Below are 56,822 nucleotides of genomic sequence, written 5' to 3'. Positions count from 1 at the left end.
ATTGTAAACTATATTGACTATTACAACAACAAACGAATTAAGGTAAAACTAAAAGGACTTAGTCCTGTGCAATACAGGACTAAATCCTTAACTTAAATTATTTGTCTAACTTTTTGGGGTCAGTACAAATAGGGATTGTTTTTTTTATGATGCAAAGAAGAGAGACTATTTGACGGCATCCCATAATTGGCGAATAGGCTTTCTTTGAACAGGGTCCACAAAATGAGGAGCAATTTCATTCAAAGATTCTAGGACAAAGGCACGTTCTGCCACATAAGGATGTGGCAAGATCAAGTTTGGACTGTAACAAATGGTGTCCCCCATATAGAGCAGATCTAGATCGATCACACGTGGCCCCCACTTGACCTCACGAACACGTCCCATTTCCTGCTCAATGGCAAGTAAGGTCTCTAATAAATCCTCTGGGGTCATCCAGGTTTCAACTTCTGCCACCTGATTCAAAAAGGTGTCCTGCTCCACTCCTCCCCAAGGTTCTGTTTCAATCCTTGTGGATGTCTGAAGAAGATGAATGCCTCGATCCTTGAGTTTTTCTAGCGCCGTCTCTAGTTGCAGTTGTTTATCTCCCATATTGGTGCCAAGCCCAATAAAGACCCGTTTTTTCTCCCGTTCGATTGTCACCGAACAAGTCTCTAGTGGCAAGGGAACAGGAGCCCAAGGTTTTTTCAACTCCAGACGAACTTTTTCTACAAAGGAATAGCTTTCGAAAATCTTTTGAACCAATTGAAAGGCCACCGTTTCAATCAGATCGATCTTTTCTGCCTGCATCCACTCGGTCAACTGTTCCGCCAAGATCCCGTAATGGATCGAAGCTTCCAAATCACCTGTACGGGCAGCACGAGTCATCTCATAATCTACCCATAGGTCTAGGACAAAGCGTTGTCCTAATTCTTTTTCTGCTGGAAAAACACCGTGATAGGCGTATACCTCTAAGTCCTTGATCCGTAATTGATCCACTCTCTTCACCTCTTATAGCCAGCCATTAGTGGCCCATGAGTTTATAGGCTTCATTTTTTAAGTCTTTATCTGTCGCAAGCAGTCCACGCGCAGCAGTTGTCACTGTAGCGGTCCCAGGTTTACGGACACCACGCATGTTCATACACATATGCTCTGCTTCTACCCAGACAAGTGCTCCTTGTGCTCCAAGATATTCCATCAAGGCATCTGCGATTTCTACCGTCAAACGTTCCTGAATCTGTGGTTTTTTAGCGTAAACTTCGACCGTACGAGCCAGTTTTGAAAGCCCAGCAACACGGCCATTTGGAATGTAGGCAATGTGCACTTTTCCATAAAATGGCAAAAAGTGATGCTCACACATGGAATGGAAGAAAATATCCTTCTCGACCACCATATTGTTATCAATGATTTCAAATGATTTAGACAGGTGCTCTTCTGCTGTCTGCCCCAGTCCTGCAAAGATTTCTTGGTACATCTTTGCAATGCGGGTCGGCGTTTCCTGAAGTCCCTCACGGTTCTCATCTTCACCGACTGCCTCGATGATCATTTTCACTGCTTCTTCAATTTTCTTTGTATCCATATCATCTCCTAGTTGGATTTTTCTGTTTTTAATAAATAAGGTCGTACCTGGCTAAGGAAATAGAGCGATCCTGTTACAATGAGGAGCTCATCATCTCCAGCTTGCCAGTTTTGTAGAAATTCTCGCCAGTTGACTTCCTCCAGCTGGTGGTGGTTCGCAGCAGCTGTCATCTCTTCTTGAGAATAGGCTCTTGGATCTTCAAAAGTCGTGAGGATCAAGCGACTATTTTCCAGTTCCTGCCACTGAATGAGCATCTCTTCTAAGGCTTTGGTCCGGATGCAGGTAAAAAGAATGGTCTTTTTTTGACTTGGAAACAGTTCCCGAAGACTTGCGATCAAAGGCGCAACGGCATGGGGGTTATGGGCCCCGTCCAGCAAGATCATGGGTTTTTGAGAGATCACTTCCATCCGGCCAGGCCAGACGACTTGATGCAAGGCCTCATCCACTAACTCTCTTGACAAGAGTTCACGCCCTTCTCTTTCAAAAAGTACATCACAGATACTGATCGCAAGAGCTGCATTTCTGGCCTGGTGATGACCCAAGAGCGCTACTTGATAGGAGGCTGTTTCTCTTTTGGAACTGTGATAAGAAAAGGATTGGCCCGATAGACAAGAGGCCTCTAGCTCAACTTGGTAATCTCTGTCATAGGCTGTTATCGGTGCCTGCTTCTGAATCGCAATGCCTTCAATGACTTGGCTGGCTTCTGCTTCTAATTTCCCTAGAACCAGAGGAATTCCTGGCTTAATGATGCCTGCCTTTTCACGGGCGATGGAAGCCAGATCTGGCCCAAGAAGGGCGACATGATCCAAGCCAATCGAAGTGATCGCAGTCAGAACAGGCTGACAGACATTGGTACTGTCTAGTCGTCCCCCCATACCGACTTCCATGATCACATAATCCAGCTCCTCGTGAGCAAAATAATCATAGGCGATGGCCGTCATCACTTCAAATTCCGTCAAACCTTGAAAGATAGCCCTTGATTGTTCAGCTTCCAGGAGTTGCTGGTAACTATCCAGGTAGGTTTGCAGGTCTTGATTCGAAATGGCTTCGCCATTAATGGTGATTTGGTCATTGTAATGGATCAGATAAGGAGAGGTAAAGACTCCAACCCGTAAACCTGCCTGCCTCAAGAGTTGAGACAAGGTAGCAATGGTAGATCCTTTGCCATTGGTCCCCGCAATATGGATGACCCGACAGTCTAGGTGAGGATTTCCTCTCAAAGCCAAGAGAGCTTCCATGCGCTCCAAGCCGAAATGTGGATCTTGGGAACGATAGGCTTCTAGCCAACGAAGATCCAACTGATGTTCTTTTGTCTTCATTTACTTGTATTGTTTTAAATTGGTATCTGCTGCCTCTTGGGCTTGGAAAATAGCTTGGCCTAGACTGGCTGCCATCTTGTGAAGGGGAATATCATGCACCCGCACCACTTCGACTCCTTGACTGGCTGCAATACTGGTCAAATGGCTCGAAGCCAGGTCCCGATTCCAAAAACCAGTCTCCGTTGCAGGATCTGTTTCAAATCCAGCTTCCTCAATAATATTGACCACAAAACGTTTGCGGGAGACCCCTAGAAAGATCGGATAGCCCTTTTGGTGAATCGTCCCGAGTTCTTGTAATAAGAGTAAGTTCTCTCGCTTGGTCAAACCAAATCCGATCCCAGGATCCAGCATAATACGATCCATCTGGACACCAGCTGCTTTCGCTACCGCAAGCGAGCGGTCAAAGAAGGTCCACATCACGTCTTGAATCGGTTCTTGAGCCATCTGTTGAAGTTCTTGCTCTGAAAAGACTGGTTCAAAACCAAAACTTGGAAAGATAGTGGAACTTGGATGATGCGGTCTTGCCATCACTGGATTAAACATGAGAACCGCGCTCGCTTCATGCTCCGCAACCACAGCAGCCATCTTAGGATCTCCAAGAAAACCAGTAATATCGTTGACAATATCAGCCCCAGCTTCGAGCGCCGCCGCCGCCACCTGGGACTTCCAGGTATCCACTGAAATCAAGACATCACTTTCTTTCCGAATGGCTTCGATCACTGGAACCACGCGGTCAATTTCTTCTTGGATTTCCACATAATGACTTCCTGGTCTGGTTGATTCTCCTCCGATATCGAGGATCTGAGCTCCTTCTTGGATCAGTTTTCTCGCCTGCTGCACGGCTGCATCCACACTCGTATACTTACCGCCATCAGAAAATGAATCCGGAGTGACATTTAAGATCCCACAAAGAAGGGTCCCTTGGCCACTCAGCCATTTATTATCAATCATTTTCGTTCTCCTTTGATTCCCTTCCTACAGCATGATTGCGAACAAAAGAGGCTAGAACAAGTGTTCTAAACCTCTGAGTCTACTCTCCATACGGATTTCTGACCTTCTGTAGGATGGTTCTGCATCAAAACTCATTGGTACCTACCATTTTATCATAATTTATCATGGAAGAAAACTCTCCATACTGGCAATAAACAAAGGAGTATGACCACCGGATAATAATAAGCTAGCGCATTCAAGGTCATATGAAGGCAAATGCTATACTCGATCCGCTTATAGCGATAAGCCACCCAAGTTAAGATCAAGGACATGCCTCCGTAAGCTACCCACTCCCCTAGGGTACTCGGTCCATGCAAGTACGTAAAAAAGAGAGCACCGGCTAGATAACCGATTGGTTCTGCCCCTCGAAAGATCAAACGAGGGATGATGGCCCGACAAAGCAGCTCTTCTAGAATCGGAGCAACAAGGATCACGACCATGCCCATAGCAAGAAAAGGAGCATGAGATTGCAGTTCATTCAGAGCCGCTTGGTTTGCCGTCGTACCACCTGCCTCTTGTTTCAACAAGGGATAGGCGAGCAGGTTATTAGCCATCAACAAGAGAAGAAAAAGAAAATTTCTCCCCAAAGACGGCCAGGTTATAACCCGAGCATCTAAGTTCTCCAGAGGGCTCTTTTTGATGACTATATAAAAAATAAATAGCACCGCCACTGTCACCAAGAGAGTGAGGATAGTGACCCACCTTGCATCCATTCCTTCTTGAAGGGAATAAACCATGGTGATGAGGGGGAATTGTGAGAGAAAGAATAAGGGCACAAAAAGAAGGAGCCAGAGGGCATTCTTACATAATGGGTGCTTTCGAACAAATGACTGTATATTTTTCAATGGACAACCTCTTTCTTGTATAAAATAAGAAGACTGGGGCTTTCGCCTCCAGCCTTCTCTCTTTATTACAGTTTACTGATTTTTGAAACGTTCAACGTCACGCGCAATCACCAACTCTTCATCCGTTGGAATCACCAATACCTTCACACGGGAATCATCTGTAGAAATATCTCCGACAACTCCAAAGACGTTCTTTTCAGGGTCGACCTTGCAGCCAAACCAGCTGATTCCATTGATAATAGAAGAACGAACATTTACTGCATTTTCACCGATTCCTGCTGTAAAGATGATGGCATCTGCACCATTCAAGACTGCTAAGTATTGACCGATGTATTTTTGCAAACGATCGATAAAGATATCGTAAGCCAATTTAGCTTTTTCGTCTCCATTGTGCATCGCTGTATGGATATCCCGCATGTCACTAGAAGATCCAGAAACACCCAGAAGACCTGATTCACGATTGAGGATACGGCTGATATCTTCAGGTTTATTGAAATCCTCTGTATGTTCCATCAAGTAAGGAATAATCGCTGGATCGAGATCCCCTGTACGGGTTCCCATCATGACTCCACCTAGAGGGGTGAAGCCCATTGAGGTATCGACAGAGATTCCCTTGTCAACCGCTGTAACAGATACACCATTTCCAACGTGGCAGGTGATCAATTTCAATTCTTCTAATGGTTTTCCAAGAAGTTTAGCAGCTTCACCCGCTACATACTGATGACTGGTTCCATGAGCACCGTACTTACGGACCTTATTTTCTGTGTAATATTTGGTTGGAAGAGGGTAACGATAAGCTTTTTCCGGCATGGTTGTATGGAAAGAAGTATCAAATACCACAACACTGGTAATATTTGGACAAATCTCTCTAAAGGCGCGAATTCCAGCTGCATTTGCAGGATTATGAAGAGGTGCTAACAAAGACAATTCTTCTACTTTTCGAAGGACTTCGTCATCTACCAAGGCAGAATCCTTAAAGTATTCTCCACCAGCAACGACGCGGTGGCCCACACCTGTAATCTCATCGTAGGATTTGATAATATCAAAACGAATCAAATCATCCAACAAAATTTTTACAGCTTGTGTATGGTCCTGGATATCTAATACTTGTTTTTCAGAGCGTCCATCAAATTTAACAGTTGAAATAGAATCTTTCAAACCGATCCGTTCAATCAACCCTTTTGCAAGAACAGTTTCCTCTGGCATTTGGTACAATTGCCATTTCAAACTAGAGCTTCCTGCATTAATAGAAATTGTTTTCGACATATATTCACCTCATTAAGCGTTTTCACTTCCTCTATTATATCAGATCTTTGATCAAATTTCACTATCCTTTAACCAGTTTTGGAAACTTTCCATAAAGTGAACCACCTGGTCTTGATCCTGGAGATCGGTAAAAGGATAGACAAAGGGCTGAACAGACTCTTCTTCTTGTTTTCGTAGGACGAAAATCGTCTTAGCATAGGCTGGATTTGAAAAAAGAGATTCTGGCAAGGTCAGCATGGCAAGAATTTGGGCTTTGTCTGTTAGCCAAGCTTTCAACAGATCACTCTGAGGGCTCGTCAAGAGGTTGTTTGGAGCTAAAAAGATGGCTACTCCTTGAGGTTTCAGGTATTTCAGAGCCTGTTCCATCATGAGGTGATGGGCATAGGTATGGCCTTCGGAGCTCGCCACCTGATAGCGCTGGGCAATTGCATCATCTGGATAATAGCCAATCGGTAAGTCGCTAACGATCAAGTCACTTTCTTTTAAAACTTGAGGACGCACCGCGTCGCCTTGTGCAAAGACAACACTGGATTCCATCACGTCTGCGATACTAGCAGATAGATCAATCAAGAGATCATCTACTTCCAATCCTAAGTAATCAATCGTGAGACGGCTATTGTTGACAATGGTCTCAGCGAGATTTCCAGTTCCACTTCCCACTTCTAAGACATCCAGTTGGTCGCCTTTGGCCAACTGATCGATCAAAAATGTAATGATAAAACCAATCGCATCTGGTGTGAACTGGTGATTCGCTTGTAAAGGTTCCGTCTGAGCAGCTTTCATAAAAAGGAATTGGTAGGCTCTGCGCCATTCTTCCTTACTTAAACCTAGTTCTTTTAATTTTTTGCTATTGTTTTTGACAATATCTAGATCTGTCTTGCCTTCTAAATACATGGCATTTTGTTCAATCAGGGCGTCATAAAAGTTGGTCGACAATTCATTTTGAATACTTTGAGTGTTTTCTAATAGATAGGTATAGGCTTGTTCAATTTTTTCGAAATTCATGATTTCCTCCGCACCCTATCATACCAAAAATTAGTCTTTTTCGCTATTTTCTGATGGCTCCTTGGCCTCTTTTGGCGTCTCTTCAGAAGGCTTTTCGCTCCCTGCCTTCTCCTTATCTTTCTGCGTCTTCTTCTTTTCTTTTTGACTCTTCTTGCTTTCCTTTTCTTCCCTTACAGGAAGAACAAACTCATAGCTTTCTCCATCCATCTTAGCCTGGGCATGAAGAAAACCAGGATCCTTCTTTAGCTGAACTGTTCCAGACTTTAAATGAATCTCTGATGTCTTCTCATCACTCTTTCTCTTTTCAAGAGCCAATTGCACCAAAGCATAGGCCCGAAGGCGATCTTGACTCGTCTTTAAGATCCGTCTCTCCGCAACCTGACGGTGCAGGTAAAACTGAAGCAAGAGACTAAAAATCGCTGCCATCAAGAGGGCGTAGAGCAAGACACCAGCCTTAACTTTTTTCATTTTGCATCGCTGGTACCACATGGTAGACATACTCCCTTTCTAGACCTTCTTCAAAATTCAAACGCAGATGAATCAACTCTCCCTCCTGCCAAATTTGGCTAGAGCGAACTCCTGAAATCATAGGCTGATAGCCCCTGCCCTTATCATCTGTTTTTCGGATATCATCTCCTTTAGATTGACCAATGGCAATTGGTTTTTGATCCTGAACCAAGTAGATATGATTGTCCGCTACTTTTTCAAAATGGCTCCGATCCAATTCCACCTGCAATTGTTGCTGAAAAAGTACCCATTCTTCCTGCTTTTGATGCGCCTGGTAGTCCAATTCAGCATGCAGGAGCTTGGTCAAGCCTTGAAAGACCAACACACCCCCACTGAGCACCAAGAGAGCGACCAAGGCTTCGAGCAGGGTAAAGGCATTGACCTTTCCGTTATTCCACATGCAGTACCACCTTCCCTTGATGATAGACCGTGAGCTGATCGGCATCTTTTTCGACTTGAACCTGAATACCATTGGCCTCCAGATGATTTTGCCCTGTCTGAAGCGCCATTTGAGCGACAGATAAGACCTCTACCTCTTTGAAATCCGCTAGTCGCTCCTTGCGCGAACGCCGGATCTCCCCTAACAATAAGGTCGTAATCATGGCAAATAAACCCAAGGCAACTAAGGATTCTATGAGAATACTAGCGGGAACGGATGCTTTTTTTAATTTTCCCATTTCCAAGCGACAGTTGATAGGTCACCACTCCTCTCTGTGTCTGAAAGTGAACATTGGCCAGGGATGAATTGCCACCTGCTCGGTCTAAACGAATAGTTTTAGGATCTTGCAAAATGACAGAATCAGGAATCTCCACCGTCTGGTAAGGCGTTTGAATCTTCCTTGCAGTCACTTCAACATCCAATTCCGTTTGCCTTGCCAGCGCTATTTTCTGGCTTTCTTGATAGAGGTGTTCAAACTCTGCAAAAAATACTTTTTCTTCCACCTGCTGAAAGCTCGTCTTGATCGATCCCGATAAGCCCAGATAGATAAAACTGACGATCATCAAGGTCAGAAGAGTCTCCACCAAGGTGAAGGCCTTAATCTGCAACCGCACGAGTTTCTCCACTATTTTTCGCATAATAGGCACGGTAGGACTCTGCTTGTTTGTTGGTAATATTTCCATCAGCAATCAGCTTTGCTAGAGTAGCTTGGTCATTGGTATGATTGAGCTCGTACAATTCAGCCTGGCTTTCGACCACCTTCACAACCGCTGCATTTCCTGTCTCTTTCACGGAGTCTTTTTGCTTGGTCAAATTCGGCACAAAGAGCAATAAGAGCACACTGATGATCAATAAGACCACCAACATTTCAATCAGTGTAAAGGCTTTAACCTTATAGGTTTTTAATGTTTTCATAAATGGACCTCCATATTTTGATAAATCGGCAGCAACATGGCTGCATAGAGTAACACAATCACAAGAGCCACAAAGACAAACACCAAGGGTTGTATTACATTCATGGCCTTGTGAACCCGACGAAAGAAATCTTCCCATGTTTTTTCAGCGTAGATCTCTAGCTCACTTCCGAGCTTTGATTTGACTTCACCGTATTCAATCATAAGGGGCAATTCTTTTTTGAAAAAAGTATACCCCCTGACCGTCTCTGAAAAGGACTGGCCACGGTCTAAAGAAAGAGCTAAGTCCCTTCCAATTTCTTGAAAAAGCTGGGATTTTTGCTCCTGCATCATGAAAAAAATCTGAGACAACTCCAATCCTTGCCCAATCAGATTGCCCCATTCTCTGGCATAATAGGCTGTCAAATAAGCTTGAATCATGCCTTTCCCGAAAGGCAGATGAGACAAGCTTCTAAAAACGTTGATCTTGCCTGACTGGCGGTAATAGAGAAAGCCGAGTAAGAAGAAGGTCACCAGTCCCACTCCTAAGGCCAAAAAGAGTTGGGGGAAGGAACTGATCAATTGCGTCCCAATATTTTGAGCATCCATTTGAGGAAGCAAATAATTGCGCAAGCCTAGCATAATCAGAACTAAAAACCCAAGCAAGATAAGAGGATAGGTGCTCACCTCAATCAGCTTTTTCTTGACCTTGCGCATGTTTTCTAGGTAAGCACTGATTTTCTCCAAGCTCAATGCAAGATTGCCATGGAGCTCAGCGAGAGACAGCTGTGTCGTGACCGCATCTGAAAAACCGATCCCTGCCATCATCTCTGAAAAACTCCGCCCCCGCGAGAGATCCTCTCGCATCTGGGAAACCAAACGACTCTCCACTAGGTGAGAGCGATCCAGAAAATCGACAATCTCAGATAGGTGAAAACCACTTGAATAAAGATTCAAAAACAATTCGATGATTTGCTTTTGTTTAGCGGTAGATAATTTTTTCGGCTTGGGCCTGAGCCAGCTGGATATATCCCGATTGAGCCAAGAGATCCATTTGTTGGTTCCAGCGGCTGGCTGAGTGCTCTTGGTAGTTTTCCGTCGCAAAATCGACCACACCTCCTCCTGCAATTAATCGTTGGTAGCAAATACCTTGTAAAACAATCTTGAGCTCTTCCTCACTCACTCCAAGTTCTAAGAGCCTCTCATAAACACCTCGAACGCTTTTCGCATGAATAGTAGAGAAGACGGTGACTCCTGTCAAACTAGCTCGTACGACCGCACGAGCTGTTTCCCTATCTCGGATCTCTCCAATAATGAGAAGGTCCGGCCGATGGCGTAAGGAGAGTTTGATCAGGTTGTCATAGGTCATGCCGATCTGGTCATTCAGCTGAAGTTGAAGCATATTGTCCTGCTTGATCTCGACAGGATCTTCAATAGACATGACTTGCTGGTCCGCAAAGCGCTCTTGGGCTAAAGCATGCATGAGAGTGGTCTTTCCCGAACCAACAGGACCTGCAAAGAGATAGAGACCACGACCGGCCAATTTCTTCTGCAAGTCTGGCAACTGATCAAACCAAAACCGCAATTCACGTTCCTCATCATGCAAGAGCCGAATGACCAAGCTTTCATAACCACGATAATCCCCCACCGTCGACAAGCGAATCGAAACCACTCCATCCTCTAATGGGTAATCACACGACCCTAGCTGGCTGCGCCTTTTTTCTCCCACATTCATCCCTGCCACGAACTTAAAGTGGCTGATAATAGCCGTCATGTCCTCAAAAGGGAAGGATTGCACAAAGCGCCTCTCATCTCCCACCCTCATAAAAACCTGGTACTCCTCCTTCCGAGGAATGAAGTAAAGATCCTGAGCTTCTTCCTTTTTCCCCATGCGGATCAGTTTTTTTGCAATTTCTTGAACCATAGTTCCTCCTCTCACTTATACTATTCGAAAAAGAAGACAAAAAAAGAAGACTTTCTAGATCGCTCTAAAAAATCTTCCGAATGTCTCTTATGACAGGGTTGTCCCCTTTTTTGAATCGAGTGTATATTGACAAGAACGGTGTTTGCGACTGCCTCTTTCCTTTTCGTAGCCTGGGCGGAGCTTGCTTTTAGGGATCTTGTGCTCGTCTTCTAGAAGGACAATCGAATGGAAAAACTGCACATCTTCACTGCAGTCCTCACACCACTCTTGCTCGTTGGTATCCCAAAAGATCGTCATGAGATCACTCCGACTCTTATAACTTGGAAAGTGTGCATTCAACTCCAACCACTTCTGCTTGTAGTATTTCAAAGCCTGGTAATAGTCTTCAAACTTCCGGCTACTGACGATATCTTCTTCCCAACCTTCTAAAAACCACCAGGGTTCACAGTCCCCGTACATTTCAATCACTCGATACATAAACTCTTCCATCCTTTGTATCCTCTATTATATAGAAAATCCTTTGAGAATAAAAGTTTTCTGCTCAGAGCATGATTTTCAGGTAGTTTTCAGGTGATTTTCACAATTATTTTCCAAAAATAGACTGCCTAATTGCTATTGGTTCCTTTTTTCAAAAAAAGCCGGAACATGTAGTTCCGACTAATTTTCTTATTCTTCTACGACTTCAGCTGTTTGAACTTCATCGACTGTTCCATCTGTTACTGGCACTTCTTCGATGATTTCAACTTCGTTAATCGCTTGTGGTTCCAAGTTACGGTAACGAGCCATCCCTGTACCTGCAGGAATAATCTTACCAATGATAACATTTTCCTTCAGTCCAAGGAGATGGTCTTTCTTACCACGGATCGCTGCGTCAGTAAGAACACGAGTGGTTTCTTGGAAGGAAGCAGCTGACAAGAAACTGTTGGTTTCAAGAGAGGCTTTGGTGATTCCCATAAGTACTGGACGAGCAGTCGCAGGAACTCCACCAGAGATAAGGACATCCTTATTAGCATCTGTAAAGTCTGTAATGTCCATAAGCGTACCCATGAGAAGGTCTGTATCTCCTGGATCCATGACACGTACTTTACGGATCATTTGACGAACCATTACCTCGATGTGTTTGTCGCCGATTTCTACCCCTTGGCTACGGTATACTTTTTGTACTTCCGCAAGAAGGTAAGTTTCAACCGACAAGACATCACGAACGGCAAGGAGACGTTTTGGTTGGATAGACCCTTCTGTCAGAGCCGCACCACGAGAGACTTGATCTCCTACTTCGACTTTCATGCGGGCAGTGTAAGGGACAACGTATTCACCTTCACCAGTTGCTCCGCTAACAAAGACTTTCTTGGTCCGTGTAGAAGCATCTTCTTCGATGGCTGTGACTTCCCCTTTGACCTCAGTGATGACCGCTTCCCCTTTTGGATTGCGGGCTTCAAAGATTTCTTGGACACGAGGAAGACCTTGAGTGATATCGGTATTTGAGGCAACCCCACCCGTGTGGAAGGTACGCATGGTCAACTGTGTACCAGGTTCCCCGATAGATTGGGCAGCGATGGTTCCGACTGCTTCACCCACTTCAACCGCATCACCAGTCGCCAAGTTGATACCATAACAGTGACGGCAGACACCATGGCGGGTGTTACATGTAAAGACAGAGCGGATAGTGACTTCTTCCACACCAGCATTAACAATTTCACGTGCTAGGTCTTCTGAGATCAAGGTATCTGGCCCAACGATGACTTCACCTGTTTCAGGGTGTTTAACAGATTTCTTAGTATAACGACCTGTCAAGCGTTCTTCGAGTGGCTCGATCATTTCCTTGCCATCAGTAATGGCACGGATTACAAGTCCACGGTCTGTTCCACAGTCATCTTCACGAATAATAACGTCTTGGGCAACGTCAACCAAACGACGAGTCAAGTAACCTGAGTCGGCTGTCTTAAGGGCCGTATCGGTCATCCCTTTACGGGCACCGTGAGTTGAGAAGAACATTTCCAGTACTGACAAACCTTCGCGGAAGTTTGACAGGATTGGCAATTCCATGATCCGTCCGTTTGGAGCGGCCATCAAACCACGCATACCGGCAAGTTGCGAGAAGTTTGAAATGTTACCACGGGCTCCAGAGTCCATCATCATAACGATTGGGTTCTTCGGATCTTGGTTATCCACTAAGCGTTTTTCCAATTTTTCACGGGCTGCACGCCATTCAGCTGTAACGGCATTGTAGCGTTCATCATCTGTGATCAAACCACGACGGAATTGTTTAGTGATTTGTTCCACACGTTTGTGAGATTCTTCAATGATTTCTGCTTTATCTTCAACGACCGGAATATCGGCAATCCCCACTGTCAAACCAGCAAGGGTTGAGTGATGGTAACCCAAGTCTTTCAAGCGGTCCAAGAAAGCAGATGTTTCAGTTGTACGGAAGCGTTTGAAGATTTCTGCGATGATATTTCCAAGATTTTTCTTCTTGAATGGAACGTTTAATTCCAATTTCTCAATCGCTGCTTTGACATCTTGACCAGGCTCCAAGAAGTACTTAGCTGGAACGCCTTCTGTCAAGTTGGCATTATTTGGCTCTTGAAGGTATGGAAGCTCTGCAGGCATGATATCGTTAAAGAGGATCTTACCAACAGTTGTCAAGAGAATCTTGTGTTGTTGCGCTTCTGTCCATGGTTTGTTCAAGCTATCTGTCGCAATTCCGACACGTGTATGCAAGTGAACATAGCCATTGCGAAGAGCCATGACCGCTTCATCACGGTCTTTGAAGACCATGCCTTCTCCTTCACGACCAGCTTCTTCCATAGTGAGGTAGTAGTTCCCCAATACCATATCCTGAGATGGGGTAACAACTGGTTTACCGTCTTTTGGATTCAAGATGTGCTCAGCAGCCAACATCAAGATACGAGCTTCTGCTTGAGCTTCTTCTGAAAGCGGTACGTGGATGGCCATTTGGTCACCGTCAAAGTCGGCATTGTAGGCTTCACAGACAAGTGGGTGCAAGCGAAGGGCTTTCCCGTCAATCAAGACAGGTTCAAAAGCTTGGATCCCCAAACGGTGAAGGGTCGGTGCGCGGTTCAAGAGAACTGGGTGTTCTTTGATCACTTCTTCTAGGATATCCCAGATGCGTTCATCTCCGCGTTCGACCAAGCGTTTTGCAGCTTTAACGTTTTGCACGATATCACGCGCAACGATTTCACGCATGACGAATGGTTTGAAGAGCTCGATCGCCATTTCACGTGGCACACCACATTGGTACATCTTAAGAGTTGGACCAACGGCGATAACGGAACGTCCTGAGAAGTCAACCCGTTTACCGAGCAAGTTTTGACGGAAGCGTCCTTGTTTCCCTTTGAGCATGTGACTCAATGATTTCAGTGGACGGCTACCTGGTCCTGTGATCGGACGACCACGACGACCGTTATCGATCAAAGCATCAACGGCTTCTTGGAGCATCCGTTTTTCGTTTTGCACGATGATACCAGGGGCATTCAACTCAAGCAAACGTGCCAAACGGTTGTTCCGGTTGATTACACGGCGGTAAAGGTCGTTCAAGTCAGAGGCAGCAAAACGGCCACCATCCAATTGGACCATCGGACGAAGATCTGGTGGAATAACTGGAAGGATGTTGAGAACCATCCATTCTGGCTTGTTACCAGATTTGTAGAAGGCATCCAAGACATCCAAACGACGAACAGCCTTCACACGTTTTTGACCAGTTGCAGTCTTCAATTCTTCTTTCAAGAGAGCAATTTCAGCTTCCAAATCCACTTGTTTCAAGAGGTCTTGGATCGCTTCTGCACCCATCTTAGCTACAAAGGAACCTGGTCCGTATTCACGCAAGCGTTCACGGTATTCACGTTCTGTCATGATGGATTTGTGCTCAAGTGGTGTATCTTTTGGATCGATCACCACGTAAGCTGCGAAGTAAATGACTTCTTCAAGGGCACGAGGGCTCATATCCAAGGTCAATCCCATACGAGAAGGGATGCCTTTGAAGTACCAGATGTGTGATACAGGCGCTTTCAACTCGATGTGCCCCATGCGTTCACGACGAACTTTCGCACGTGTTACTTCAACACCACAGCGGTCACAAACGATCCCTTTGTAGCGGATCCGTTTGTATTTCCCACACGCACATTCCCAGTCTTTTGTAGGTCCAAAGATGACTTCATCAAAGAGACCTTCACGTTCTGGTTTCAATGTACGGTAGTTGATTGTTTCAGGTTTCTTGACCTCTCCATAAGACCATGAACGGACCTTGCTTGGAGAAGCTAGGGTGATTTGCATACTTTTAAAACGATTTACATCAACCACTATTTCTTACCTTTCCTTGTTTTCATACTTGTTTCATTTGGATACAGCCTTAGGTGGGGGAAGAAAGGAAACTTTCTTGCCACCGCCTTGTGTCTGTATCTTGTTATCGAATCATCCTGTCAGAAGTATTGGTTTCTCACAGGACAATCATTTTTACTGATTATTTTTCTGATTCTTCAGCATCAAAGGCTGCTTTTGCTTCCTTGGCTGCTTTTTCACGTGCTTTTTCAAGGTCATCCACATGAATCACATCATCGTCTTCCCCTTCATCAAGGTCACGAAGTTCCACTTCTTGATCATCTTCGTCCAAGACACGCATGTCAAGACCAAGAGATTGCAATTCTTTGACAAGAACGCGGAAGGATTCTGGTACACCTGGTTTTGGAATTGGTTTACCTTTGGTAATCGCTTCATAAGCTTTCAAACGTCCGTTGACATCATCTGACTTGTAGGTCAAGATTTCTTGAAGGACATTTGATGCACCATAAGCCTCAAGGGCCCACACTTCCATTTCCCCGAAACGTTGTCCACCAAACTGAGCTTTCCCTCCGAGTGGTTGTTGGGTAACCATTGAGTATGGTCCGACTGAACGGGCATGGAGTTTATCATCAACCATGTGGTGAAGCTTGATCATGTACATGACACCGACAGAAACACGGTTGTCAAACGGCTCACCTGTACGTCCATCGTAAAGGATGGTCTTGGCATCGCTATCCATACCAGCTTCTTTCACAGTATCCCAGAGATCTTCTGAGCTTGCTCCGTCAAAGACTGGTGTTGCGATATGGATACCCAAGTTACGAGCCGCCATACCAAGGTGAAGTTCCATAACCTGACCGATATTCATACGTGATGGCACCCCAAGAGGGTTCAACATGATATCAACCGGTGTACCGTCTGGAAGGTAAGGCATATCTTCAACTGGAACAATACGAGACACAACCCCTTTGTTTCCGTGACGACCGGCCATCTTATCTCCGACGCGGATCTTGCGTTTTTGTGCGATGTAAACACGAACCAACATGTTCACACCAGATTGCAATTCATCTCCGTTTGCACGTGTAAAGATCTTAACATCACGAACGACTCCATCTCCACCGTGAGGTACACGAAGAGAAGTATCCCGCACTTCACGAGATTTATCTCCAAAGATCGCGTGAAGGAGACGTTCTTCAGCAGAAAGGTCTTTTTCACCCTTCGGTGTTACCTTACCGACAAGGATATCGCCTTCTTTTACTTCTGCACCAATACGGATAATACCTGTTTCATCCAAGTCACGAAGAGCATCTTCACCGACGTTTGGAATTTCACGGGTAATTTCTTCAGGGCCTAACTTGGTATCGCGTGTTTCTGATTCGAATTCTTCCAAGTGAACAGATGTGTAGACATCTTCTTTCACCAAGCGTTCGCTCATGATAACGGCATCCTCGAAGTTATACCCTTCCCAAGTCATGTAAGCGACAATTGGGTTTTGACCAAGGGCCATTTCCCCTTTTTCCATCGATGGACCATCAGCGATAAAGTCGCCTTTTTCAACGACATCGCCAACTTTTACAAGGGTACGTTGGTTGTAGGCAGTACCTGAGTTTGAACGACGGAATTTTTGAATATGGTAGACATCAAGCGAACCGTCTTCCCGACGAACTTCTACCTTGTCTGCATCTGCATAAGTAACTTTACCATCGTGTTGAGCAATGACTGCAGCTCCTGAGTCATGGGCTGCTTGGTATTCCATACCAGTACCCACATAAGGGGCTTTTGGATCGATCAATGGCACAGCCTGACGTTGCATGTTGGCACCCATGAGGGCACGGTTGGAGTCATCGTTTTCCAAGAAAGGAATACATGCTGTCGCAACGGCAACTACTTGTTTTGGAGATACGTCCATGTAGTCGACTTGATCAGATGGGAATTCTTGGTTGTTACCACGGTGACGTCCCATAACGATTGGCTCAGCAAAGCCACCCTTTTCGTTCAACTTAGAGTTAGCCTGAGCGACGATGTACTCATCTTCTTCATCGGCTGTCAACCAAACGATTTCGTTGGTGACTACACCTTTTTCCCGGTCCACTTTACGGTATGGCGTTTGGATGAAGCCATATTTGTTCAAGTGTCCATAAGATGACAAGTTGTTGATCAAACCGATGTTTGGTCCTTCAGGTGTTTCGATCGGACACATACGACCATAGTGGGTATAGTGCACGTCACGCACTTCATATCCGGCACGGTCACGTGTCAAACCACCAGGCCCTAAGGCAGACAAACGACGTTTGTGAGACAACTCAGAAAGTGGGTTGTGTTGGTCCATGAACTGTGACAACTGTGAAGATCCAAAGAATTCTTTAATTGCTGCAGTTACTGGGCGGATGTTGATGATTTGTTGTGGTGTCAAGACGTCGTTATCTTGTACAGACATCCGTTCGCGAACGTTTCGTTCCATCCGTGAAAGTCCAAGACGCACTTGGTTGGCAAGCAATTCACCAACGGCACGAATCCGACGATTTCCAAGGTGGTCGATATCATCTACACGGCCAATACCTTCTGCAAGGTTCAAGAAATAGCTCATTTCTGCCAAGATATCAGCTGGAGTCACAATCCGTACTTTGTCAGATGGGTTAGCATTTCCGATGATGGTGACAACGCGGTCTGGATCTGTTGGAGCGACAACTTTGAATTTTTGCAATTCAACTGGTTCTGTCAAAACAGCAGCATCATTTGGAATGTAGGTGATTTTGTTCAAACCGTTATCCAATTGTTCTGAGATGCTGTCGATCACATCGCGCGTCATGACAGTACCAGCTTCTACAAGGATTTCCCCTGTTTCAGCATCTACCAATGGTTCTGCGATTGTTTGGTTCAACAAGCGGTTCTTGATATTGAGTTTCTTGTTGATCTTGTAGCGACCAACTGGTGCCAAGTCATAACGACGTGGATCAAAGAAACGAGCTACCAACAAGCTACGTGAGCTTTCCGCTGTTTTTGGTTCACCTGGACGAAGACGCTCGTAGATTTCTTTGAGGGCTTCATCTGTCCGTGAATCCATTGGATTTTTGTGGATATCTTTTTCAATGGTATTGCGAACCAATTCGCTGTCCCCAAAGATATCGATGATTTCATCATCTCCAGAGAATCCAAGAGCACGCACAAGGGTTGTAAATGGAATTTTACGTGTGCGGTCGATACGTGTGTAAGCAATGTCTTTTGAGTCAGTTTCAAGCTCTAACCAAGCCCCACGGTTAGGGATAACCGTTGATCCATAACCAACCTTACCATTCTTGTCCACCTTATCATTGAAGTAGACACCTGGTGAGCGGACCAACTGAGATACGATAATCCGTTCTCCACCATTGATGATGAAGGTTCCCATCTCCGTCATGATTGGGAAATCACCAAAGAAAACTTCTTGGGTCTTGATTTCACCGGTTTCTTTGTTGACCAAACGGAAGGTCACAAAGATTGGTGCTGAGTAGCTCGCATCGTGGATGCGCGCTTCTTCAAGTGAATACTTAGGTTCGCGGATTTCATAACCCACAAATTCCAATTCCATTGTATCCGTGAAGTTTGAGATGGGAAGCACATCTTCAAATACTTCCTTCAAGCCATGATCCAAGAAATCTTTGAATGAGTCTGTCTGGATTTCAATCAAGTTTGGTAAATCAAGAACCTCTTTGATTCTTGAAAAACTACGACGGGTCCGATGTTTCCCGTATTGAACGTCATGTCCTGCCAAAGTTTTTAACTCCTTTTTCCATACTAGGATAGCTTGGTAAAATGACTTTCACCACCTATCCGGTTTTAACTACAATTGTGTGATTTGCATCACGTGAAGAGCTGTCTCTTCACCTCATTCGTCGCTTTTTGTAATTTTTAGAAAAATTAAATTTGTGTAACAAACTAGGATTTTTCTGAAAATTAGGCACAAAAAGAGCAGCTAAATCGACTTATTCAAGTAAGATTTAACTGCTGTAAGCTCTTATTTGGACAATATTTCAAATAAAGCACACGACAAATTAGTTATCACTATTATACCGTTTTTTGCTCCAAAAATCAAGGCTTTCTCTAGGTTTTCTACTGGATCAGACTAGCGTCGATTGCCACGATTTGAGCTGTTTCGATTTGAACTATTGCTTGATGAACTATTGGTTGTCGAATTGTTCTTATTATTCGACTGATTTCCACTGCTATTGCCGAGAATTGCTGCCCAAGCACTTTGATAATCGCTATCCGATCCCCCGATGGCAAAGTGGTATTGAGTGGTTGGCGCTCCGTTTTTGGCCCAAAGGCTCGTCACCGTTTGACCGCTCACATCGATATCTCGGCCATTGACATTGACGCGACCCGGTCTTTCACCCGTCGATTTGAGCACTTCAGAGCGGATCACACTCTTATCGAGAGTGAATTTATCCTGAATTCCAAAGAGACTTGGATCTGCTTGGTAGATTGCATTCGCCAACTGCGCCATGTATTGGGCATTGTTGTTGTATCCGGTCAAGGTTTGCATGGAAGCATTGTTGTCATGGCCAATCCAACCTCCTAAAGAAACATTTGGGGTGGACAGCATGAGCCACATATCCCCATTTGAGTTAGTGGTACCGGTTTTTCCAATCCAGTCAGCACCTGCCAGCGTTGGGTTGACTTGGCTAATCCGTGACTTAAAGGTCGTTGTTGCACCAGACGTAATAACCCCGCGCAAGAGATCCTGCATAATCGTTGCCGTTGCTGGAGAGTAAACACGAACAGGATCTGCCTCGTGCTTGTAGACTACATCCCCATCTCGATCAATGATTTGCTCTACCATGTAGCGTTTGAGGTAGTTCCCATTGTTAGCAATGGTTTGGAAACCATTGGTATGTTGGGCAACAGTGACCTCAATTCCTCCCCCCATCGGCAGACTCTCAATACCATATTCAGGGATATCATAGCCCATTTTCTTCATGTAGGATGGAACATCCACACCCTTTTCACGAAGGGTCCGGTAAGTCCAGTAAGCTGGAATATTCCATGAGGTATTGAGGGCCTCACGAAGATCCATCATGGCTGTCCCTCGGCTATCCACGTGCATGATCGGCTCCCCACTTGAGAAATTAGTCGGGTAGTTAGAAAGGATGCTATTGCTTCCCATCAAGCCTTGGTCGATGGCAATCCCATATGCCAACAGCGGTTTGATAGTAGACCCTGGGGAACGCTCTGTATCAAAAGCATGGTTGTTTTGGTTGCCGTCAAAATTCCGTCCACCGATAAATCCTAAAACGGCACCCGTTCGGTTGTCCATAAGGACATTCCCAACTTCTACAAGACCCGTCCCATCATCCAAGACACTTCCAAAATTCGATACCGCGGCCTGCATCGCATTGTGAACCGGTTTGTTAATCGTGGTTTGAATGGTGTAGCCACCTTCGCGCAACTCGCTCTCAGCTAATTCCTGGTAAGCCTTGACGGTTTCATTATTTTTCAGGTCTTGCTTGGTGACATTGTCTCGCTTGATCAAGTAATCATACATGGCCTCTTTTGCTTCTGCCATGGCTTGGAAGTAGAGGTAGTCATGCGGTGTTTTCTCGATGCCATCTGGAGCGATGAAGTCTTTGGTCAAGTCGTACTGAGCATAGGTCTCGTAGTCTTTTTTCGACAAGGCTCCTGTCCGGTACATATTGAACAAAACGTCTTTGGCACGCGCCAGACCTAACTCGAGGTTCTCCTTGCTCTTTAGGCTACCGTCTGCAGCATAAGGAGAGTAGACAATCGGACTTTGTGGCAAGCCAGCGATAAAGGCCGCTTGTGGAACGGTCAAGTCTTTGGCAGAGACGCCAAAGATTCCTTGAGCTGCAGCTTCCACACCCGCAATATTTTGTCCCCGATTGTTTCGTCCAAAAGGCGAAACATTTAAGTAGGTGGTTAGGATTTCATTTTTATCCATTCCCCGCTCTAAAGCCAAGGCATCGACAATCTCTGTCGCCTTACGAGTAAAGGTTGGAGCGTCTCCCACGACTTGCTGTTTGATCAACTGCTGGGTCAGGGTTGATCCCCCACTTGAGGAACCCACGCCGGCTACAGATCCAAGTGTTGCCCGAAGAACGGCTTTAGGTACAACCCCCTTGTGGCTTTCAAAATTCTCATCCTCAGTAGCGATCACAGCCTTCTTGACATTGTCCGAAATGGCGTCTCCTGCTACTGGCGTACGGATCAAATCACTGTCCACTTCTGCAATCAAGCTCTTATCGGAATAAGTCAGTTTTGAAACACTGCTGACGTTGCGAACCTGCTGGACCAATTCTTCTGTCTTTGGAACCTTGACGTTACTAAAGAGGCTCGCCGCATAACCAATCCCGATCCCTGCGCCAAATAAAAAGAGGCACACGAACAGGGCGATCATGACATCCCACAAGAGTTTGAGGGTTCGTAAAAAGGTCGCAAAAATATCACCGACAGACCAGCTACTTTCCTCATTTTTTTCCTTATTCGGAGTTTCTGTATACATCTTTGCAAAGAATTTTTGAATCTTCGTCCAAAATTCTTGCAGCTTCTCTTTTAATTGATTCACTGATTCTTTCTCCTTGTTCCCTATATTATAGCAGATTAGACCCTTTGTTTTCAATCACAAGAGCGTAGAAATCGTCACTCAATCTTCTTGAGTAAGGTCAAGAAAATGATGGAAACCATTGCCATTTCCGTGGTTTATGGTAGAATAGAGAAATGAATAAACTTATAAAGGAGAAAAGACACATGCACATTTTTGATGAGCTAAAAGAGCGTGGTTTGGTATTTCAAACGACGGATGAAGAAGCCTTGCGCAAAGCACTGGAAGAAGGTCAGGTTTCTTATTATACTGGTTATGATCCAACTGCTGACAGCCTTCACCTTGGTCACTTGGTTGCCATCTTGACGAGCCGTCGCCTTCAATTAGCAGGCCACAAACCTTATGCGCTCGTTGGCGGTGCGACTGGTCTCATTGGTGATCCGTCCTTCAAAGATGCTGAACGTAGTCTCCAAACAAAAGAAACTGTACAAGAATGGGTTCGCTCCATTCAAGGGCAATTGTCTCGTTTCCTCGATTTTGAAAATGGTGACAATAAAGCCGAAATGGTCAACAACTACGATTGGTTCGGAAGCATTAGCTTTATTGACTTCCTTCGTGATGTTGGAAAATACTTTACGGTCAATGCTATGATGAGTAAAGAATCTGTTAAAAAACGGATTGAAACAGGGATTTCTTACACAGAGTTTGCCTACCAAATCATGCAAGGCTATGACTTCTACGTCCTCAACCAAGAACACAATGTAACCCTTCAAATCGGTGGATCTGACCAATGGGGAAACATGACAGCCGGTACTGAGTTGATGCGTCGTAAAGCAGATAAAACTGGTCATGTTATGACTGTTCCTTTGATCACAGATGCAACTGGTAAGAAATTCGGTAAATCAGAAGGCAATGCGGTCTGGCTCAATGCAGACAAAACATCTCCATACGAAATGTACCAATTCTGGATGAATGTGATGGATGCGGATGCTGTGCGCTTCTTGAAGATCTTCACATTCTTGTCACTTGATGAGATTGAAGAGATCCGTAAACAGTTTGAAGCTGCTCCTCATGAACGCTTAGCTCAAAAGATCTTGGCGCGTGAAGTGGTCACCCTCGTTCACGGTGAAGAAGCCTACAAAGAAGCCCTCAACATCACGGAACAACTCTTTGCAGGAAACATCAAGAACTTGTCTGTCAAAGAACTCAAACAAGGCCTTCGTGGTGTGCCAAACTACCAGGTCCAAGCAGAAGACAACCTCAACATTGTAGAACTCTTGGTCACAGCTGGTGTAGTGAATTCTAAACGCCAAGCCCGCGAAGATGTTCAAAATGGAGCGATCTACGTCAATGGCGAACGCATCCAAGACCTTGACTATGTCTTGAGCGATAGCGATAAATTAGAAAATGAATTGACCGTTATCCGTCGCGGTAAGAAAAAATACTTTGTTTTGACTTATTAAGAAAGTAAAACCACGAAGTTTCGTATGAACTTCGTGGTTTTCTTATACACTTTTTCTGGGACTATTTCCCTTTTCTGCGATGCAACAAAGCTTGGTTGATTCGTTGAGTTTTTTTATGGAGTTGCCAAATCTGGTACAGCCAGATCAGGCCGTAAATGGCTAGAAAGATCAACCAAGGAATCGGGCTCCGTAAGGCTGTCCCCCAGCCAAAAAACAAGTAGGTTAATGCTAAGATGGCAGCTGTCACAACTAAATGCAAAGCCACACGCAAACTATAGGTCAAAAACTCTTCTTCCTCAAGAATGAAGGTCAAGACCCCCATTGTCCCACTCATCAAAAATATCGCTAGGATGTTGCGGACATTTACAGCGGGATAGACGATGTTGGTATAGACATGGGATAATAACACCAAACACAAATAAAAGAAGGATCCTGTCCTCATACCAGATACAAAATAAGCTATAACTCGTTTCATCACTTTCTCCTATACCCCTAAATAATCCATCAAGGATTTGACATATTTCCGACTGACACTTGATTTTACTCCACGTGTCAGTTTAGCCATCATATTGCCTGAAAAACTATCCGATAGCGATTCTAAATGGTCGATATTCATCACCGCGTGGCGTGATATCTGTAAAAAATTACGACGATTAATCCGATGTTGAAAATTTATCAAAGTATCTCTGATGGTGAACGTTTTGTCTATCGTATAAATGGTTAGCTGATTCTTATCAATCTCAGCTAGAATAATGTCATCAATTTTCACCATGATCAAATGATCATTTGTTTTGATAGGGATCACTACTTGATTCACTGTCGAAAATTGTTCGAGATACTCCATCACCTCTCGTGCTTGATCAGATAATTGCTTGGCTTGAATGACCACACAGGGGTCGTTTTCTGGGATATCTTGTTTTTCCTCAAAACGAATCTTCATTCCTACTCCAATTCTCACTTACTTTCTTTTACTCGATCTTTTTGCCAAGGAAATCCAAATCCCCAAAGCTAGAAGAATATCTCCTAACACTATAAGGTATGTTTGTTCCTTTGTCAATAAAGTTTGCCATTTGAGCTGAACACCCATTTTTTCTTGAAACTCTCGAAGAAGATTATCTTGACCTTTAAAGGTCTCACTTAATGCTTCTTTCATGAGGACTTGTCGATAAAGTGCAGCAATATAAGTTGCTGGAGTGCACTTCATTAGTGATTGTGCAAAAGTGGGTAAAACACCTAAAGGAACATAAGTCCCTACCAAAAAACCAGAAGCTGTACCCACTATGGTCGAAAACTTCCCAAGACTGTCTACGGATTGGAAAAAATAAACAAAAATGGCATTCACTAAGCTAGAAAGCAGGCTACTAAGGAGCATAATGAGGAGCACTTCAGGTAATAGAGATAAGGTTGGAACTTCTCTAAAATAGCCACACATCAGCACATACATAAGGATCTGCATGGAAAAAGAAATGATGATCGCACTCGTTAGATACGAAAATGCTAACCGCCACTTCCCTTGATCCGATAAATAAAGATCCTGATCTACTTGATGTTCACGGTCCTTTACTAACTGAGTCAGGGAAGCCAGACTTGTCGTAATCCCTGTCACAGCCAGCGTCCCACTCATTAACCAATTATTTAACACAGGACCACTATTGGGGAGCTGAGCCCAAGCATCTGTTAGATTTTTTTGAAGAAAAATAATATAGAGAACAAAGGAAATCAAGGCTCCCAACAGAGAGAAGAAAACTCCTGAACGATTCCTGAAGTACAATAAAAAATTTCGCTTTAGTAAGGCTAGCATTAGCGAACCTCCCTTCCTGTAAGTGCAATAAAGGCATCATCCATGGTCCCTGGACGAAACTCAAAATGGGCTAGATTATCTCTAACTTGTGTCAGGTAATCAATGGCTTCCCTTTCACTCTCAGGTTGAAAAACATACTCCAATTGACTTTGTTGCTCTACTGACATTCCCGAAGTTTTGAGACTTTCTATCTGCTGTCTCTCCTTGAAACGAATCTTCAAGATGCTTTTTGCATATTGACTCTTAATATCTAGTGCCGATCCTTGAGCAATCACTTCCCCATGGTCTACAATATAAATTTGATCAGCTTCATCTGCCTCGTCAAGATAATGCGTGGTCAAAACAACAGTCATTCCCTCTTCTTTCTGCAATTGATAGAGCAAATCCCAAATAGACTTCCGGGTTTGAATGTCTAAACCTGTCGTTGGTTCGTCTAAGAAAAGAATATCTGGTTGTGAGAGCAAAGCACGCGCAATATCAACCCGACGCTTTTGGCCACCTGAAAGCGTCCCGTATTTCTGCTTTTGGAAAGCTGATAGACCTAGCCGATTAATGAGACTAGATACACGATTGGGTTTTAGGCCTTTGTACTGTCTGGCACGAATGGTCAGATTTTCTCTAACCGTTAGCATCTCATCTAAGACACTAGTCTGGAAGACCACACCAATTTTAGTATCTGGTTCATAGATGATTTCACCTTGCGTTGCTTGTTTCAAACCAATCAACATGGAAATCGTCGTTGATTTCCCCGCCCCATTTGGTCCTAGAATTGCATTAAAGGTTCCCTTTTCAAACTGTAAGTGAATATTGTTTACGGCTAAATGATTTCCATATCGTTTACTGATGTTTTTAGCTTGTAATATCATGTTCTCTCTCCTTTTGATAGAACCAGTCTAGCAAAAAAGCCGCTTAAAAAACGGCTTTTGGGGATAAGTGGTCAAAATGAAGAGATGAGTGGCGAGATAGAAGAGATTAAAATGAGGAAATTAAATAAAGAGACTCAAGTTCCATTCAATACCGCGTAGATTCGTTAAAAAAGTGTGACTTAGTCCCATTAAAACATCGGTTGCTATCTAGAGGCTCTTTTGTTACACTACTAATATGAATACACCGATCAAACCAAAATTACAACGATTTCAAACAGCCACTGCTTTTGCCTGTCCCATTTGTCAATTGAACCTAGAACTTGTGGGGACCAGTTTTAAATGTCCCAAGGGCCATTCTTTTGATTTAGCAAAATTTGGCTATGTCAACCTGGCTCCTCAGATCAAACAATCGAAGGACTATGACAAAGAAAATTTCCAGAATCGCCAGCTGATCTTAGAAGCAGGTTTTTATGAGCCGATTCTAACAGCGATCGGACAAAAAATTCCGACCAGTGATGCTAGAATTCTAGATATCGGTTGCGGAGAAGGCTATTACTCCCGAAAACTACAAGAAGCCTATCCCAAGGCTACTTTCTATGCCTTTGATCTTTCCAAGGAATCTGTGCAACTAGCTGCCAAGAGTGACGCTAGCTGGAAGGTCAATTGGTTTGTAGGAGACTTGGCTCATTTACCCATTCAATCCAAGAGTATAGAGGTCATTTTGGACATCTTCTCCCCGGCTAATTACGCTGAATTTGAGCGTGTTTTAAAGGCTGAAGGGGTCATCATTAAGGTCGTTCCAACCTCTTCTCATCTGAAAGAAATTCGTCAGTTGGCCCAAGATCAATTGACCAAGCAATCCTACTCCAACCAGGAAATTTTGGTGCACTTTGAAGACCACTGCCAAATCCTCTCATCCGAAACGGTCAGCCTCACCAAGAGTTTAACTCCTGAAGAACGCCAGGCGCTCCTCGCCATGACCCCTCTTCTATTTCACGTAGACCAAGAAAAAATCGACTGGACCCAACTCACAGAAATCACCATTGAGGCCCAAATATTGGTTGGGAAAATCAAGATACAAAGAACGTAAAATGAAAAGTAAAAAGGCTGAGACAAATCGTCTCAGCCTTTTACTCATCTTCTGCATGCTCTGTCATGACTTGTAACGCACGTTTTTAAATCCTTTTGGCTATCTGTGCGATTTTTTCGAGTTCTTCTTTCCGTTGACGATCACTCATATACTCCACTCGTGTAACTTGTGTCACTTTAACCGGTTTAATACCACAGGGTTTCAAGATTTGGGATTTTAGAACCTTTGCGTAGTCTTGAGAAAAAGGAAGAAAAATTTTTGGCGTATTATGCGTCGTAATGATCCACGCTTTTCCATCTAGTTGCCCCACCGGACCTCGAGGTCCATTCTGATAAGCAAAACCTGCAACAAAAACACGATCAATAAAACCTTTTAAAATAGCTGGCATTCCACTCCACCAAGTAGGGAAAATAAAAATCAACTGATCCGCCCAACTCAATAAATCTCTATACGGTTTCATGTCTTCATTATGCTGTAAATCTCTCCTTTTATGCCTTTCATCAAAACGTAAAACCGGATCAAAGTTTTCTTTATATAAGTCTACTATTTTAACCTCATGCTCTGGTGCTAAATGCTTTTGCACAGTTTGAAGGATTGATGCATTATAACTTGTTTCATTCGGATGTGAATAGATTATTAAAACATTCATCAGCTATCTCCTTTTATATAAATATCAAGCATCGTTCTAACGGTCTTTTGAACATCATTTTCTTTAAAGCTTTCTCCAACGGGACTCCTTACCAATAGAGCCAAACCAGCAATAAAACTCCAAAAATGGATCAAAATTTCTGCGTCACTACTAGAAAGATTTTCCTCATCTTTAAGTCTTAACGCTACCGACTTAAAATGTTCAAATCCTGGTAAAGAGGAGTTGACTGAAATAGTTTCCTGAGATAACTCCAAATAGTTATATGGAAATTTGATAAATAATGCTTCAAATAGATAGGGTTCCTCTTGGGCAAACCTTACAAAGTTACAGCCCATCAGAGTTAGTTGAGTTCTTGCATCTATAGAAGTATCAATCCCTTGTATCATATTTTTCAAAAAGAACATTGATAAGTGTTCCATAACCACTTGAATATATCTATCTTTACTTCCAAAATGCTTATAGGGAGCTCCATGAGTCACCCCGCATTTTTGAGCTATTGTACGCATAGACATCCGGTCAATCCCGTTAGTTCTGATTTCTTCAATGCCGACCAAAATTAACTTTTCTTTCAGTTCTTCCGTATTCCGTTTCATTTGACCACCTTTCCTTATCAAAGTATACGCCGTCTACTTTTTAAAGTATACACTGTCTACTTATATTTGTCAAATAAAAAATACTCAAAACTTAGCTTCAGGGTCTCTGACCTTCTGTCACGTACTCACCTAAGGAAAGTTTCTAAGAAGACTTTATCTTCAATCAAAAGGCTGAGACAAATCGTCTCAGCCTTTTACTCATCTTCTGCATGCTCTGTCATGACTTGTAAGCGATAGGTTTTAGGCGATTTTCCACAGAGTTTACGGAAAACCTTATAAAAATAGCCTACATTACTGTAACCGACCTTATAGCAGATATCTTCAATACTGTCATTGGTCGATAAGAGGAGCTGCTGGGCCGCCTTAATCCGCTGTTTATTGAGGAGTTCTGCGAACGTTGCATTGGTTTCTCGTTTAATCAATTGGCCTAAATAGACTGGATTGATAAAGAGAGCCTGACTGATGTCCTTGAGCGACAGCTCTTTTTGGTAATCACGGCTAATCACTTGGAGGACACTCGCTACATTTTCGTTCATCCGATAGTGGGATAAGAAACGGGACAGCTCTTCCTGGATGAAGCTAATCATCTCGCTAAAGGTAGCAGCTTCTTGGACTTTCTTGACCACATCGGCCAAATCATCTCCTTGCAGGTATTCAAACAAATGAAAGACATCCATCAAAAATTGGATAAAGAGCTGCTTGGTCAGCGAAACCTTGGGTGTCTTCTCAAGAATCATTTTTTCCAACCAATCCAGTTCTTCTAAGATCTGTTGGATATTTCCTTGCATGATCACCCGGTAGGCCGGCTCGTAGTAGTTAAAGACTTCCTCATCTTGATTGAGAGGGATCGCTCCATAAAAGAGGCTCCGCTCCACTAGGTCCTTAAATTGACGAAAGTGCTCCTTATAAGGGGGCTCAAAGGCCTTCTCAATCATAGCTTCTTCTTCTTGATCTGAGATAAAGAGTTGAAGATTTTGCCCGAGAACTTGGTAAGATGAGCTGATAAAGCCTTTTTTCTCCTTAGCAACCCCAATCCACAGTGAATTTCGTCCTGCGATATACCGACAAAACTCTTCCTCAGAGATATCATCGTGAATCAAACGGTTGGCTAACTCTTGGCTTGGTTGCTGGATTTGGTGCTGAATTTTTTCTAAGATATTGCCCATTTCCACCTTATTGACCGGTTTGAGCAGGTAGTCTGCCACGCGCAAATTGAGGGCTGTCTTGACATATTCAAAATCCTGATAGCCTGACATAATGATAAAAGCAGCATCTGGTATCAAATCCTTCATCTCTGCAATCATCTGAAGTCCGGTCTTTCCAGGCATATTGACATCCGTGATCACCACATCCACCGGATGCTCTCGCACATAATCAAGGGCCTGGTCTGCATCTTCTGCAGTTGCGACCACTTCCATATTCCAGTGGTCAAAGGGGATTAATTTTTTTAACCCTTCTGTAATCATATACTCATCGTCTACTAATAAGACTTTGTACATTCTGTCTCCTTTATTCATCTTGAATAGTTATCGTATAGGTCACTCCATGGTGAGGTTGGGAGAAGACTTGGATATGGTAGCGATCTCCAAAATAGAGTAGCATACGTTCATGGACATTGACGATTCCGATGGACTGCCGGCCACTCTTTTCTTCGATTTCTGAGCGTGGATTGCGATTGGCTAGTATCTCTTGAATTTTTTCTTGCTGTTCTTCTTCCATTCCGCGCCCATTATCAGTAACTAGGATCATGACTTGCCCTTCTCCTTGCAAGACTTTGACACTAATCACATTGTCCTTGCGTTTGTGATCCACTCCATGTGCAAAATAGTTCTCGACCAAAGGCTGGATGGTGAATTTTGGAATCTTCATCTTTTCCAAGCCTGGATCGATCTTAAAGCCATAGGCAATCGATTTTGGATAACGCACCATACAGAGGTAGCTGTATTTGCGACAAAATTCGAGCTCATTTTCAACTGTCGTCACTCGCTCATCTGAGATATTATTTCGCAAGAGACTACTAAACTCATAGATAATATCACCCAATTCATCTTGCTCTTGCATGACGGCATACATCCGGATAAATTCCAGTGTATTGTACATGAAGTGGGGATTGATCTGGGCTTGTAAGGCCCGCATATTGGCGTCTTTTTGGCTGAGCTGCAGCTGGTAGATATCCCGAATGTTCTTATCCATATTGTCTAACATGGTATTGATCATATCCCCGATAACCAAGAGTTCTTGGTCCTTCGTGGACGTATCAATCCGTCGTTCGCTATCGCCTTGACTGATCTGATTCATGGTATCGACCAAGTCGAGGACTTGACGCCGGTAATTTTTGAAAATCTGCCGTAATAACAAGTAAAGGATCAAGAAAATTAGGAAAGCAATGGAGAGAAAAGTGGTCAGATTAGCTAGACCCTTCTTGACCAGATAACTTTCAGAAACAGCTACATCCACCTTGTAGCCATAGATCGTGCTGCGGGTTTGCCATTTAACATCCTTTGATTGCCCCTTATCCCCTTCATGGTACATCTCTTTCCCAAAGGGAGTGAAGATCCGCACAGCGACCGGAAGATCGCCCCTGGCGTTATCAATCGCTGCCGTCAAAATTTCTTGGTTCAGCGTCATATAAGCAATCCCAACTCCAGCACCCGTAGTCGGATCTGTCAAAGGAACCGGAATGGCTGTCGCAGGAGCCTTGTAATGGTCCGCTGAGACTTGCTTGCCTCCCTGTGATTGCCGGGTAGAGACAAATACCGTCTTGTAATCAGACAAGGTGACATCGATACCCTCGATGTTTTTATTGCTCAAATAGAGACTGTCAATATTCTTATGTAGGGACAATTGGATATAAGAAGGGAATTGGGCATTCAATCGCCAAGTCTCATACTCCGATGGTGACAAGGTAAAATAGCGATAAACTCCTTCTAATTTTGCAGGGTTCTCAACGAGGCTACGACCTTCTTGTGTGACCCGTTGATAAGAGGTCTCAAGATCCGTCACCACTTCGGTCAAGACCCGTTGGGAGATCCGGTCGGCTTCAGCTTGCTGGTTTTTCCAAGAGATCCCCGCGACGACCAGGCCCATAATGGTCAAAATGACCACCATGACATAGGCGTAGAATTTTAAAAGCGTACTTAACCAGATTTTTTTCATCGTTAGGATACCAATTTTTCGTGGATGTTTTGATAAACAGGGTCAAAGATATCATTGACAAAGAAATGCCATACACCGATCAAGACGAAAAAGAGAAGGGCTGGCATATAGTAGCTAATGACGCCAAGTAGCGCAGTTCCAAGGATGAACTTCAGAACCGGACGAATGTCCAGCAACATTCCGATCAAACTGAGCTTGATACTATTGGCATAAGAGAGATCGAAATGAACTTGCAATTTCAAATAAACGGCGTAAGCTAGAGGCGCAACCAAGAGAAAAACCAGATTAAACAAAAGAACCAAAATTTGGAAGAAATTCAAGTGAGGAATCTGGATCATGAGGTACATGCCATAGAGAAGAACCCCTTCAATGGCAAAGAAGGTATAAAAGACTTGATTAGCCGGGCGTAGATTTTCTTTGAAGAGTTCCCAAGCGCGTGACCAATGATAGTCCTTGTAGGTCATGCCATTTTCCGCATAGAGGCTCATGATAGTGGCACTAGCCGGTCCTACTCCTAGCAGAACACCCCCACAGATCGTCAAGACCCAAAAAATCCCTGTTACCAGCATAGCAACATAGACTCTCGTAAAAATGAACTCGATGATTTTTCCCATCATTCAGCCTCTTTTCCAATTAGTGATTCTATTATACCATAAAAATAAAACGCTTTCCCCCTATTTGCATTGGTAAATTGAAATATTGATTTTCATTTACAAGATTCATTTTCATAAAGACACAAAAAGACTTTGGAGATCCCTCCAAAGCCTTTTTCGAACTACCTGTTCTTATTTTTTAGAAGCAAGGAATTCGTCGTATTGTTTTTGCATTTCGTCAAGCACTTTTTGGTAAGCACCTTCTGATTTCAATTTTTCAAGCATCTTAGGAACTTCTACTTCAGGATCCACAGTACCAGTATTGATAGCACCTGCGAATTGGTTCAAAGTATTTGTAAGAGCAGTGATTTCTGATTTCACTTTATCTGTGTTAAAGATGAAGCCAAGTGCTGGAGATTCTTTTGCAGTTTCCAAGTCTTTCTTAGATTGTGCAATTTGTTCATCTGTTACGTTTTCGTTGATGTAAAGAATCCAGTTGTTACCAGTGTTCCATCCAGACATGTGAGTGTTTCCGTTGTAGCCATCCAAGACTTTGACACGGTTTTCTTTGCCGGGAACTTTTTCCCAGTTCTTGCCTTCTGGTCCATAAACAAGGCCGTTCAAGAGTTCTGGATCAGTGTTCAAGAGGTTCAACACTTCCATTGCTTTTTCTTTGTTCTTAGAGTTGTTTGAGATAACAAAGTTAGCTACTTGAGTAGTATTGTTCTTCTTGTACAGTTCAGTAAATGGTTTGATTTCGATCTTACGGTTTGCTACACGAGAAAGCAAGCTGTTACCGTAGTCAGCTGGCCCTACTGTTTCTTCACGAACCAACCATGTATCTTGAGAAAGATCATAACCAGTGTCGCTCGTTGCTACGTCTTTTGGAATGTATCCTGCTTCGTAGTATTTGTGAAGAGTCTTCAAGTTTTCTACATAACGAGGAATTGTGTAACGGTCAACGATCTTAGTAGTGTCACCTTTCAAGTCAACCACGAATGGAAGTCCATCAACAGCCACATAGTCGAAGTCATCTGAAGGTCCACCGTAGCTCTTGTTCATTGCAAATGGAACAACGTTTGGATCTTTTTCTTTGATGGCTTTCAAGACTGGTTCAAGAGAAGCATAGTCTTTCACGTTTGAAACGTCGATACCATATTTTTCAAGAAGTGGTCCGTTAAATGCAAAGTTTTGAGAAGATGCAACGTTAGCTGCTACTGGAACAGCATAGATCTTGCCGTTTACAGTGTTCCCTTTGATGTAAGCTGGGTCAAGTGCTTTGTAAAGGTCTTTCCCTTCTTTCTTGTACAATTCTGTCAAGTCAGCATAAGCACCTTTTTGAGCGTTAATGACATAGTTATTAGCAAAGGCAATATCATAGTTTTCACCAGATGAGATGATAACGTTCATTTTTTGTGCATAGTCACCCCAACCAAGATATTGGATATCCAATTTTGCGCCAACTTTCTTTTCAATGATCTTGTTGGCATTTTTAAGAAGAACATCCAAGTTATCTGGTTTATCACCGATTTGGTACATCTTGATGATTGGTTTACCGTCTTCAGTTGTTGCAGACTTCTTGTTGTTCCCTGTAAGGTTTCCACAAGCAGCAAGAGTAGCTCCAAGAGCGATGACACTAGCAGATGCTAACGCGTATTTTTTCCAATTTTTCATAAGAAAAATCTCCTTTATGTTATTTTCTTTTTAGACTAAGTTATGAGTTGAAAATCCTGCTGATTTTCAATAAACGATGTTATTCTTTCACACCACCGATGGTCAAGCCTTTTACAAAGTAGCGTTGGAAGAATGGATAGAGAATGGCGATTGGCACTGTTGCCACAACCACCATGGCCATACGTCCTGTTTCCCGTGGGATGGATTGTACAGCTCCTGCCAATTGGCCGGATACCCCGACGTTTTTAGCGATGTAATCCATATTGTTTTGGATTTGCATCAAGAGGTATTGCAATGGATAAAGGTTGTCACTCTTAATATAGAGGAGGGCGTTGAACCAGTCATTCCAGAACCCTAAAGCGGTGAACAAACTGATGGTCGCAATCCCTGGAAGAGACAATGGCAAGCAGATTTGGAAGAAGATCCGTGTTTCACTTGCCCCATCGATCCGAGCGGATTCAAGGATAGCTTCTGGAATGGTCCGTTTAAAGAAGGTCCGCATCAAGATGATGTTAAATGGACTGAGCAACATTGGGATAATCAAAGCCCCGATGGTATCACCTAACTGCAAGAGTTGAGTGGTGACAATGTAGCTTGGAACCAACCCTGCACTAAAGAGCATACTAAGGAGTGAAAATACGGTAAAGAACTTGCGGTATTTAAAGGTACTCCGTGAGATAGCGTAAGCATAAGTTGTGGTGATAAAGACATTACATGCTGTTCCCACAATGGTCACAAACAAGGTAATGAAGAGGGCTTGCAAGATTTTGTCTTTGAACTGTACCAAGAAGAGGTAACCATCAAATCCAAATTTTGCTGGCCAGAATTGGAAGCCATGGACTGCCAAACTTTGTTCGTCTGTCAAAGAGATCATGACAACGAAGATGAAGGGAAGCACACAGGTCAAGCCGACCAAGGTCAACAACAAGGTAAAGAAGAAGTTGCTCTTCTTACTGAAAGAATGGATCCCGACATTATCAATTTTTTCTTTTTGAATGGTTGATTTTTTCATACGATCCTCCTTTCTAGAAGAGAGCGGCATTCTTATCAATGCGACGGGCAATGATATTTGAGATTAACACAAGAACCAGCCCGACTACCGATTGGTAAAGACCGGCTGCTGCTGTCATCCCGATATCCCCTGACTTGGTCAAACCGTTGTAGACATAAACATCAATAACGTTGGTTACACTATAGAGAGCTCCAGCATTATGCGGGATTTGGTAGAAAAGACCGAAGTCTGCGCGGAAGATATTTCCGACTGCAAGAATGGTCAAAACCGTAATCAAGGAAGACAACTGAGGAATGGTGATGTTGCGAATGCGTTGCCACTTAGACGCACCATCCACGGTCGCTGCTTCATAGTAAGTTGGGTCAATTCCCATGATGGTTGCATAATACATGACACTGCTATAACCAAAGCCTTTCCAGATTCCTAAGAAGAGGAGAAGCGCTGGCCAGATCCACAATTCCGAATAGAAATTGATGGCTTTCATACCAAATGAAGTTAAGATGTGGTTGACCAATCCTTTGTCCACGTTAAGGAAGGCATCGGTGAAGAAGCTGATGATAACCCATGATAGGAAGTACGGGAAGAGCATGGAGGTTTGAAGCACCTTGACCACTCTTTTTGATCTCAACTCACTAAAGATGATGGCGATCCCAACGGAAACAATCAATCCTAAGAAGATGAATCCTAAGTTGTACAATACCGTGTTTCTTGTAATAATGTAGGCATCTTTGGAACTAAAGAGGAATTTGAAGTTGTCAAAGCCAACCCACTTACTCTTCATGACACTGTCAATGAAGCCCTCTCCTGTGATATGATAGTCCTTAAATGCTACGATATTCCCAAAAACCGGAATATAGAAGAATAAGATTAACCACGCTGCACCAGGTAAGACCATTAAAAGAAAAATGAAATTTTCTCTCAGAGTCCTTACAAACTTTTTCATTTAACTCCCCCCTTTGAGCCTTGAGCGTGTTTATTTGCTTTGGTAGCGTTTACATCACCTATTATAAGATAGCCCATTTATATTTTCAAACTCCTAATTATAGAAAAAATTCTACAAATTTATGACATAGCTTTAAAAAAGGAGTAGAAAAGGGTGTTCGTAAAGACAGCTCCTCTTCTACTCCTATCGACCGCGGATGAGATTTCTGTCATCCGACTTGGCATTTTTTACGTTGTATAAATGGTTGAGGCAGTCGCAATAGTATGCCACTGGTTAGCCGTTGTGGCTGCGAAGTCCTGATCCCCGTAGAAATCATTAAATGGCAAGATTTCGACTTCTAGTTCGTCGATGCGGTCAATCTGATCAGACAGATAAGCCTCAATGCGGCTTTCTGCGCGCTTGATCCGTTGCAAGAGCCCACCCATACGAATATCTACTGTATCCAAGCCAAAGACCTTGTTTTCTTTCAACCATTGGTGGCTAAAGAGCTTGTGGAAGGTTTCAATCTGGCTTCTTAATTTTGGTAATTCTTCCCTAGCAATTTGTTGCAAGCTCTCTTTATCACCTTTTTGATAGGCTTGACGAATGCGTCGGCCTACATCCACTTTACTACTTAAAATAGCATTCAACTGTGCCTGAGTTTCAAAGAGATAAGCGTAGATGCCTGCTTTTTCTTTGATAGTAGCAAGAGTCTCAGCTGCTTGGGTAAAGTGTGGTTTGTCCTGCTCAGGAGTCATGTGCTTGTCAAGGATTGGGCAGAGAACATCCTGATAAAAGACATAGCGATTAGGGTTGATACCACTGAGATTATCTGGTAGGTCTGGCAAGAGGTTGGCAAGATCAAGTTGCATAAAGTCCTCAACGGATAGGCCTGTATTGGTCTTGAAGTGAGCTGATAAACGTTCTAAGTCGTTGCGGTAGCTGAGTTCCGCCCAGATCTGCAAGCTTGGCAAAATAGAGAACTGGGCTGTTTCCCCACCATTGTCCCCCCAGCCCGTCACGATGACTTCCTTGATCTGGTTGGCACGGCAGGCTTTATTGGCTTCTACTGCAATGAGACGGCTGAAATGGTTGTGGGGCGTGAAGCCAATCCACTTCCAGGCACCACCTGCAAAGGCGATATCCTGGCTAATCTTGTGGTGATTACGGAAGTTTCGGTTGTATTTTTCCTCGCTATCTTGATAATAATCCCAGTAAACCAAGGTGACACGGTCTTTGAGACGGTCTAGGTAAACACGCGTTTCCTCTGGAATTTCTACCTCACGGTCGTACTGGCCATCTGCTGACATGAGCTTAAAGAACATATCGCTCCACATCTGGCAGTGGAAACCATACTTGTCCGCAATATCCAAGATGCGCTCCAAGTGTTGACACATGAGAAGACTCCGATCCACCACACCGTTCAAGATGAGGTAGCGTCCCAAACCAACTAGGTGAGCTTCATCCATGCCGATATTGACCTTGCGAGTTTGTAATTTAGATAACGTCGCAAACATGCCGTCAATCAGGTCATAAACTTTTTCTTCACCGATGAGGAGAATGTCTTCTACATCGCGGAGTTGCTGGACTTCTTTAATCCCCCATTTGACAAAGGCTGATAAGTGAGCCAAAGTTTGGATACATGGCACAAAGGTCATGTCAAACTGCTGGGCGTAGCTTTCGATTTCCTGTAACTCTTCAGCTGAGTATGCTCCACGGAAATAACCAAAGTAAGGTTGTCCTTCAATTTGATAAGTGTCTTCCATGTAGAGCTCAAAGGTTGAATAACCCATCAGAGCCAAGACTTCAATCATCTGCTTGGCAGATGCGACATTGAGCACGGCATTGCGCGAACAGTCCGCCATATAGGCTAAATCTTCATAGGCCGCCTGCTCTTCAATCTCTACCTTGTCCCCTTCTGCTAAAGCTGTTGCGAGCACAGACAAGGCACGGTAGAGTTGATGAGGTTTACGGTAGGTCAATTGATACTGCCCATTCTCCCCCTTGATAGAGATGGAAGCATGGTCAGACTGAGCGACTGCCACTTCTACATCTGGTAGAGAAATGTGATTTTGGAGCAACTCTAAAGCTTGCGCTTGTTTACTGTTGATTCCGGTAAAACTTACCATTGGTTTTCCTCCTGTAACCAGTTGACAAGGGCACCGTAGAGATTGGCATCTGCCTGATAGGTGCAAGCTTGAATGACTGGAGCGATGGTATATTCTTCATATCTTTCCACAAAGGCATCTACGGCTTTTTGCACGCCTTTGATAAAATCAGGGTTCTGACTGATAGAGCCGCCTAGACTAATCACATCTGGATCAATCAGGTACTGGATATTGAGCAGTCCTTGAGCAAGATTACGATTCATGCGCTCAATAGCTTCTTGGCAAAGGGCATTACCTGCTGCCGCCTCTTGGTACACCTTGCGGCCATCCCAATCGGTTTGACCAGATTTTTCAATCACATAGCGAACCATGTTTCCTGTAGAAGCGAGTTGTGACCAGTTATTGAGTCTTTCTGCGGGCTCGATTGTGGTCATGTAGCCAAACTCACCGCCCAAACCATGACGACCACGGTGTAGCTTCCCATTGATAATCATGGCTCCACCGATTCCTGTACCAATCACGACACAGGCTGCATTTTCAATCTCAGGATGAGCTAGCAGTTCACTGAGTCCAACACAGTTGGCATCATTTTCTAGGTGGATAGGAAGCTTATGATGAGCAAGCGCCTCATACCATGAAAAACCATGGATGTAAGGAATGGCACTGATCCCTTCAATTACCCCTGTTTCTTGATGAACGGCTCCTGGCACACTCATGGCAATCCCACGGTAGTCACGTTCTGACAATCGCTGATCCAACCAAGCTAGCAACTCTTCCAGAGTCTCTGGCGTTGCGGTGCTGGCCTTATCTAAAATCTTTCCATCAGGAGTTAGACTAGCAAACTTAATGCCAGTCCCTCCGATATCAATCGTTGCAATGGTCATTGCTTTTACCTGTAAAAAGGAGCGAATCAGCAGTCGGTTCTTACTCTTTTCGCTCCTCCTTTCTTTTTATGTTATCTTTTTGAAATTAGATTTCTTCTTTTTTGATCAATTCTGTACGAATTTCTTGTGGTGCCAATAAACCTGTATGGACCGGATACGGTTGTTCCAGAAGATCGACAACCGTTTGTTGTCCTTCTGACACGCGAACATTTTCTTGACTCATATTGTAGTAACGAAGGACGTATCCTTCTTCATTTTCAGCCACCTTAAAGGCTGTTGGGCAGACTTGTGGCAAGTTGAGGGCTGCATGGTTGAAGAGACTACCTGTTGCAGCAACTCTACCTTCTTGTTTTGCAACTTGAAGAGCTGTAAATGGCACCTGGAAGGCTTTAGCACGACGGAAGGCCGAGAAGCGTTCCCCTGCTTGATGGCATTCTACTGCAAACTCAACTTCGATATCGCGCAAGCACTGAGCTTCTGGCGTTGGGAAGTAGCCCCAGTCACCTAGCTCACCTGAAGCACGGAGAAGGGTTACAGCCATGGTGTCGTCCTCAAGGATTTCGTATTCGTGCAATCCTTTATTGGCTACTGTCACTCCTTTAACATCGTCATACAAGCTAACAAAGGCTTGTTGGTGTTGTGGATTTTCAGGATTTTCCCAAGAAGCTGCTGGTTTATTTGGTCTTGTAACAACTTCATAGATGCTTTCAGAATCATTACTTGGGCGTGTGTTATGAGTTTTGACCAAGAGACGAATGCGGTGGTCTTTGGCTGTATTGGTAAAGCGAGTCTTGAAGCGAATTTGTGGATCATCTACAAAAATGGTCATCTCCGTTTCAAGAGGAATGGTTGTCAACTCTTCTGAACGACCTGCATCTCGTTTCATGAACTCGATGATACCTCTTTGTTCAGCATCCAATTTTTCATCTGCGCTAACTGGAATAGTCAAGTCATGTTTGAGCAAAACCTTAGCATAGCGAGCATTGTTTTCCAGAATTTCATAACCTTTCAGTTTTGCGAAAATTGGCTCTGTTCCTTTTGGTTGGAAATAAATGTACTCATTCCCGATATCGCCACGGTCCTCAAATTGGATAAAGTCCTCGTAAGCTTCGTTTGTAGTCTTGTCGTAGACTGTGATACCTTCATCTACACTTACTGTCACAAATGGAGTATCAATAACTCCATTTTGGAAGATACCATCGCTTTGTGCTGCTGGCCCTTCGACTAGTTGGAAGCTTGACCAAGAAAGTGGTGCAAGGTGAATTGGAATTGTCACGCGCACTTGACGTGCAATATAAGGTTGACGGAATTTATCCTTAGGCAGGGTATAGCCAAAGCTTGCTCCCAAGTCCTCAATCTCTGCTTCTACAAGATGTCCATCTAAATCCTCTACATGGTAGTCTGGCAAGCTCAAAGCAGCCATTTTCTTGAAGCCTTCTGTCGGATGCAATTCCTTAAATGGACAAACCGCAACATCGACAATCGTGCTGACGGTGTCCACCTTATTATGCAAGCCAGTGTTGATGACCGTAAAGAGGTGCTCACTCTGGGCTTTTTGAGTCGCTAGTTTACCCTTCCATTCGTTCAGAAGGTTGGTCTTGACAAAGTTTCCGACTTGGTTGACCTTGGCAAAACGAACTTCCATTTCACGGTGAACATCATCTACGCTACATCCACAAATACTATCGTGTGGCGCATTTTGTAAGAGTGTCTTCCAAGCATAGGTCAATTGATCCTTATGGTTGTGCCCACCAGTAATGATGGTCAAAGGTTCCACCACTTGCTCGAGCAAGTTGCTGTTTTCTTGGAAGGCTTGTTTGAGGTAAATACGTGAAGAAGAGGTATTAGCAAGAGTGTACCAACCATCGGTTTCCTGACTGGTCAATTCTCCCGTAACCGTTGATAATTGTTCGGGAAGTGCACTTTCCACTGCTTGCACATATTCATCAAAGGAGCTATGAATAAAGGTCACGTCAGGGAACAGTTCGTTGGCCACGCGAATAGCTTCACTCAAGTTTCGTTGAACCGGTTGGTGGTCGCAGCCGTTCATCATTAACCATTGGTTGGTTGAGGCATAGTCGCGAACATCTGCCAATTTTTGTTTCCAGAAAGCCAAAGCTTCGTCTTTATCCACTGGAATTTCGTTCCCGTTACTGTACCAGTTGGCAAAGAGAATACCCAGCACACGGCTACCATCCGCCCCTTGCCAGTACATTTCAGAAAATTGAGAGGTGAATTGCTCATCTTCGAGGACTTGGTTGTCAAATCCGATTGGTTTGACCCCACGCCCAAAAGCTGCTACGTGAATGCCTGATTTTTGAAGGATTTGAGGAGCTTGCCCCATATTTCCAAAGGTATCTGGGAAGTAACCAATCTGAGTAGATTTGCCCCATTTGGCGCATTCAGCTTGTCCAATCAAGGTATTGCGGACATTGGCTTCGCTGGAGATCAGGTAATCATCCTGCAAGATGTAGAAGGGACCAATCTTGAGCTTGCCCTCGTCGATATAACGCTGCACCTTATCACGGTTTTCAGGGCGAATTTCTAAATAGTCGTCAAGGACAATGGTTTGGCCATCCAAGTGGAAACTTTTGAACTCAGGATCATTTTCAAAAAGATCAAACAGATTGTCAAACAGTTCCACCAATTGCATCCGGTGGCTTTCAAAAGGTAGATACCACTCACGATCCCAGTGGCTATGAGAGATGATATGTACAACAACATTTTCCATGAGTAAAACCTCATTCTAACTTAAATTTAAAGATCTATTTGTGATTCTTTACAAGAATCTGTTAAGCGACAGCTCATTAGCGAATATCCAAGTAATCCAAGACTAATTCACAGAACATCATGTTGGCCCAAGAGAACCATTCACGCGAGTATTTAGTTGGATCATCTACATGGAAACTTTCGTGCATGACGCCCGTGCCTCCATCGCAGGCAACCAACTGGTCCAGCAAATGTTTTTTCTCAGCTTTATCTGTCGTTGTCAATCCTTGAATGGATAAAGCAATCGGCCAGATATAGCGATAAAACGTATGAGAACTTCCTAGTCCACTTGCGTACTTCCCTTCATAGAAGTAGGGATTTTCAGGGCTCAAAATCGTCCGACGAGTAGCTTGGTAGACCTCATCGTCAATGGCGCAATATCCCAGATAAGGAGCTGCCAACAAGCTTGGCACGTTCGGATCATCCATGATGCTAGCATTTCCCAAACCGTCTACCTCAAAGGCATAGATTTTCTCACCCTTGCTATTAGTGGTGTAGGCATAGTTTTCGATGCCTTCTTGAATCTCAGCTTGCAGGCGTTTGGCATCTGCAATGATGCTTTCACTATCAGCTAGATTCAATGTTGCAAAGATTTCCTGGACATAACCCAAAACAACCACTGCAAACATATTGGACGGAATCAAGTAACTATACTGACAGCAATCATCACTTGGACGAAAGGCTGACCAGGTCATCCCTGTCACGGCGAAATCTGGCCCAAAGCCGTCATTCACCAGCGTGTCTTCCTTACGATCTGTATCCCGAACAAAGCGATAAGGGGAATTCTTGTGGTCTTGCTCCACTGTCCAGAGATGAAGGATTTCCTTGGTCGCTGTGACAAAGGTTTCATCAAATTGGCTAGTCTCACCAGTTTCCTTCCAAAGAAGATAAGCCAGTTGCAAGGGGTAGCAAAGCGAATCCACCTCATACTTGCGCTCCCAAATCCAGCCATTCAAATCGGTATGGTCGGTCTCGTGGTGACCCTTCCAGTTCTCCTCAATATTAAAAGAGTTGGCATAAGGATCCTTGAGGATCAAGGTCATCTGGCGTTTGACCAAACCAGCAATGGTCTGGCGCAAACGAGGGTCTCTTTTTGCCACATGAAGATAGGGTCTCAATTGAGCCGTTGAGTCACGCAGCCACATAGCTGGGATGTCCCCTGTTAACACAAAGGTTGAACCATCTTCTAAAATTTCAACTGTGTTGTCCAAAGTGTCTGTATAACAACGTTCAAAGACATCCACCCACTCCGGGTACTCCTTAGCTCGCTCAGCCACTTGATCCAACCATTCTCGCACAATTTCTTTTGAATAGGTCATTTATTTTCCTCACACGTATCGATTCTTTCCTATTCAGTATAAAAGATTTCAAAGGGGAAATACATACGCAAACTATAGCCCTTTTTCTACAAAATTTTCCATTTGATAAAAACGCTATCATATTTGACAACACTTTGATACAATGAAGAAAATACCACCGCGTATTCCAAGAAAGCACAGATCATTTAAGGTTGATGAAGAAAAAGGAGACAAGATGCGCACACAATGCCAGACCATCGATACCCGCTGGGGAAGCGATAATCATCCCCACTATTCCCACGGAAATACCCTTCCTTATACCGGAGTTCCTTTTGGAATGAACTACTTCCTTCCCCAGACGACACACGAACAAGGGGCTTGGTTTTTCAACCCCAATCTCCCTATTTTTCAGGGATTTCGCCTCACCCACCAGCCTAGTCCTTGGATAGGAGACTACGCTTGGTGCCTCATCACGCCCATCACAGGAAAAATTGCAAGTTCCGACCTCTTCCGTCGCCAAAGCAGTTATTCAATGAAAGAAGCTCTTTTCCAGCCCCACTACCTTCGTATTTTTTCGGAACGTTACCAGATTCAAAGCGAGCTGGTTCCAAGTCGCTACGGGGCTGTCATGCGCTTTCGAGCACCAGAAAAGCTAACACTCTGCTTTCATGCAGCAAAGGAACTAGAGGACTTGACTCTGACAGACCAAACCTGCCACTTCCGCATTCTGGATCAGGCCCATACTGCAGATACTTCCTACTCTTTCTATCTCCAGTGGCAATTTAGCCAGCCGATCGAGAACGTCACTCACATCGATCAAGATCTTTTTCTCACCTTTGCTAGCAATGAAGTGACCGTCCAATTAGGAACTTCTTATCTGTCCCAAGACATGGCTCACAGCCATCTTCCCAACCTTTCCCTAGAGGAAGCTAAAAAAGAAGCAGCCGATCAATGGAATCAGCTGCTAAAACGAATTGAAGTAAAAGATGCCGGAGGGCGTGACCAAGCCTTTTTCGACCATTGCCTGTACCGACTCCTCCTTTTCCCTCAAACCTTTTATGAAACAGATACCGAGGGAAATGACTGGCACCTGGATGTTGCCCATCAGGAAATCAAACCAGGAAAAGCTTATACGAATGTCGGATTTTGGGACCTCTTTCGGACCTCTTTTCCGCTCTTTAGCCTTGGCTACCCCGATTACTACCGTCACTTTCTCGAAGGATTTTTAAACACTTACAAGGATACTGGTTTTCTACCAAAATGGTTGGCCCCAGATGAACGAGGAATGATGCCAGGTACCCTCATCGATGGAGTCTTTGCGGATGCTGTCACAAAAGGGATCGCACCAGACCTACATGAAAACATTCTGACAGCCATGCTCCAGACAGCGCAAAAAACGGATCCCACGCAACATTTTGGTCGCCATGGCAATGAAAGCTACAAGGCCCTTGGCTACCTACCCGATGATTTTCACGAAAGTGTGAGCCATAGCCTAGATTACGCCTATAGTGATTTTTGCATTGCTACCGTTGCCAAGCAATTGGGTCAGACAGAAACAGCCACTCGGTATGCTGCTTCCAGCCTCTCCTACCGAACATTGTATGATGCCCAAACAGGCTTTATGAGAGCACGATCCACCAATGGAAACTTTAAAGAACCCTTCTCTCCTATCAGCTGGGGAGGAGATTATGCAGAATGCTCTGCCACCCAAGCTACTTTTGGAGCCTTACACGACCTCTCCGGTCTGATAGAGCTAATGGGCGGTAAAAAAGCCTTCACCCAACGACTGCTGGATCTGGCCAATCAAAAACCTCAATTTGATGTAAGAGGATATGGCTATGAAATCCATGAAATGAGTGAAATGGCCCAAGCCCCATTTGGGCAGATCGCCATCTCCAATCAACCCAGCTTCCACATTCCCTACCTCTTCCGTTACAGCCTTCATCCCGAATACACCAATCTCCTGATCCACCAGATCCGTTCCCAAGCTTTCCATCAAGATTTCCAAGCCTATCCAGGTGATGAAGACAACGGTAGCCTATCTGCTTGGTACATCTGGTCAGCCCTTGGGCTCTATCCAACCTGCCCAGGAAAACCAATCTATGATCTGGGCCTCCCTCTCTTTAAAGAAGTTCTTCTCCATCTTCCAAACCATGAGCTCAAAATTTGTGCCAACTCCCATACTACAGGTGCCTATTTCATCCAAAAAGCCCGATTAGATGGCAAAGCGCAGCAAGAGATTTTCCATCAAGATCTCCTTGAAGCCCAGCTACTTCAGTTCGATCTTTCTTGGCTCCCCCCACATGCATAAGAAAAAGAGAGTGGGACAGAAGTCCTAGCCTCTCAATTATTTTTGGATTGTCGAGCAAGACGCAGTGGTTGAGTGGGCTCTACTACGCTGATTTCATCAGCTTTTACAGCCCTACTCAACTGTGCGGAGGTGGGACGACGAAATCGAATTCTAACGAATTACCGATTTCTGTCCCACTCTCTTTTTCCATTATTCATCTCCTACATGATAGTAGATCGAGCCTTGTTCCCCAAAACTAGCGATACCAACACCAGACCACAAGCGGTTCTTAGAGGCATCGGATGTATCCTTAAAAACAACTTGTCCTTGATCATCGACCTGATCACCAATGGTTACTCCCGCAGGAATATACTCCAACAAGAAGCCACCATCACGACCACCATAGATCCCTTCTGAGGCTGTCCCATAATCCGTCAAAGAAGCACCATAGCCCTCCAACTCTTGTGAAACCAACCCTTTGTCGTTAAAGACCAGCTTGTTTCCTTTATCATCTTGCCAGACACCAGCAATACTGCTGTAATCCCCATTAGCAATAGCCTCAAGATCCATTTTCTTCACTTCTTTTTTCTCTTCTTTTTTTTCTTTCTCCTTCACTTCCGAACTAGAAGCTGTCGTCTTTTTCACCTCAGAAGAAGCACTTGTTTGACTAGAAGAATCAGATTTCTTACTCGCGCTCTGTTGCGAACAAGCCACCAACAGGAGTACACTAAGAAAACTCACCAGAATTGCACCAACTTTTTTCATTAAAAATTCCCCATACATTTTTTTAGTTTAAAGCCCTCTCATTGTAACGTATTTTCAAACATTTGACAAGCTCTACTTCCTATTTCTGATCAAAAAAAGACCGGGATAATACATCCCAATCTCTCTTTGAATACTACTTTCAGTGAGCCAGCATTTCCTGTGCTACTTCTAAACCAGATAAGTTCGAAGGATAATACGTTGGCCAATTTTCCAACTCATCATAAAGCGCTTCTTGACTCTTTCCTCCATGGAAAATGTGGAAGTGGGCTGCCTTTACCGGAGTAATTTCATGGTCACTAAATTGAACATATTTGAAGTCTCCCGCATCGCTCTCCTTGGCTTCAAAGAGATAACGAACACCACGATTCCCCTTCTTATAAGTCAAAATGTGCTTACCTACGTATTTATAGGTATATTTCTTAGAAGATCCTTTTTGATAAAACTCCATTGAATCCTTATCAATCTTAATCCGATCAATATCTGTTTGGTAACCCTTGGTATAATATTCCTTATACTCAGCAGCCGTCATAGTTGGATTTAATTTTGCCTTATAATCAAATACCTGATCCAAAGTTCCATCTTGCAAGTATGGATAAACCGATTTCCAATCACCCGCATAATTTGCCAAACTACGATCCTTCACTTGACTATCCTCGAAATAGCCCTTTTGAACTGTCTTAGCGTCTTCCTCATGTTCCGGTTGAATATCCTTACCAGCTTGTGACGTTGTTTTCTCTAGCGCCTTCAGATTCTCCTTCATAACAGACACGTAGTCTTCGCCATCTTTCATTTCTTGATCCGTCAGGCTTTCCAAAGGATTTAAGACAGCCAACTCAACACCAGCTTCAGAAGACAAGGTTTTCGCCAAGGACTTAGAAGCATTTTCCTCAAAGTAAATGACCTTGATCTCATTTTTCTTGATATACTCTGTCAATTCACGCAATCGTGCAGCAGAAGGCTCGCTATCAGGTGAAATCCCTGAAATGGCCACCTGGTTTAATCCATAATCCAAGGCCAAGTAACGGAAAGCCGCGTGTTGGGTCACGAAATTCTTTTGCTTCGCATCTTTCAATCCATCCTGATAAGCTTGATCCAAAGCCTGTAATTTCTTCAGATAGGCTTGGGCATTTTTCTCAAACGTCTTTTTCTTATCTGGATAAGCTGCGACCAACTGATCACGAATCGACTCTACCATCTTCATGGCACGATGTGGAGACAGCCAAAGGTGAGGATCATATTCATGATGGTGTTCTTCGCCCCCTTCGTGTTCATGTTCCTCTTCCAATCCAGGAAGCAAGACCATACCCTTGGTAGCATCGATCACTTTGGTTTTCTTATCCTTCATGGATTTCAAAAGATTTGGAACCCACGTTTCCATGTTTTCATTCTCATAAACGAAAACATCCGAATCTTGAATCATAGCCCGCCCCTTAGCAGACAATTCATATTCATGAGGCTCTGATCCCGCTCCAATGAGCAGGTCTACCGTTCCTTCATCTCCGACAATATTTTTTGTAAAATCATAAACAGGATAAAAAGTGGTCATCACTTTTAATTTTCCATTTTGACTCTGACTTTTACCACAAGCAGTCAAGATAAGGGCAAAAGCCACCAACAACATTAAACCTATTTTTTTAAATTTCATATTTACTTCCTCAAACGTGATCCAAGATTCACAAGCAAGAACAGTGCCACAAACAAAAGCGTGATGCTGGCACTCGCCGGTGTATCTGCAATATAAGACAAAATCAACCCACTAAACATCCCGATAAAGCCAATGATGACCGCAATCAGCATGACCCCACGGAAGTTCTTCCCTAATTTCAGCGCAATACTAGCCGGTAAGACCATGATAGTTGAAACCAATAACGATCCTGCTGCAGGAATCATTAAGGCGATAGCAACCCCTGTCACCACATTAAATAAAATGGACATGGTCCGGACCGGAAGGCCATCTACGAAGGCCGTATCTTCATCAAAAGTCAAAATATACATAGGCCGCAAGAATAAGGCCGTCAGCACTAATACAACGAAAGCAATCACAAACAAGGCGATCACCTGTTCATCCGTAATGGTTAGGGTAGAACCAAACAAATACTGATCCAAGCTCATCGAGCTTTTCCCACCACCACGCATCAGTACTAAAGCTAGGGCAAGACCAGTGGACATTAAAATTGCCGTCCCGATCTCCATAAAGTCCTTAAATAAGGTCCGCAAATACTCAAGAAAGACCGCAGCAATAATGACAATGATCATAGTCGAGAGCGTCGGAGAGATCCCAAGAAAAAGTCCAAAAGCGACACCCGCAAGAGAGACGTGACTCAGCGTATCACTCATCAGACTCTGCCGTCTCAAAATCAAGAAAATCCCTAACACAGGAGAAAAAAGACTCATGGCAACCATAGCCAACAAGGCCCGCTGCATAAAATCATACTGGAATAAATCAAGCATGGTCACCCTCCCCTTCTGTATCATGGACGTTAAAACATCTCCAAGGAGAGCTCTGGTCACGAACCAAATGAATATTCCGATCCGCAAATTGGTTAACCTCTTCTGGATCGTGCGTAATCATCAAAACAGATTTTTGATGGTGATGCGCACTGTGATGCATCAACTCATAAAAATCACTCTTTGTCGTCGCATCCATCCCTGTTGTCGGTTCATCTAAAACAAAGATATCCGGATCAGAAGCAAACATCCGAGCAATGACGGCCCGCTGTTTCTGACCACCAGACAAAGAACCAATCGCCCGATCCTTGAACTCCAGCATCCCAACAGATTCTAAACTCTTCAGAATATGTTTTTCATCGTGCTCATTCAACTTTCGAAACCAGCCTTTACGAGGATACCGACCTGACTTCACAAATTCATAGACCGTACTTGGAAATCCAGCATTAAAACTAGCAATCTGTTGTGGCAAATAAGCAATCCTTAACTTCTTTCCCTTAACATTCGTCTTTGAAATCTCAACTGTCCCCACCTTGGGCTGTAAAATCCCAAGACTAGCCTTAATCAAGGTTGACTTAGCAGCACCATTTTCACCGGTCAAAGTCACAAACTCCCCACTATCTAAGTAGTAATTGATCCCTTCTAAAACCGGTTCCCGATCATAATAAAACGATAAATTCGAAACCGTAATATACCTCAAACTATAACTCCTCTTCCAATAGATCTAAAAACCGCGAAATGACCCCTTGCTCATTCTTTGTAAACTTCGACAAAACATCCTCATAAGTGTGAAGAGTATGCTGATGGTGGTGCTGATGCTCTAATGCAATAGGCTTACCAATCTCAGTTAAGCGATAATAGAGAACCCGAGCATCATTTTCATCTCGATAAGTCTCCAGCATGCCCTGACTTAATAAGGGCTTCACGGCCTTCGTGATAGCCGCCTGACTGACATTCAATTTCTTAGCTAAGACAGAATTGGTTAGAGCTTCATCAGCAACCAGCATCAAAATATGTTCCTGAGTGTTAGTTAATGAAACACCACTTGTACAAGAACCAACTAAAATCTCATGCTGATTTTCTGATAACAATAAAATAGAATTTAAAAATCGATCGATTTTATTTGCAACTTCAGACAAAATTGACTCCTTCTAATTCACTAAATGAAACTTTACCGGTTAATTATATCACAAAAAAGAAAAAATTAAAACAAAAAAAGGAGTAAAACTCCTTTATAATCTATACCGGCGGCCGGGGTCGAACCGGCACGTCCTTGCGGACACTGGATTTTGAGTTCCATAACTACATTATTTAAATCTTACAACCCTGATTTAATAGGGTTTTAAGCCTTTTGAATTTTGCAAAATAGACTCATTTTTCAAATTTTTGTAACTTTTTGGTAACCCCGTTAAAGACACGGACTCATGCCCCAGATAAAGATATTTCAAATTAGATTTCGTCTATCTATTTACTTACCTTTTATTTACTTTAATTCCTTTATCTCTTTTAGAATACTAAAAATATAGAAACTAAATAGAACTATATCTAGGAAATCAAACAAAAAGAAGCTTCTTTCCCCTAACAAGGAGGATATGGAACGTTATGTAGTTATCTTGTTTAAAGATTATAATTTCGTAAGTCGTTCTACCACACTCAACTTCCTCATAGTCATCCGAATTCTAAATTTCTTTTCAAGATAATTTGTGTTTAAACGTTTTTTTCGAGCATCACGTGGTAAATATAGGTAACAGCACTCGTGACCACCATAGAACTCTTCATCTCCAAAATTCTCTCTACTAAGTTCTGTTAGAGTACTTTCGGGAATCTCTTCGTTAGTAAAAACTAGATGAATACGAGAACTATCATAAGTATTATCAAATGGGTTTTCTTGAATAGCAATCTCTAATTGATTAATTTCTTTGATAATTATTGATAAATCAGCTCCAATTTTATCCAAAATCGTATCATGAACTAACTTTCTGATTTCTTCGTCAGATAACTCTGATTCTAACAGTATATTCCCACTCTGAATATATGTTTGAACATTTAAAAAACCAACTTCTGTTAGGATTTCTACTAAATAAGACATTTTGGGAATTCTATTGGTACCTGTTGGTGTTACTCCGCGAAGAAGAATAATCTTTTTCATACTAATGTCCTTGTGCATCTTTTTCTAAAGAGTTCATCATTTCAAAATAATAATGAGCATCCCCCGTTGAAAAATAATTAAACCATGCTTCTACTGTAGATTTTGAATATAGGCCTAACTCCTCGACAATGAGCTTAGTCCATGATAAAGATCCGGCTGAGCTAGCGGTAATAAGCTTTCCATCTTGAACTGCAATCTCATCTTTATAATAATCCTGCCCTCGATAATGTTGGCTCATCTGGGTTAAAAAGAATGAAGCATTACTTGTATGATATCGATTATCTAAAATTCCTTTTTCAGCTAATCCCAAAGTAGCGCCACAAATAGCTCCAACTAAAATATTTTCTTGCAATAGTTTAGAGGCTACTTCTAAAACATCATCTTGCTCATTATCCAACCAAGTATCACCTCCAATAAGCACTAGCGCAGCTGCATTTGCAGTATCTAAATCATATAGATTAACATCTGGAACAATTGTCATGCCTCCAGCAGTTTTTATAGACTTTTTCCCTTTAGAAACTGTTACTAATTTTACTTTAGCTTCTCCTAACATTGACTGTAAGCTTAGCGCCTGCATTAAATAGCCGTGTTCGAAATCAGCCATAGTATCTTGAATATACATATAAATATTTTTCATCATTCTTACTCCTCTTTGATAAATGATCGAACTATTAATTGTTTTTATTGTATCATATTTTATGTTTCGCTGTAATACCAATATTTTTTACTTCATCAGTAAAATAGCGATTTTTAGACATTAAACAACCTACGGAGGCTCACCGTAGGTTTGTATTTATGTTATCAACTTATGCAACGTTTCAACCACTTGTCCTCAATACCACTGTGCTCCCGTTTAAAAGCAGAGTGAAGGATAATGACAAATAGTACCAACATCTAGAATGAATTTAGAAACTAAAAACAAATCATCAATCTGCATTAAAATAATCATAAACCTCTTTAAAAAGGGTATGCAATATTTCTTGCTCCTCTTCATCTAAATTATATTTAGAGACTAGCTCGTCCATATAGTCAAATGCAGTGAAATGATTTTTTATCCCATGCATGACAATAGCAAACTTCAGATCATTTAGATCTGTTTTATTAAACTCTTTTAATTTTTTCAAATCAATTTTAGTGATTGGATGCGGGACAACATCTAGAGTACTGTAAGTCGTTTTTCCTAATAAATAGTCGGTCGTGGTATCAAATAATTTTGCTAATTTGACAACCGCTTTTAAATTAGGCTCTAAAGTTCCGTTTTCCCAACGAGAATAAGTACCTTGTTGTACATCAATCATCTCAGAAACTTGTACCTGTGTTAACTTCTTACTCTTTCTCAGTTCCTTAAGACGATCTCCAAAAGAATTATTACTAAACATTGTATCCTCTTTAATATTCGATTCTGTATATTTTAGCTTGACAAAATATTCTAAACGGTATAAAATAGAATTATTCCATAAGGAATATTTATTTTGAGATTAAATATTCCATTGAGAATATTATATCATAAAAGGAGGTAAAAGCGTATGTAACTAATAGTTCGATTTAAAAAATTTTAATAAAGGAGGTAAGATTCGACAAAATAAAAAAATCTTGAAACAAATGTGCCATTCGTTCCAAGATCAAAACATATTATGTAACAATTATACCACAGAAAAGTCCTCAGTTGCACAAGAAAATTTCGGAGGTTTCACAAAAAGATGACCAATAAAGAGTTAGTCAATCAAATTTCTGGCCTAAACTCTACCTCTACTCTTAAAAATTGGATTCAACTGATTAAAGAGATAAGTGGCAAGGAATTTAAAAAAATTAAAATTCCTATCAGTAGAAATCCAAGAACTCATCAATTAAGTTATACAGTTGCCTATGACTTTACAAACGAAGACCTTAGACAATTTCAAAAGTTAGCTAACCTAAAACTTGAAATAGGTCTAAAAGAGGCTATACAAGACGTATTTGGGAGCCTAGCAGACAATGAGCAAGAATCCCTAAACCAAGTAATAGATGAGCTCTACGATGAACTGAGCGCCTTAAAACAGGAATTTAAGCGAGAAATACGACTGATAAAAAATGAGAATGCCAGTCTAAAAAAGAAAATCCAAGATATTGAAGAGTCGATGCAAACCGGCTTACTAGGGTTTGTTCAGAAGAGGTCAAAAAATAGGTTCGGCTAATAGCGAGTTTTCGGCTGAGCCATGAGGCAGAAAGCCGAAAATGAGCGTAGATGTGGACGGACCATTTTTGACCGATAGGGTGTGTAGTAACACCACCCTCTGCAAGTTAGGTGTTCCATCGAAAGAATTCAGTATTCCCAAGGGTTTTGGAGATTTTAAGGGTGGCAAAATTAGGCAAAAAGTAACACCACCCTCTGCAAGTTAGGTGTTCCATCGAAAGAATTCAGTATTCCCAAGGGTTTTGGAGATTTTAAGGGTGGCAAAATTAGGCAAAAAGTTGAATCAAAATCTATGGCAAAAAATGAACATTTACGTTCTGTATTTGACTGGATTCAAATTCAGTTTGATGAGACTGAATTTTCGTCAAGAGAAATAATCGAAGACATTCTATTTCTTGACTATGACCTATTTATTGAGAATAAAGGGAGCCTTAAATACTATAACTATGATAGCCAGCTTCATTATGGGAATATCCGTATCTACTATGGAGCGAAAGAGTCGTCCTACATGCTTGTCATGTCAGGACAGGCACTCGAGTTCTATAGAGATATGGTGTTAGATCCAAATAGTCTGTCCGAAAGACAGTTTCTGAACAACCTCTACTACAATTACAATCAATTTTCAGTAAGACGAATTGATATTGCAATAGATGATTTTAATGAAACACCCTATTTCACTCCTAATCAGCTTCTAAAGATTTGTCAGAAGAAACGCTTTATATATGGAAAAAGCACCTACTACAATACCTACGGAGATGAAACAATCGGCCAGACCTTATATTTGAGAAAACCCAATGATGATGAAAGACTTAGAATTTACGATAAACGCTTAGAACGAGCTGAGAAGCTCGGTATCAGCAAGCGGTATATAGAAAATTGGATAAGAACTGAGTTAGAACTTAGGAAAGAAAAAGCTCACTACTTCATTCAAGAATGGTTGCATTCAGAAATAGATCTTCTCAACTTTACCAAGGGATATCTCAAAGAAAAAGTGAGGTTCTATAGTGATAGTCACTTCTCAAAACCTTTGAGATCTTGGGGAAAGTTTTTAGGTCACTCAAAACCTGTCTCTATCATTATTTCAAAACAAAAAACAGAACTAGAACAAAAATTAGAATGGTTTACCTATAAAGGTTCTGGAGCTATTCTAAAAGCGTATAAATTTCTATACGACAATAATTTACTGCATGAGTATGAGAAATCTAACTATCTCGCACTCAACAAAATGGAATATCCACCAGATTTAGCAAGTGGATTAATAGAAAGGGCAATTCTCTTTAAAAGAGAAGATTTAATCCCTACAATCAAAGAAAATATCAAAAGGAGAAATTAATTATGGCAAAAATGCTTTCACAAAATGACTGGAATTTTAATAACATTGGAACAAAATTTGAATTGGATGAAGTTATTCCAAAATTTGAAACTGAAGTCCGAGCAGATGCAAACGGAGAAATTATCAAAAACCGAGATGGTAGCGAAAGACGTTTTAATACCAATAAAATCATCGGTTGGAAATACAATGTAACAATCAAGGATGGACAATTCAAAAAGAAATCAACCCAAGTCTCAGTAGATAATCCAGATGCCTTGGTTGATAATGACTATATCCAAGCAATGGATCAAGTACCAGTTACATTTGACAATTTACAAGCCACTATGATTAGTTCAACGATGTATTACAAGGCGGATGCTATCCATTTAGTAGATGTAAAACAAAAATAAGTATCAGACAAGGGGAGTTAATCCTCCCCTTACTTAATCTGAATAGAAAAGGAGATCACATGATTAAAACTGTAACAAAAGATGACCTTATCGAACTTGGATTTGCTCCAGGAACTGCAAGAAAGATTATCCATACTGGCAAGGTACTATTGGTGAATCGTGGTTTTAACATCTACGATAACAAACGGATTGGTACAATTCCAGCCAGTGTCGCTGAAGAACTATTAGGAATTAAACTCCAGAAAGAAGCATAATGAATGACTATTCGTAAAACTAAAAGTGGTAAATGGACCGTTGATGTTTCTAATGGTTTCCACCCCGTCACACAAAAAAGAATACGTATCATTCGAAAAGGATTAAAATCTAAAAAAGAAGCCCTAGAACTTGAACAACATATTAGAGTTGTAGAATTAAAAGAAAAACAATTTGACTTTGTAGTAACAACAGATATGTTATTCGACTTACTTGAAGAAGATGATCTGAAAAATGGCAGAAAAATAAGCTATACAAGTACACAAAGAAACAATTATGAGCGTCATATTAAACCATATTTTAAAAATACAAATTTAAACAAATTAACGTATGACCATATATTCGAATTTCGTGAATACCTGAAAACAAAACCTAAAAAACAAAATGAAAATGAAGTTTTAAGCTATAATACAATTAATAAGGTTCTAATTTTACTTAAAAAAATTTTTGATACTGGTATAAGAAAATCCCTCATTGATAAAAATCCTGTTGAGAATCTTAGAAAATTACCAATTAGGAAGCCTAATATCAAATTTTGGAGTATAGAAGAATTCACGAGATTTAGAGAACTTATTCAAGATGATGAAACAAGCTATGACCTGTTTTTCGTAATTGCTTTCTTTACTGGGATGAGAATGGGAGAAATACTCGCATTGAACTGGAATGATATAAATCTTTTAACAAATACAATTTTCGTTACCAAAACGGTATACTTTGTAAATAATACAAGCTACATTAATACAACAAAAACACGATCAGGTACAAGAAATATTACAATCAATCAGAAATTAACGGAAATGCTAAAAGATTGGAAAGAAAAACAAAAAGAAAGACTTAAGGAATTTACCGAAAATACTGACGAACTACAAATAATACAGAGTACACCAATAACTATTACAAAAAATATGATTGATAAGAAGTTTAAGCAAATACTAGAAAGGGATAAAGATTTAAAGAGAATAAGAATTCATGATTTAAGACACTCTCATGCTTCATTACTTATAAATCAAGGGGAAGATTATCTTATTGTTAAAGAAAGATTAGGACACGCATCTATTACGACAACAATTGATACTTATTCCCATTTGTACCCTAGCAAACAGAAAACATTGGCTAATAAACTTGATGATTTATTTTAAAATGGAAAAAATTGGTAACTCGACACACAACAAAGAAAAAAAGACAAGGTCCGAAAACCTTGTCTTTTAAACTATACCGGCGGCCGGGGTCGAACCGGCACGTCCTTGCGGACACTGGATTTTGAGTCCAGCGCGTCTGCCAATTCCGCCACGCCGGCATAAATTTAACTGGGGTAGCTGGATTCGAACCAACGCATGAGGGAGTCAAAGTCCCTTGCCTTACCGCTTGGCTATACCCCAATAATAATATTAATAAATAGGCGAGTGATGGGGATCGAACCCACGCATGCCAGAGCCACAATCTGGTGTGTTAACCACTTCACCACACCCGCCATAATTATTAACACGGGCAGTAGGAATTGAACCCACACTGAAGGTTTTGGAGACCTTAGTTCTACCTTTAAACTATGCCCGTAAAGGATGGAAGGGGAGGGATTCGAACCCCCGAACCCGAAGGAGCGGATTTACAGTCCGCCGCGTTTAGCCTCTTCGCTACCCTTCCTGATTATTGAATTGATGGCGCGAGACGGAATCGAACCGCCGACACATGGAGCTTCAATCCATTGCTCTACCAACTGAGCTACCGAGCCAAATTGCGGGAGCAGGATTTGAACCTACGACCTTCGGGTTATGAGCCCGACGAGCTACCGAGCTGCTCCATCCCGCGTTAATATTAAGGAGGATGTGGGATTCGAACCCACGCACGCTTTTACACGCCTGACGGTTTTCAAGACCGTTCCCTTCAGCCGGACTTGGGTAATCCTCCAAATATATAGTCCGTACGGGATTCGAACCCGTGTTACCGCCGTGAAAAGGCGGTGTCTTAACCCCTTGACCAACGGACCATACTATTAATGGGCACGAGTGGACTCGAACCACCGACCTCACGCTTATCAGGCGTGCGCTCTAACCACCTGAGCTACGCGCCCAAGTTAAAAAACTTGGTAATGAACCTATGTTCAAAGCGGGTGACGAGAATCGAACTCGCGACAACAGCTTGGAAGGCTGTAGTTTTACCACTAAACTACACCCGCTTAAATGGGAGTTAACGGGATCGAACCGCTGACCCTCTGCTTGTAAGGCAGATGCTCTCCCAGCTGAGCTAAACTCCCAAATGGTCGTTTAACTCACTGGATCCCTGTCGTGCACTGACTTACGTCAGTTTCAACAAAGTCGAACTTGCGTTCTCCTTAGCTGAGCTAAACTCCCAAATGAGCCTAGTATCTACTAGGCTCAATCTCTTGCTAAGCGACTACCTTATCTCACAGGGGGCAACCCCCAACTACTTCCGGCGTTCTAGGACTTAACTGCTGTGTTCGGCATGGGTACAGGTGTATCTCCTAGGCTATCGTCACTTAACTCTGAATGATTAAACATTCAAAATTGAACATCTATATTCTAACAAGTTAACCTTACGTTGTCAATATCT

The 56,822-nt window shown here is 42.7% G+C and carries 51 protein-coding genes, 12 tRNA genes and 1 rRNA gene; 9 read left to right on the top strand and 55 right to left on the bottom strand.

The window, feature by feature from the left end; all coding sequences use genetic code 11:
* The coding region (locus PCY11_RS09420; RefSeq protein ID WP_301362722.1) for an IS3 family transposase at positions 1-96 on the top strand (96 nt) is incomplete at its 5' end.
* A gap of 69 nt (positions 97-165) precedes the next feature.
* Here the strand turns inward: PCY11_RS09420 and folK are convergent.
* From folK to pbp1b, 18 genes are all read right to left on the bottom strand, one after another.
* On the bottom strand, positions 166-975 hold the full coding sequence (gene folK / locus PCY11_RS09415) for a 2-amino-4-hydroxy-6-hydroxymethyldihydropteridine diphosphokinase (protein WP_070845880.1): 810 nt from the start codon (positions 973-975) through the stop codon (positions 166-168).
* A 25-nt stretch (positions 976-1,000) separates the two neighbouring features.
* On the bottom strand, positions 1,001-1,555 hold the full coding sequence (gene folE, locus PCY11_RS09410) for a GTP cyclohydrolase I FolE (RefSeq protein WP_003019101.1): 555 nt from the start codon (positions 1,553-1,555) through the stop codon (positions 1,001-1,003).
* 8 nt (positions 1,556-1,563) lie between these two features.
* Positions 1,564-2,874, bottom strand: a complete 1,311-nt coding sequence (locus PCY11_RS09405) for a folylpolyglutamate synthase/dihydrofolate synthase family protein (RefSeq protein ID WP_301362720.1) — start codon at positions 2,872-2,874, stop codon at positions 1,564-1,566.
* Entirely contained in the window at positions 2,875-3,825 is a 951-nt protein-coding gene (folP, locus tag PCY11_RS09400; RefSeq protein ID WP_301362719.1) for a dihydropteroate synthase, read from the bottom strand.
* A 152-nt stretch (positions 3,826-3,977) separates the two neighbouring features.
* A complete protein-coding gene (locus PCY11_RS09395) occupies positions 3,978-4,709 on the bottom strand; it encodes a CPBP family intramembrane glutamic endopeptidase (protein WP_045759001.1) in 732 nt (243 codons plus the stop codon).
* A 72-nt stretch (positions 4,710-4,781) separates the two neighbouring features.
* Positions 4,782-5,975, bottom strand: a complete 1,194-nt coding sequence (locus PCY11_RS09390) for an acetate kinase (protein ID WP_023919646.1) — start codon at positions 5,973-5,975, stop codon at positions 4,782-4,784.
* A gap of 51 nt (positions 5,976-6,026) precedes the next feature.
* Positions 6,027-6,980, bottom strand: a complete 954-nt coding sequence (locus PCY11_RS09385) for a class I SAM-dependent methyltransferase (RefSeq protein ID WP_070664743.1) — start codon at positions 6,978-6,980, stop codon at positions 6,027-6,029.
* Positions 6,981-7,010: 30 nt separating this feature from the next.
* Complete coding sequence (gene comGG / locus PCY11_RS09380) at positions 7,011-7,448, bottom strand: competence type IV pilus minor pilin ComGG (protein WP_223345756.1); 438 nt, start codon at positions 7,446-7,448, stop codon at positions 7,011-7,013.
* Positions 7,435-7,887 (bottom strand): competence type IV pilus minor pilin ComGF, encoded by a 453-nt coding sequence (gene comGF / locus PCY11_RS09375; RefSeq protein WP_024054897.1) that lies wholly within the window; start codon positions 7,885-7,887, stop codon positions 7,435-7,437. The genes comGG and comGF overlap by 14 nt, the downstream gene beginning before the upstream one ends.
* The gene (comGE, locus tag PCY11_RS09370) at positions 7,877-8,164 is read right to left on the bottom strand and encodes a competence type IV pilus minor pilin ComGE (protein ID WP_003004353.1); all 288 of its coding nucleotides are present in this window, start codon (positions 8,162-8,164) and stop codon (positions 7,877-7,879) included. The genes comGF and comGE overlap by 11 nt, the downstream gene beginning before the upstream one ends.
* Entirely contained in the window at positions 8,130-8,534 is a 405-nt protein-coding gene (gene comGD, locus PCY11_RS09365; protein WP_003004513.1) for a competence type IV pilus minor pilin ComGD, read from the bottom strand. Before comGD ends, comGE begins: the two co-directional genes overlap by 35 nt.
* On the bottom strand, positions 8,524-8,841 hold the full coding sequence (comGC, locus tag PCY11_RS09360) for a competence type IV pilus major pilin ComGC (RefSeq protein ID WP_003004178.1): 318 nt from the start codon (positions 8,839-8,841) through the stop codon (positions 8,524-8,526). Before comGC ends, comGD begins: the two co-directional genes overlap by 11 nt.
* The gene (comGB, locus tag PCY11_RS09355; protein ID WP_301362721.1) at positions 8,838-9,869 is read right to left on the bottom strand and encodes a competence type IV pilus assembly protein ComGB; all 1,032 of its coding nucleotides are present in this window, start codon (positions 9,867-9,869) and stop codon (positions 8,838-8,840) included. Before comGB ends, comGC begins: the two co-directional genes overlap by 4 nt.
* The gene (gene comGA, locus PCY11_RS09350; protein ID WP_049475203.1) at positions 9,802-10,743 is read right to left on the bottom strand and encodes a competence type IV pilus ATPase ComGA; all 942 of its coding nucleotides are present in this window, start codon (positions 10,741-10,743) and stop codon (positions 9,802-9,804) included. The genes comGB and comGA overlap by 68 nt, the downstream gene beginning before the upstream one ends.
* An 87-nt stretch (positions 10,744-10,830) precedes the next feature.
* Positions 10,831-11,220: a DUF1033 family protein gene (locus PCY11_RS09345; protein ID WP_042759849.1), complete on the bottom strand. Its 390-nt coding sequence runs from the start codon at positions 11,218-11,220 to the stop codon at positions 10,831-10,833.
* Between the two features lie 189 nt (positions 11,221-11,409).
* Positions 11,410-15,063: a DNA-directed RNA polymerase subunit beta' gene (rpoC, locus tag PCY11_RS09340; protein ID WP_049523759.1), complete on the bottom strand. Its 3,654-nt coding sequence runs from the start codon at positions 15,061-15,063 to the stop codon at positions 11,410-11,412.
* Positions 15,064-15,223: 160 nt separating this feature from the next.
* Entirely contained in the window at positions 15,224-18,793 is a 3,570-nt protein-coding gene (rpoB, locus tag PCY11_RS09335) for a DNA-directed RNA polymerase subunit beta (RefSeq protein WP_023919659.1), read from the bottom strand.
* Between the two features lie 351 nt (positions 18,794-19,144).
* A complete protein-coding gene (gene pbp1b, locus PCY11_RS09330) occupies positions 19,145-21,601 on the bottom strand; it encodes a penicillin-binding protein PBP1B (protein WP_301362718.1) in 2,457 nt (818 codons plus the stop codon).
* 182 nt (positions 21,602-21,783) lie between these two features.
* On the opposite strand from pbp1b, the gene tyrS reads away from it, so the two are divergent.
* Positions 21,784-23,040: a tyrosine--tRNA ligase gene (gene tyrS / locus PCY11_RS09325; RefSeq protein WP_003004779.1), complete on the top strand. Its 1,257-nt coding sequence runs from the start codon at positions 21,784-21,786 to the stop codon at positions 23,038-23,040.
* A gap of 61 nt (positions 23,041-23,101) precedes the next feature.
* Here tyrS and PCY11_RS09320 read toward each other — a convergent pair whose 3' ends face one another.
* From PCY11_RS09320 to PCY11_RS09305, 4 genes are read right to left on the bottom strand one after another with little or no spacing between them, the layout of a single operon-like run.
* Positions 23,102-23,515 carry a DUF3021 domain-containing protein gene (locus PCY11_RS09320; protein WP_049513833.1) on the bottom strand — a complete coding sequence of 138 codons (414 nt, stop codon included), beginning with the start codon at positions 23,513-23,515 and terminating at the stop codon, positions 23,102-23,104.
* A gap of 9 nt (positions 23,516-23,524) precedes the next feature.
* A complete protein-coding gene (locus tag PCY11_RS09315; RefSeq protein ID WP_301362717.1) occupies positions 23,525-23,980 on the bottom strand; it encodes a LytTR family DNA-binding domain-containing protein in 456 nt (151 codons plus the stop codon).
* Between the two features lie 18 nt (positions 23,981-23,998).
* Positions 23,999-24,841, bottom strand: coding sequence for an ABC transporter permease (locus PCY11_RS09310; RefSeq protein WP_061590717.1), 843 nt, complete (start codon positions 24,839-24,841; stop codon positions 23,999-24,001).
* Positions 24,841-25,707 (bottom strand): ABC transporter ATP-binding protein, encoded by an 867-nt coding sequence (locus PCY11_RS09305; protein WP_061590718.1) that lies wholly within the window; start codon positions 25,705-25,707, stop codon positions 24,841-24,843. Before PCY11_RS09305 ends, PCY11_RS09310 begins: the two co-directional genes overlap by 1 nt.
* Positions 25,708-25,942: 235 nt before the next feature.
* Between PCY11_RS09305 and PCY11_RS09300 the strand changes: the two genes are divergently transcribed.
* The gene (locus tag PCY11_RS09300) at positions 25,943-26,797 is read left to right on the top strand and encodes a putative RNA methyltransferase (RefSeq protein ID WP_049475195.1); all 855 of its coding nucleotides are present in this window, start codon (positions 25,943-25,945) and stop codon (positions 26,795-26,797) included.
* Positions 26,798-26,882: 85 nt separating this feature from the next.
* Here the strand turns inward: PCY11_RS09300 and PCY11_RS09295 are convergent, their stop codons facing one another.
* From PCY11_RS09295 to PCY11_RS09240, 12 genes are all read right to left on the bottom strand, one after another.
* Positions 26,883-27,446, bottom strand: coding sequence for an NAD(P)H-dependent oxidoreductase (locus tag PCY11_RS09295; protein WP_003004666.1), 564 nt, complete (start codon positions 27,444-27,446; stop codon positions 26,883-26,885).
* Entirely contained in the window at positions 27,446-28,039 is a 594-nt protein-coding gene (locus tag PCY11_RS09290) for a TetR/AcrR family transcriptional regulator (protein WP_070465310.1), read from the bottom strand. Before PCY11_RS09290 ends, PCY11_RS09295 begins: the two co-directional genes overlap by 1 nt.
* Positions 28,040-28,233: 194 nt before the next feature.
* The gene (locus PCY11_RS09285) at positions 28,234-29,538 is read right to left on the bottom strand and encodes a response regulator transcription factor (protein WP_049475194.1); all 1,305 of its coding nucleotides are present in this window, start codon (positions 29,536-29,538) and stop codon (positions 28,234-28,236) included.
* A gap of 10 nt (positions 29,539-29,548) precedes the next feature.
* Positions 29,549-31,195: a sensor histidine kinase gene (locus PCY11_RS09280; RefSeq protein WP_070465317.1), complete on the bottom strand. Its 1,647-nt coding sequence runs from the start codon at positions 31,193-31,195 to the stop codon at positions 29,549-29,551.
* A 2-nt stretch (positions 31,196-31,197) separates the two neighbouring features.
* Entirely contained in the window at positions 31,198-31,809 is a 612-nt protein-coding gene (locus PCY11_RS09275; RefSeq protein ID WP_021154271.1) for a YesL family protein, read from the bottom strand.
* A gap of 171 nt (positions 31,810-31,980) precedes the next feature.
* On the bottom strand, positions 31,981-33,462 hold the full coding sequence (locus PCY11_RS09270; protein WP_003009706.1) for an ABC transporter substrate-binding protein: 1,482 nt from the start codon (positions 33,460-33,462) through the stop codon (positions 31,981-31,983).
* 79 nt (positions 33,463-33,541) lie between these two features.
* The gene (locus PCY11_RS09265) at positions 33,542-34,474 is read right to left on the bottom strand and encodes a carbohydrate ABC transporter permease (RefSeq protein WP_003004100.1); all 933 of its coding nucleotides are present in this window, start codon (positions 34,472-34,474) and stop codon (positions 33,542-33,544) included.
* Positions 34,475-34,487: 13 nt separating this feature from the next.
* Positions 34,488-35,417, bottom strand: a complete 930-nt coding sequence (locus tag PCY11_RS09260) for a sugar ABC transporter permease (RefSeq protein WP_003009701.1) — start codon at positions 35,415-35,417, stop codon at positions 34,488-34,490.
* Between the two features lie 227 nt (positions 35,418-35,644).
* Positions 35,645-37,525 (bottom strand): beta-N-acetylhexosaminidase, encoded by a 1,881-nt coding sequence (locus tag PCY11_RS09255; RefSeq protein WP_070845896.1) that lies wholly within the window; start codon positions 37,523-37,525, stop codon positions 35,645-35,647.
* Positions 37,519-38,388, bottom strand: a complete 870-nt coding sequence (locus PCY11_RS09250; RefSeq protein ID WP_003009697.1) for an ROK family protein — start codon at positions 38,386-38,388, stop codon at positions 37,519-37,521. Before PCY11_RS09250 ends, PCY11_RS09255 begins: the two co-directional genes overlap by 7 nt.
* Before the next feature lie 85 nt (positions 38,389-38,473).
* Positions 38,474-41,119 carry an alpha-mannosidase gene (locus tag PCY11_RS09245; protein ID WP_070845898.1) on the bottom strand — a complete coding sequence of 882 codons (2,646 nt, stop codon included), beginning with the start codon at positions 41,117-41,119 and terminating at the stop codon, positions 38,474-38,476.
* A 76-nt stretch (positions 41,120-41,195) separates the two neighbouring features.
* Positions 41,196-42,476 (bottom strand): glycoside hydrolase family 125 protein, encoded by a 1,281-nt coding sequence (locus PCY11_RS09240; protein ID WP_070465331.1) that lies wholly within the window; start codon positions 42,474-42,476, stop codon positions 41,196-41,198.
* 214 nt (positions 42,477-42,690) lie between these two features.
* Between PCY11_RS09240 and PCY11_RS09235 the strand changes: the two genes are divergently transcribed.
* Positions 42,691-44,766, top strand: coding sequence for a GH92 family glycosyl hydrolase (locus PCY11_RS09235; protein ID WP_070845900.1), 2,076 nt, complete (start codon positions 42,691-42,693; stop codon positions 44,764-44,766).
* A gap of 189 nt (positions 44,767-44,955) precedes the next feature.
* Here the strand turns inward: PCY11_RS09235 and PCY11_RS09230 are convergent, their stop codons facing one another.
* The 8 genes from PCY11_RS09230 to PCY11_RS09195 form a co-directional block, all read right to left on the bottom strand.
* Positions 44,956-45,510: a DUF6287 domain-containing protein gene (locus tag PCY11_RS09230; RefSeq protein ID WP_049475186.1), complete on the bottom strand. Its 555-nt coding sequence runs from the start codon at positions 45,508-45,510 to the stop codon at positions 44,956-44,958.
* Positions 45,511-45,649: 139 nt separating this feature from the next.
* Positions 45,650-47,155: a zinc ABC transporter substrate-binding protein AdcA gene (locus PCY11_RS09225; protein ID WP_118096029.1), complete on the bottom strand. Its 1,506-nt coding sequence runs from the start codon at positions 47,153-47,155 to the stop codon at positions 45,650-45,652.
* Between the two features lie 2 nt (positions 47,156-47,157).
* Positions 47,158-47,961, bottom strand: a complete 804-nt coding sequence (locus PCY11_RS09220) for a metal ABC transporter permease (RefSeq protein WP_003009676.1) — start codon at positions 47,959-47,961, stop codon at positions 47,158-47,160.
* The gene (locus PCY11_RS09215) at positions 47,954-48,658 is read right to left on the bottom strand and encodes a metal ABC transporter ATP-binding protein (protein ID WP_003013743.1); all 705 of its coding nucleotides are present in this window, start codon (positions 48,656-48,658) and stop codon (positions 47,954-47,956) included. Before PCY11_RS09215 ends, PCY11_RS09220 begins: the two co-directional genes overlap by 8 nt.
* Before the next feature lies 1 nt (position 48,659).
* Positions 48,660-49,097 carry a zinc-dependent MarR family transcriptional regulator gene (locus PCY11_RS09210; RefSeq protein ID WP_003004547.1) on the bottom strand — a complete coding sequence of 146 codons (438 nt, stop codon included), beginning with the start codon at positions 49,095-49,097 and terminating at the stop codon, positions 48,660-48,662.
* Between the two features lie 485 nt (positions 49,098-49,582).
* Positions 49,583-50,107: a DUF1697 domain-containing protein gene (locus PCY11_RS09205; protein ID WP_301362716.1), complete on the bottom strand. Its 525-nt coding sequence runs from the start codon at positions 50,105-50,107 to the stop codon at positions 49,583-49,585.
* A 1-nt stretch (position 50,108) separates the two neighbouring features.
* Positions 50,109-50,744, bottom strand: coding sequence for a DJ-1/PfpI family protein (locus PCY11_RS09200; protein WP_032913075.1), 636 nt, complete (start codon positions 50,742-50,744; stop codon positions 50,109-50,111).
* 289 nt (positions 50,745-51,033) lie between these two features.
* Positions 51,034-51,486, bottom strand: a complete 453-nt coding sequence (locus PCY11_RS09195) for a helix-turn-helix domain-containing protein (RefSeq protein WP_301362715.1) — start codon at positions 51,484-51,486, stop codon at positions 51,034-51,036.
* A 321-nt stretch (positions 51,487-51,807) separates the two neighbouring features.
* On the opposite strand from PCY11_RS09195, the gene PCY11_RS09190 reads away from it, so the two are divergent.
* The 5 genes from PCY11_RS09190 to PCY11_RS09170 all read left to right on the top strand — a co-directional run bounded on the left by PCY11_RS09190 (position 51,808) and on the right by PCY11_RS09170 (position 55,393).
* Positions 51,808-52,281: a hypothetical protein gene (locus PCY11_RS09190; protein WP_301362714.1), complete on the top strand. Its 474-nt coding sequence runs from the start codon at positions 51,808-51,810 to the stop codon at positions 52,279-52,281.
* A 291-nt stretch (positions 52,282-52,572) separates the two neighbouring features.
* Complete coding sequence (locus PCY11_RS09185; RefSeq protein WP_301362713.1) at positions 52,573-53,613, top strand: replication initiation factor domain-containing protein; 1,041 nt, start codon at positions 52,573-52,575, stop codon at positions 53,611-53,613.
* Between the two features lie 2 nt (positions 53,614-53,615).
* The gene (locus tag PCY11_RS09180; RefSeq protein ID WP_254730721.1) at positions 53,616-54,002 is read left to right on the top strand and encodes a hypothetical protein; all 387 of its coding nucleotides are present in this window, start codon (positions 53,616-53,618) and stop codon (positions 54,000-54,002) included.
* Between the two features lie 59 nt (positions 54,003-54,061).
* A complete protein-coding gene (locus PCY11_RS09175; RefSeq protein ID WP_301362712.1) occupies positions 54,062-54,256 on the top strand; it encodes a DUF3173 domain-containing protein in 195 nt (64 codons plus the stop codon).
* A 3-nt stretch (positions 54,257-54,259) separates the two neighbouring features.
* A complete protein-coding gene (locus tag PCY11_RS09170) occupies positions 54,260-55,393 on the top strand; it encodes a site-specific integrase (protein WP_301362711.1) in 1,134 nt (377 codons plus the stop codon).
* A 74-nt stretch (positions 55,394-55,467) separates the two neighbouring features.
* Here PCY11_RS09170 and PCY11_RS09165 read toward each other — a convergent pair.
* The 13 genes from PCY11_RS09165 to rrf form a co-directional block, all read right to left on the bottom strand.
* Positions 55,468-55,551 (bottom strand) — tRNA-Leu (locus PCY11_RS09165).
* Between the two features lie 10 nt (positions 55,552-55,561).
* Positions 55,562-55,633, bottom strand: a tRNA-Gln gene (locus tag PCY11_RS09160).
* A 19-nt stretch (positions 55,634-55,652) separates the two neighbouring features.
* Positions 55,653-55,725: transfer RNA gene (locus tag PCY11_RS09155), tRNA-His, on the bottom strand.
* Positions 55,726-55,737: 12 nt separating this feature from the next.
* A tRNA-Trp gene (locus tag PCY11_RS09150) sits at positions 55,738-55,808 on the bottom strand.
* A 6-nt stretch (positions 55,809-55,814) separates the two neighbouring features.
* A tRNA-Tyr gene (locus tag PCY11_RS09145) sits at positions 55,815-55,895 on the bottom strand.
* A gap of 15 nt (positions 55,896-55,910) precedes the next feature.
* Positions 55,911-55,983: transfer RNA gene (locus PCY11_RS09140), tRNA-Phe, on the bottom strand.
* A gap of 3 nt (positions 55,984-55,986) precedes the next feature.
* Positions 55,987-56,060 (bottom strand) — tRNA-Met (locus PCY11_RS09135).
* Positions 56,061-56,069: 9 nt separating this feature from the next.
* Positions 56,070-56,159 (bottom strand) — tRNA-Ser (locus tag PCY11_RS09130).
* Positions 56,160-56,166: 7 nt separating this feature from the next.
* Positions 56,167-56,238, bottom strand: a tRNA-Glu gene (locus PCY11_RS09125).
* A 10-nt stretch (positions 56,239-56,248) separates the two neighbouring features.
* Positions 56,249-56,322 (bottom strand) — tRNA-Ile (locus PCY11_RS09120).
* A gap of 34 nt (positions 56,323-56,356) precedes the next feature.
* Positions 56,357-56,427 (bottom strand) — tRNA-Gly (locus tag PCY11_RS09115).
* Positions 56,428-56,432: 5 nt separating this feature from the next.
* Positions 56,433-56,505, bottom strand: a tRNA-Val gene (locus tag PCY11_RS09110).
* Between the two features lie 131 nt (positions 56,506-56,636).
* Positions 56,637-56,752, bottom strand: a 5S ribosomal RNA gene (gene rrf / locus PCY11_RS09105).
* Between the last annotated feature and the right edge of the window lie 70 nt (positions 56,753-56,822).

Source organism: Streptococcus sp. SP8 (assembly GCF_030440045.1).
GTDB classification, from domain to species: domain Bacteria; phylum Bacillota; class Bacilli; order Lactobacillales; family Streptococcaceae; genus Streptococcus; species Streptococcus parasanguinis_I.
The sequence above is the reverse complement of the archived record's forward strand: the minus strand, read 5'-3'. Positions and strand labels throughout refer to the sequence as shown.

Coding starts and splice junctions, on each gene's coding strand:
- folE (WP_003019101.1), bottom strand. CDS start 1,555: ATGGATACAAAGAAAATTGAAGAAGCAGTGAAAATGATCATCGAGGCA.
- PCY11_RS09405 (WP_301362720.1), bottom strand. CDS start 2,874: ATGAAGACAAAAGAACATCAGTTGGATCTTCGTTGGCTAGAAGCCTAT.
- folP (WP_301362719.1), bottom strand. CDS start 3,825: ATGATTGATAATAAATGGCTGAGTGGCCAAGGGACCCTTCTTTGTGGG.
- PCY11_RS09390 (WP_023919646.1), bottom strand. CDS start 5,975: ATGTCGAAAACAATTTCTATTAATGCAGGAAGCTCTAGTTTGAAATGG.
- PCY11_RS09385 (WP_070664743.1), bottom strand. CDS start 6,980: ATGAATTTCGAAAAAATTGAACAAGCCTATACCTATCTATTAGAAAAC.
- comGG (WP_223345756.1), bottom strand. CDS start 7,448: ATGAAAAAAGTTAAGGCTGGTGTCTTGCTCTACGCCCTCTTGATGGCA.
- comGF (WP_024054897.1), bottom strand. CDS start 7,887: ATGTGGAATAACGGAAAGGTCAATGCCTTTACCCTGCTCGAAGCCTTG.
- comGE (WP_003004353.1), bottom strand. CDS start 8,164: ATGGGAAAATTAAAAAAAGCATCCGTTCCCGCTAGTATTCTCATAGAA.
- comGC (WP_003004178.1), bottom strand. CDS start 8,841: ATGAAAACATTAAAAACCTATAAGGTTAAAGCCTTTACACTGATTGAA.
- comGA (WP_049475203.1), bottom strand. CDS start 10,743: ATGGTTCAAGAAATTGCAAAAAAACTGATCCGCATGGGGAAAAAGGAA.
- PCY11_RS09345 (WP_042759849.1), bottom strand. CDS start 11,220: ATGTATCGAGTGATTGAAATGTACGGGGACTGTGAACCCTGGTGGTTT.
- tyrS (WP_003004779.1), top strand. CDS start 21,784: ATGCACATTTTTGATGAGCTAAAAGAGCGTGGTTTGGTATTTCAAACG.
- PCY11_RS09320 (WP_049513833.1), bottom strand. CDS start 23,515: ATGAAACGAGTTATAGCTTATTTTGTATCTGGTATGAGGACAGGATCC.
- PCY11_RS09315 (WP_301362717.1), bottom strand. CDS start 23,980: ATGAAGATTCGTTTTGAGGAAAAACAAGATATCCCAGAAAACGACCCC.
- PCY11_RS09310 (WP_061590717.1), bottom strand. CDS start 24,841: ATGCTAGCCTTACTAAAGCGAAATTTTTTATTGTACTTCAGGAATCGT.
- PCY11_RS09305 (WP_061590718.1), bottom strand. CDS start 25,707: ATGATATTACAAGCTAAAAACATCAGTAAACGATATGGAAATCATTTA.
- PCY11_RS09300 (WP_049475195.1), top strand. CDS start 25,943: ATGAATACACCGATCAAACCAAAATTACAACGATTTCAAACAGCCACT.
- PCY11_RS09295 (WP_003004666.1), bottom strand. CDS start 27,446: ATGAATGTTTTAATAATCTATTCACATCCGAATGAAACAAGTTATAAT.
- PCY11_RS09290 (WP_070465310.1), bottom strand. CDS start 28,039: ATGAAACGGAATACGGAAGAACTGAAAGAAAAGTTAATTTTGGTCGGC.
- PCY11_RS09285 (WP_049475194.1), bottom strand. CDS start 29,538: ATGTACAAAGTCTTATTAGTAGACGATGAGTATATGATTACAGAAGGG.
- PCY11_RS09280 (WP_070465317.1), bottom strand. CDS start 31,195: ATGAAAAAAATCTGGTTAAGTACGCTTTTAAAATTCTACGCCTATGTC.
- PCY11_RS09275 (WP_021154271.1), bottom strand. CDS start 31,809: ATGGGAAAAATCATCGAGTTCATTTTTACGAGAGTCTATGTTGCTATG.
- PCY11_RS09270 (WP_003009706.1), bottom strand. CDS start 33,462: ATGAAAAATTGGAAAAAATACGCGTTAGCATCTGCTAGTGTCATCGCT.
- PCY11_RS09265 (WP_003004100.1), bottom strand. CDS start 34,474: ATGAAAAAATCAACCATTCAAAAAGAAAAAATTGATAATGTCGGGATC.
- PCY11_RS09260 (WP_003009701.1), bottom strand. CDS start 35,417: ATGAAAAAGTTTGTAAGGACTCTGAGAGAAAATTTCATTTTTCTTTTA.
- PCY11_RS09255 (WP_070845896.1), bottom strand. CDS start 37,525: ATGGTAAGTTTTACCGGAATCAACAGTAAACAAGCGCAAGCTTTAGAG.
- PCY11_RS09250 (WP_003009697.1), bottom strand. CDS start 38,388: ATGACCATTGCAACGATTGATATCGGAGGGACTGGCATTAAGTTTGCT.
- PCY11_RS09245 (WP_070845898.1), bottom strand. CDS start 41,119: ATGGAAAATGTTGTTGTACATATCATCTCTCATAGCCACTGGGATCGT.
- PCY11_RS09240 (WP_070465331.1), bottom strand. CDS start 42,476: ATGACCTATTCAAAAGAAATTGTGCGAGAATGGTTGGATCAAGTGGCT.
- PCY11_RS09235 (WP_070845900.1), top strand. CDS start 42,691: ATGCGCACACAATGCCAGACCATCGATACCCGCTGGGGAAGCGATAAT.
- PCY11_RS09230 (WP_049475186.1), bottom strand. CDS start 45,510: ATGAAAAAAGTTGGTGCAATTCTGGTGAGTTTTCTTAGTGTACTCCTG.
- PCY11_RS09225 (WP_118096029.1), bottom strand. CDS start 47,155: ATGAAATTTAAAAAAATAGGTTTAATGTTGTTGGTGGCTTTTGCCCTT.
- PCY11_RS09220 (WP_003009676.1), bottom strand. CDS start 47,961: ATGCTTGATTTATTCCAGTATGATTTTATGCAGCGGGCCTTGTTGGCT.
- PCY11_RS09205 (WP_301362716.1), bottom strand. CDS start 50,107: ATGAAAAAGATTATTCTTCTTCGCGGAGTAACACCAACAGGTACCAAT.
- PCY11_RS09200 (WP_032913075.1), bottom strand. CDS start 50,744: ATGAAAAATATTTATATGTATATTCAAGATACTATGGCTGATTTCGAA.
- PCY11_RS09195 (WP_301362715.1), bottom strand. CDS start 51,486: ATGTTTAGTAATAATTCTTTTGGAGATCGTCTTAAGGAACTGAGAAAG.
- PCY11_RS09190 (WP_301362714.1), top strand. CDS start 51,808: ATGACCAATAAAGAGTTAGTCAATCAAATTTCTGGCCTAAACTCTACC.
- PCY11_RS09185 (WP_301362713.1), top strand. CDS start 52,573: ATGGCAAAAAATGAACATTTACGTTCTGTATTTGACTGGATTCAAATT.
- PCY11_RS09180 (WP_254730721.1), top strand. CDS start 53,616: ATGGCAAAAATGCTTTCACAAAATGACTGGAATTTTAATAACATTGGA.
- PCY11_RS09175 (WP_301362712.1), top strand. CDS start 54,062: ATGATTAAAACTGTAACAAAAGATGACCTTATCGAACTTGGATTTGCT.
- PCY11_RS09170 (WP_301362711.1), top strand. CDS start 54,260: ATGACTATTCGTAAAACTAAAAGTGGTAAATGGACCGTTGATGTTTCT.